This window comes from Desulfobotulus alkaliphilus (assembly GCF_007830435.1).
GTDB lineage: Bacteria > Desulfobacterota > Desulfobacteria > Desulfobacterales > ASO4-4 > Desulfobotulus > Desulfobotulus alkaliphilus.
In genome coordinates, this window is sequence record NZ_VLLC01000001.1 from 253780 (window position 1) to 311004 (window position 57225).

The 57225-nt window shown below is 52.4% G+C and carries 59 protein-coding genes (2 of these 59 cut by a window edge); 17 read left to right on the forward strand and 42 right to left on the reverse strand.

Features of this window, described 5'->3' with window-relative positions; translation table 11 throughout:
* From rseP to LZ24_RS01215, 14 genes are all read right to left on the reverse strand, one after another.
* On the reverse strand, nt 1–707 hold the 5' portion of the coding sequence (rseP, locus tag LZ24_RS01150) for an RIP metalloprotease RseP (RefSeq protein WP_144681455.1). Its footprint begins 634 nt before the window's first position; only the first 707 of its 1341 coding nucleotides appear in the window; it begins with the start codon at nt 705–707; its stop codon lies off the left edge, out of view.
* A 428-nt stretch (nt 708–1135) separates the two neighbouring features.
* Nucleotides 1136–2287: a 1-deoxy-D-xylulose-5-phosphate reductoisomerase gene (locus tag LZ24_RS01155; protein WP_144681457.1), complete on the reverse strand. Its 1152-nt coding sequence runs from the start codon at nt 2285–2287 to the stop codon at nt 1136–1138.
* A 4-nt stretch (nt 2288–2291) separates the two neighbouring features.
* A complete protein-coding gene (locus LZ24_RS01160) occupies nt 2292–3098 on the reverse strand; it encodes a phosphatidate cytidylyltransferase (RefSeq protein ID WP_186442853.1) in 807 nt (268 codons plus the stop codon).
* A 102-nt stretch (nt 3099–3200) separates the two neighbouring features.
* On the reverse strand, nt 3201–3941 hold the full coding sequence (locus LZ24_RS01165) for an isoprenyl transferase (RefSeq protein ID WP_246118487.1): 741 nt from the start codon (nt 3939–3941) through the stop codon (nt 3201–3203).
* A complete protein-coding gene (gene frr, locus LZ24_RS01170; RefSeq protein WP_144681463.1) occupies nt 3931–4488 on the reverse strand; it encodes a ribosome recycling factor in 558 nt (185 codons plus the stop codon). The genes LZ24_RS01165 and frr overlap by 11 nt, the downstream gene beginning before the upstream one ends.
* 87 nt (nt 4489–4575) lie before the next feature.
* Nucleotides 4576–5289 (reverse strand): UMP kinase, encoded by a 714-nt coding sequence (gene pyrH / locus LZ24_RS01175; protein ID WP_222427483.1) that lies wholly within the window; start codon nt 5287–5289, stop codon nt 4576–4578.
* A 4-nt stretch (nt 5290–5293) separates the two neighbouring features.
* On the reverse strand, nt 5294–5890 hold the full coding sequence (tsf, locus tag LZ24_RS01180; RefSeq protein WP_144681468.1) for a translation elongation factor Ts: 597 nt from the start codon (nt 5888–5890) through the stop codon (nt 5294–5296).
* A 135-nt stretch (nt 5891–6025) separates the two neighbouring features.
* Nucleotides 6026–6874 (reverse strand): 30S ribosomal protein S2, encoded by an 849-nt coding sequence (rpsB, locus tag LZ24_RS01185; protein ID WP_144681470.1) that lies wholly within the window; start codon nt 6872–6874, stop codon nt 6026–6028.
* A gap of 197 nt (nt 6875–7071) precedes the next feature.
* Entirely contained in the window at nt 7072–7962 is an 891-nt protein-coding gene (gene prmC / locus LZ24_RS01190) for a peptide chain release factor N(5)-glutamine methyltransferase (RefSeq protein WP_144681472.1), read from the reverse strand.
* Nucleotides 7949–9016 carry a peptide chain release factor 1 gene (gene prfA, locus LZ24_RS01195; protein ID WP_144681474.1) on the reverse strand — a complete coding sequence of 356 codons (1068 nt, stop codon included), beginning with the start codon at nt 9014–9016 and terminating at the stop codon, nt 7949–7951. Before prfA ends, prmC begins: the two co-directional genes overlap by 14 nt.
* A 232-nt stretch (nt 9017–9248) precedes the next feature.
* Complete coding sequence (rpmE, locus tag LZ24_RS01200) at nt 9249–9467, reverse strand: 50S ribosomal protein L31 (protein WP_144681476.1); 219 nt, start codon at nt 9465–9467, stop codon at nt 9249–9251.
* 31 nt (nt 9468–9498) lie between these two features.
* Nucleotides 9499–10746 carry a transcription termination factor Rho gene (gene rho / locus LZ24_RS01205; protein ID WP_144681478.1) on the reverse strand — a complete coding sequence of 416 codons (1248 nt, stop codon included), beginning with the start codon at nt 10744–10746 and terminating at the stop codon, nt 9499–9501.
* A gap of 316 nt (nt 10747–11062) precedes the next feature.
* The gene (gene coaE / locus LZ24_RS01210) at nt 11063–11692 is read right to left on the reverse strand and encodes a dephospho-CoA kinase (RefSeq protein WP_144681480.1); all 630 of its coding nucleotides are present in this window, start codon (nt 11690–11692) and stop codon (nt 11063–11065) included.
* Nucleotides 11682–11909 (reverse strand): hypothetical protein, encoded by a 228-nt coding sequence (locus tag LZ24_RS01215; protein ID WP_144681482.1) that lies wholly within the window; start codon nt 11907–11909, stop codon nt 11682–11684. Before LZ24_RS01215 ends, coaE begins: the two co-directional genes overlap by 11 nt.
* 80 nt (nt 11910–11989) lie before the next feature.
* On the opposite strand from LZ24_RS01215, the gene LZ24_RS01220 reads away from it, so the two are divergent.
* From LZ24_RS01220 to LZ24_RS01230, 3 genes are all read left to right on the forward strand, one after another.
* Nucleotides 11990–12661: an adenylate kinase gene (locus tag LZ24_RS01220; protein WP_144681484.1), complete on the forward strand. Its 672-nt coding sequence runs from the start codon at nt 11990–11992 to the stop codon at nt 12659–12661.
* Between the two features lie 378 nt (nt 12662–13039).
* Nucleotides 13040–13243 (forward strand): 30S ribosomal protein S21, encoded by a 204-nt coding sequence (rpsU, locus tag LZ24_RS17760; RefSeq protein ID WP_179953091.1) that lies wholly within the window; start codon nt 13040–13042, stop codon nt 13241–13243.
* Between the two features lie 169 nt (nt 13244–13412).
* Complete coding sequence (locus LZ24_RS01230) at nt 13413–14687, forward strand: bifunctional folylpolyglutamate synthase/dihydrofolate synthase (protein WP_144681486.1); 1275 nt, start codon at nt 13413–13415, stop codon at nt 14685–14687.
* A gap of 709 nt (nt 14688–15396) precedes the next feature.
* On the opposite strand, the gene LZ24_RS01235 is transcribed toward LZ24_RS01230, so the two are convergent.
* From LZ24_RS01235 to purE, 9 genes are all read right to left on the reverse strand, one after another.
* Nucleotides 15397–16263 (reverse strand): thiamine pyrophosphate-dependent enzyme, encoded by an 867-nt coding sequence (locus LZ24_RS01235; protein ID WP_144681488.1) that lies wholly within the window; start codon nt 16261–16263, stop codon nt 15397–15399.
* A 1-nt stretch (nt 16264) separates the two neighbouring features.
* Nucleotides 16265–17437 (reverse strand): transketolase C-terminal domain-containing protein, encoded by a 1173-nt coding sequence (locus LZ24_RS01240; protein ID WP_144681490.1) that lies wholly within the window; start codon nt 17435–17437, stop codon nt 16265–16267.
* Between the two features lie 121 nt (nt 17438–17558).
* Nucleotides 17559–17747, reverse strand: a complete 189-nt coding sequence (locus LZ24_RS01245) for a 4Fe-4S binding protein (RefSeq protein WP_144681492.1) — start codon at nt 17745–17747, stop codon at nt 17559–17561.
* Between the two features lie 2 nt (nt 17748–17749).
* Nucleotides 17750–18439, reverse strand: a complete 690-nt coding sequence (locus LZ24_RS01250; RefSeq protein ID WP_222427485.1) for a 2-oxoacid:acceptor oxidoreductase family protein — start codon at nt 18437–18439, stop codon at nt 17750–17752.
* Nucleotides 18436–19290, reverse strand: a complete 855-nt coding sequence (locus LZ24_RS01255; RefSeq protein WP_144681494.1) for a thiamine pyrophosphate-dependent enzyme — start codon at nt 19288–19290, stop codon at nt 18436–18438. The genes LZ24_RS01250 and LZ24_RS01255 overlap by 4 nt, the downstream gene beginning before the upstream one ends.
* Nucleotides 19287–20429, reverse strand: a complete 1143-nt coding sequence (locus LZ24_RS01260; protein WP_144681496.1) for a transketolase C-terminal domain-containing protein — start codon at nt 20427–20429, stop codon at nt 19287–19289. Before LZ24_RS01260 ends, LZ24_RS01255 begins: the two co-directional genes overlap by 4 nt.
* On the reverse strand, nt 20426–21010 hold the full coding sequence (locus LZ24_RS01265) for a carbon monoxide dehydrogenase beta subunit family protein (RefSeq protein ID WP_144681498.1): 585 nt from the start codon (nt 21008–21010) through the stop codon (nt 20426–20428). Before LZ24_RS01265 ends, LZ24_RS01260 begins: the two co-directional genes overlap by 4 nt.
* Entirely contained in the window at nt 21007–22152 is a 1146-nt protein-coding gene (locus tag LZ24_RS01270) for a 5-(carboxyamino)imidazole ribonucleotide synthase (protein ID WP_144681500.1), read from the reverse strand. The genes LZ24_RS01265 and LZ24_RS01270 overlap by 4 nt, the downstream gene beginning before the upstream one ends.
* Complete coding sequence (purE, locus tag LZ24_RS01275; RefSeq protein WP_144681502.1) at nt 22149–22664, reverse strand: 5-(carboxyamino)imidazole ribonucleotide mutase; 516 nt, start codon at nt 22662–22664, stop codon at nt 22149–22151. The genes LZ24_RS01270 and purE overlap by 4 nt, the downstream gene beginning before the upstream one ends.
* A 214-nt stretch (nt 22665–22878) precedes the next feature.
* Between purE and LZ24_RS01280 the strand changes: the two genes are divergently transcribed.
* Nucleotides 22879–23817, forward strand: a complete 939-nt coding sequence (locus LZ24_RS01280) for a LysR family transcriptional regulator (protein ID WP_144681504.1) — start codon at nt 22879–22881, stop codon at nt 23815–23817.
* A 341-nt stretch (nt 23818–24158) separates the two neighbouring features.
* Here the strand turns inward: LZ24_RS01280 and LZ24_RS01285 are convergent, their stop codons facing one another.
* Nucleotides 24159–25424, reverse strand: coding sequence for an OmpP1/FadL family transporter (locus LZ24_RS01285; RefSeq protein WP_144681506.1), 1266 nt, complete (start codon nt 25422–25424; stop codon nt 24159–24161).
* A gap of 574 nt (nt 25425–25998) precedes the next feature.
* Here LZ24_RS01285 and LZ24_RS17480 point away from each other — a divergent pair.
* Nucleotides 25999–26187 (forward strand): hypothetical protein, encoded by a 189-nt coding sequence (locus LZ24_RS17480; RefSeq protein ID WP_222427486.1) that lies wholly within the window; start codon nt 25999–26001, stop codon nt 26185–26187.
* Here LZ24_RS17480 and LZ24_RS01290 read toward each other — a convergent pair.
* Entirely contained in the window at nt 26127–28379 is a 2253-nt protein-coding gene (locus LZ24_RS01290) for an acetyl-CoA hydrolase/transferase C-terminal domain-containing protein (RefSeq protein WP_144681508.1), read from the reverse strand. The two genes, LZ24_RS17480 and LZ24_RS01290, sit on opposite strands and share 61 nt — an antisense overlap.
* Nucleotides 28380–28582: 203 nt before the next feature.
* On the opposite strand from LZ24_RS01290, the gene LZ24_RS01295 reads away from it, so the two are divergent.
* The 3 genes from LZ24_RS01295 to LZ24_RS01305 are packed head-to-tail and all read left to right on the forward strand — an operon-like array spanning nt 28583 to nt 30988.
* Entirely contained in the window at nt 28583–30079 is a 1497-nt protein-coding gene (locus LZ24_RS01295; RefSeq protein ID WP_144681510.1) for a PAS domain-containing sensor histidine kinase, read from the forward strand.
* A complete protein-coding gene (locus tag LZ24_RS01300; protein ID WP_144681512.1) occupies nt 30055–30702 on the forward strand; it encodes a response regulator transcription factor in 648 nt (215 codons plus the stop codon). Before LZ24_RS01295 ends, LZ24_RS01300 begins: the two co-directional genes overlap by 25 nt.
* Nucleotides 30703–30715: 13 nt before the next feature.
* Nucleotides 30716–30988: an antitoxin gene (locus tag LZ24_RS01305; protein WP_144681514.1), complete on the forward strand. Its 273-nt coding sequence runs from the start codon at nt 30716–30718 to the stop codon at nt 30986–30988.
* Between the two features lie 20 nt (nt 30989–31008).
* Here LZ24_RS01305 and LZ24_RS01310 read toward each other — a convergent pair whose 3' ends face one another.
* The 12 genes from LZ24_RS01310 to gspG all read right to left on the reverse strand — a co-directional run bounded on the left by LZ24_RS01310 (nt 31009) and on the right by gspG (nt 42522).
* On the reverse strand, nt 31009–31908 hold the full coding sequence (locus LZ24_RS01310) for a tetratricopeptide repeat protein (protein WP_144681516.1): 900 nt from the start codon (nt 31906–31908) through the stop codon (nt 31009–31011).
* The gene (gene gspE / locus LZ24_RS01315) at nt 31909–33579 is read right to left on the reverse strand and encodes a type II secretion system ATPase GspE (protein WP_144681518.1); all 1671 of its coding nucleotides are present in this window, start codon (nt 33577–33579) and stop codon (nt 31909–31911) included. It lies immediately after the preceding gene.
* Nucleotides 33572–35500 (reverse strand): type II secretion system secretin GspD, encoded by a 1929-nt coding sequence (gspD, locus tag LZ24_RS01320; RefSeq protein ID WP_186442854.1) that lies wholly within the window; start codon nt 35498–35500, stop codon nt 33572–33574. Before gspD ends, gspE begins: the two co-directional genes overlap by 8 nt.
* A 146-nt stretch (nt 35501–35646) precedes the next feature.
* The gene (gene gspC / locus LZ24_RS01325; RefSeq protein ID WP_144681522.1) at nt 35647–36516 is read right to left on the reverse strand and encodes a type II secretion system protein GspC; all 870 of its coding nucleotides are present in this window, start codon (nt 36514–36516) and stop codon (nt 35647–35649) included.
* A gap of 7 nt (nt 36517–36523) precedes the next feature.
* A complete protein-coding gene (gspN, locus tag LZ24_RS01330) occupies nt 36524–37408 on the reverse strand; it encodes a type II secretion system protein GspN (RefSeq protein ID WP_144681524.1) in 885 nt (294 codons plus the stop codon).
* Nucleotides 37409–37411: 3 nt separating this feature from the next.
* Nucleotides 37412–37951 (reverse strand): type II secretion system protein GspM, encoded by a 540-nt coding sequence (gene gspM / locus LZ24_RS01335; protein ID WP_144681526.1) that lies wholly within the window; start codon nt 37949–37951, stop codon nt 37412–37414.
* Nucleotides 37952–37957: 6 nt separating this feature from the next.
* Complete coding sequence (locus tag LZ24_RS01340; RefSeq protein ID WP_144681528.1) at nt 37958–39364, reverse strand: PilN domain-containing protein; 1407 nt, start codon at nt 39362–39364, stop codon at nt 37958–37960.
* 95 nt (nt 39365–39459) lie between these two features.
* Nucleotides 39460–40512, reverse strand: coding sequence for a type II secretion system minor pseudopilin (locus LZ24_RS01345; RefSeq protein WP_186442855.1), 1053 nt, complete (start codon nt 40510–40512; stop codon nt 39460–39462).
* On the reverse strand, nt 40509–41222 hold the full coding sequence (locus LZ24_RS01350; RefSeq protein WP_144681532.1) for a prepilin-type N-terminal cleavage/methylation domain-containing protein: 714 nt from the start codon (nt 41220–41222) through the stop codon (nt 40509–40511). The genes LZ24_RS01345 and LZ24_RS01350 overlap by 4 nt, the downstream gene beginning before the upstream one ends.
* The gene (locus tag LZ24_RS01355) at nt 41219–41608 is read right to left on the reverse strand and encodes a type IV pilus modification PilV family protein (RefSeq protein ID WP_144681534.1); all 390 of its coding nucleotides are present in this window, start codon (nt 41606–41608) and stop codon (nt 41219–41221) included. Before LZ24_RS01355 ends, LZ24_RS01350 begins: the two co-directional genes overlap by 4 nt.
* Entirely contained in the window at nt 41601–42086 is a 486-nt protein-coding gene (locus LZ24_RS01360; RefSeq protein WP_186442856.1) for a pilus assembly FimT family protein, read from the reverse strand. The genes LZ24_RS01355 and LZ24_RS01360 overlap by 8 nt, the downstream gene beginning before the upstream one ends.
* A gap of 1 nt (nt 42087) precedes the next feature.
* A complete protein-coding gene (gspG, locus tag LZ24_RS01365) occupies nt 42088–42522 on the reverse strand; it encodes a type II secretion system major pseudopilin GspG (protein ID WP_144681538.1) in 435 nt (144 codons plus the stop codon).
* Nucleotides 42523–42741: 219 nt separating this feature from the next.
* Here gspG and ndk point away from each other — a divergent pair, with 219 nt between their 5' ends.
* Complete coding sequence (gene ndk, locus LZ24_RS01370) at nt 42742–43155, forward strand: nucleoside-diphosphate kinase (RefSeq protein ID WP_144681540.1); 414 nt, start codon at nt 42742–42744, stop codon at nt 43153–43155.
* 2 nt (nt 43156–43157) lie between these two features.
* On the forward strand, nt 43158–43922 hold the full coding sequence (locus LZ24_RS01375; RefSeq protein WP_144681542.1) for an RNA methyltransferase: 765 nt from the start codon (nt 43158–43160) through the stop codon (nt 43920–43922).
* A gap of 634 nt (nt 43923–44556) precedes the next feature.
* Here LZ24_RS01375 and LZ24_RS01380 read toward each other — a convergent pair.
* From LZ24_RS01380 to murJ, 3 genes are read right to left on the reverse strand one after another with little or no spacing between them, the layout of a single operon-like run.
* Entirely contained in the window at nt 44557–44805 is a 249-nt protein-coding gene (locus tag LZ24_RS01380) for a hypothetical protein (RefSeq protein WP_222427487.1), read from the reverse strand.
* Nucleotides 44806–44832: 27 nt separating this feature from the next.
* A complete protein-coding gene (locus LZ24_RS01385; RefSeq protein WP_186442857.1) occupies nt 44833–45141 on the reverse strand; it encodes an FtsB family cell division protein in 309 nt (102 codons plus the stop codon).
* Entirely contained in the window at nt 45138–46706 is a 1569-nt protein-coding gene (murJ, locus tag LZ24_RS01390; protein WP_144681547.1) for a murein biosynthesis integral membrane protein MurJ, read from the reverse strand. The genes LZ24_RS01385 and murJ overlap by 4 nt, the downstream gene beginning before the upstream one ends.
* 291 nt (nt 46707–46997) lie before the next feature.
* Here murJ and rpsT point away from each other — a divergent pair, with 291 nt between their 5' ends.
* Complete coding sequence (gene rpsT / locus LZ24_RS01395) at nt 46998–47261, forward strand: 30S ribosomal protein S20 (protein ID WP_144681549.1); 264 nt, start codon at nt 46998–47000, stop codon at nt 47259–47261.
* Nucleotides 47262–47367: 106 nt separating this feature from the next.
* Here the strand turns inward: rpsT and lptE are convergent, their stop codons facing one another.
* Together lptE and leuS are read right to left on the reverse strand one after the other, a co-directional pair.
* Nucleotides 47368–47889, reverse strand: coding sequence for an LPS assembly lipoprotein LptE (gene lptE / locus LZ24_RS01400; RefSeq protein ID WP_144681551.1), 522 nt, complete (start codon nt 47887–47889; stop codon nt 47368–47370).
* A 288-nt stretch (nt 47890–48177) separates the two neighbouring features.
* Nucleotides 48178–50766 carry a leucine--tRNA ligase gene (gene leuS / locus LZ24_RS01405; RefSeq protein WP_144681644.1) on the reverse strand — a complete coding sequence of 863 codons (2589 nt, stop codon included), beginning with the start codon at nt 50764–50766 and terminating at the stop codon, nt 48178–48180.
* 551 nt (nt 50767–51317) lie between these two features.
* On the opposite strand from leuS, the gene LZ24_RS01410 reads away from it, so the two are divergent.
* The 6 genes from LZ24_RS01410 to ybgF all read left to right on the forward strand — a co-directional run.
* On the forward strand, nt 51318–52781 hold the full coding sequence (locus LZ24_RS01410; RefSeq protein WP_144681553.1) for an Rne/Rng family ribonuclease: 1464 nt from the start codon (nt 51318–51320) through the stop codon (nt 52779–52781).
* A gap of 115 nt (nt 52782–52896) precedes the next feature.
* A complete protein-coding gene (locus LZ24_RS01415; RefSeq protein WP_144681555.1) occupies nt 52897–53652 on the forward strand; it encodes a hypothetical protein in 756 nt (251 codons plus the stop codon).
* A gap of 256 nt (nt 53653–53908) precedes the next feature.
* On the forward strand, nt 53909–54238 hold the full coding sequence (gene yajC, locus LZ24_RS01420; protein ID WP_144681557.1) for a preprotein translocase subunit YajC: 330 nt from the start codon (nt 53909–53911) through the stop codon (nt 54236–54238).
* 113 nt (nt 54239–54351) lie between these two features.
* Nucleotides 54352–55932 (forward strand): protein translocase subunit SecD, encoded by a 1581-nt coding sequence (gene secD / locus LZ24_RS01425; protein ID WP_144681559.1) that lies wholly within the window; start codon nt 54352–54354, stop codon nt 55930–55932.
* A gap of 107 nt (nt 55933–56039) precedes the next feature.
* Nucleotides 56040–57098 carry a protein translocase subunit SecF gene (gene secF / locus LZ24_RS01430; protein WP_144681562.1) on the forward strand — a complete coding sequence of 353 codons (1059 nt, stop codon included), beginning with the start codon at nt 56040–56042 and terminating at the stop codon, nt 57096–57098.
* Nucleotides 57099–57158: 60 nt separating this feature from the next.
* Nucleotides 57159–57225, forward strand: partial view of a tol-pal system protein YbgF gene (gene ybgF / locus LZ24_RS01435; RefSeq protein ID WP_186442859.1) — the 5' end (the start) only. The gene runs 635 nt beyond the window's last position; the window shows 67 of its 702 coding nt (coding positions 1–67); the start codon lies at nt 57159–57161; the stop codon falls past the right edge of the window.

Sequence of the window (57225 nt, forward strand, 5' to 3'; positions counted from 1 at the left end):
GGCTTAAGCCCGGCCTCCTCTGCGGGAAATCCGGGGTTCACAAAGCCAATCACCGCAGGAACAAAGGGGTTGGCACCAATGCCCGTCCGCATCACCATGGCACCGAGGGCATCCCTTGTGGGCATGGGCTCAGGAAAAACAGTCATCTGTCTTCTGCTTCCTGCCCTGTCTATTTCAAAAACCAGTCCGTCCCTGCCCGAATAGCGCTTCACCCGCTTCTGCACATCCTCCCAGGTATCCACAGCCCTGCCATCCACACTGAGTACAAAGTCTCCGGTGCGAAGCCCCGCAGATGCTGCCGGTGAGTCAGAAGCAATATCCCCCACCACAGGATCCATCACGGGAAGGCCGTACCAGAAGACAAGGCCCCAGAGAAAAACCACAGCCAAAAGGAGATTGAAAAATGGTCCCGCAGCCACAATGAGCATACGCTTCCATACGGGTTTGTGGGTAAAGGATAAAGGCAGGTCCTCTTCGGGCAGCTCTGCTCCGGGCTCGTCCCCCACCATTTTAACGTAGCCTCCCAGAGGAATGGCGGAAATCCGAAAATCCGTCCGTCCGGATTTCCATCCGGCAAGCCTCGGGCCAAAACCGATGGAAAAACGCTCAACCCCTACTCCCAGCATGCGCGCCAAAAGATAATGGCCCAGCTCATGGATAAAAATAAGAACACTTAAGACCACCAGAAAGGATAAAAGGCTGGTCATATAACCTCCGAATGCCAGAAATGATGTGTAACTGTTCTGTATAAAGGTATGTCCTTATATACTCATGAAGGGAATCATTATATTTTATCTCTTAAAAAATATTCTTAATTATTCAGCACAATTGATTTCGAAGTGCCAATGCTGTAATTGCAGCAGCTTCGTACTGTTGCAAGGCTCCGAGGCTATTTGAAAGTGACATTGCAATCGTTTCGGATTCCGGCACTCAAGCTCTAAAACCAAAGCTCATCATGTAAACGATGCAGCCTTTTCAGGCTTGAGTGCCGGAGTACGTCACGGGCAAATAGTCTGGAGCCTGTGAATCTGTCTTGCAGGTATGATATGAAAAACTGTGCTGAACAGCAACCCACGCCGTGTTACGGCGTTTTGTCATAGAGTAACTTTTGAAGTTACTCAGAAGTTACAAAGATTCATACACTGCGGATCAGAGACAAGGCTGTCTGTCTGGCGTTGGCATCCGCCTGCAGAAGATCCTCCAGATCCTTTACACGGTGGTTCTCCGTAGCCATCAGGGTTTCGGCAATGAGCCCGGAAATACGGGGAAAGGGGATACGCCCCTGCAAAAAAGCTTCCACCGCTACTTCATTGGCAGCATTCAGGACAGCGGGAAAAACACCCCCTTCACGGGCGGCATCAAAGGCAAGACCCAGACAGGGAAAGCGTTCCAGATCCGGGGCTTCCATACGCATGTCCAGCGCAGAAAAGTCCGGTAAAGGCAGGTTCAGGGGCAAGCGCTCAGGCCAGGAAAGGGCCAGGGCTATGGCCCCTTTCATGTCGGGAATTCCCATCTGCGCCATCACCGTACCGTCACAAAAGGCCACCATGGAATGCACTATGCTCTGGGGATGCACCACCACATCAATTTTCTCTACGGGAACGGAGAAAAGATGCATGGCTTCAATGACTTCCAGTCCCTTATTCATCAGGGTGGCAGAATCTATGGAAATTTTTCTGCCCATATTCCATGTGGGATGGGCAAGGGCATCTTCGGGTCGAATATCATCAAAACTGCTTTTATGACGGGTTCTGAAAGGGCCACCGGAAGCGGTGAGCAAAAGTTTGGCCACATCCCCTCCCCTCTGCCCGGCAAGGCACTGAAACACGGCGGAATGCTCGCTGTCCACGGGAAGAATATCCACCCCCCTCTCACGGGCAAGGGGCATGAGCAGTCCGCCAGCCACCACAAGGGATTCCTTGTTGGCCAAAGCAAGGGTTTTCCCGGCATCCACGGCAGCCATGGTGGGCAGAAGCCCGGCAGCCCCCACAATGGCGGCAACCACGGTATCCACTTCCGTGTGGGTGGCCGCAGCAATATACCCGGCATCCCCGTAAAGAACCTCCACGCCATGGGCAGCGCCACTCCTTTGCAGTGCAAGGGCCCCTGCCTCCGTGCGCAGAACCACCACACGGGGTTTCAGCAGAGCCATCTGCTCAGAGAGAAGGTCCACATTGTCCCCCGCCGCAAGGACAAGGGCCCTGTAACGGTCCGGAAATCTGCGGACAATTTCAACAACATTGCGGCCAATGGAGCCGGTACATCCCAGAATGCAGAGATTTTTCATGGTTTCAGCACACCCATATACGCATGATCAGAACCACGGGAGCCGCAAAAAGAAGGGCATCAATGCGGTCCAGCATACCGCCATGCCCGGGCAGAAGGGTTCCTGAGTCCTTTACACTGGAAAGCCTTTTCTGCATGGACTCAAAAAGATCGCCCATGGGTGCCACAAAGGCGGTTACAAGGGCAGTAAAAAGGACGGGGAGCATGGAAAAGGAAGGCAGGAAAAAAATTTTGAACAAAAAAGCCATGGCAAGGGTCAGAATCACGCCACCGAAAAAACCTTCCAGGGTTTTTGCAGGGCTAATGGCCGGAGCCAGCTTCCGTTTCCCGAAAAACCTGCCCGCATAATAGGCACCCGTATCTCCGCATGCCACAAGGAGCAGGGTAAAGAAAACCCAGGCAATGCCATGGTCTGTCATACGCAGTACCCCAAGACAGGCCACGGGAAAGGCGATCCATAAAAAGCCCTGCATTTCACCGGGAATGGCTGACAAAAGCCCCGGACGCGGACCAAAGCGGAACATGCAGAAAGCAGCAAGGGCAAGAAAGGCAAGGCAAAGTCCGGCAAAAAGCCCTGCCAGCCCCCAGAAGGAAAAAAGAACCGGAAAAGACAGCCCAAGGCGGGCAACCCAGCGCAGTTCGGGTTCCGGAGCCAGGGCAGACCTTGCATCCATGATGTAATGGTATTCCGACTGGGCAATCAGCGCCACGGCAAAAATCGTGAGAAAAAAGAGAAAAGGCCCCCCCGCCGCAATCAGCCAGACCAGAAGGGGAAGGGCCAGTATGGCAGTAAGCCAACGGGTTCCATGCATGTCGGTCTCCGTTTCAACCGGGTCATCCGGCTTTTCATGAAAAAAAAGGATCTCCCCTATCAGGAAGATCCCACAGGCTGCCATGGGCATATTCCCATGGAATCAGGCATCTTTTACCTTACCGAAACGACGGTCCCGTTCCTGATACCCTTTGAGTATTTCCAGATATTCCTGTCTGGAAAAATCCGGCCAGAGCGTCGGGGTAAAAACAAACTCCGTATAGGCCAGTTGCCAGAGCATGAAATTGGAAAGGCGCATCTCACCGCTGGTACGGATCAGAAGATCCGGATCCGGCATGCCCGCCGTATACAGGTGGCCTGCAAGATCTTCCTGGGAAAGGCTTTCCGGGTTCAAAAGCCCCTGCCCCACCTTGATGGCCACGGCACGCATGGCCGCTGTCAGCTCGTCCCTGGCACCATAGCTCAGGCAAAGGGTCAGCACCATGCCTGTATTCCCGGCCGTTTCCACCATGATATTTTCAAGATCCGACCGTACCTTATCGGGAAGCCTGTCCAGCTCACCAATGGCATTGAGCCGGATATTGTTATCCAGCATCTCCTGACGCTCGGAAGCCAGAAAGCGGCGGAGCAGGGACATGAGGGTCGCCACCTCGCTTTTGGGCCTTTCCCAGTTTTCCGTAGAAAAAGCATAGAGACTTAAGTATGAAATCCCAAGCTCCCGGCTGGTACGCACCACCGCACGTACGGTTTCAGAGCCCTTTTCATGGCCCTTTACCCGGTTCATCAGCCGTTTTTTGGCCCATCTCCCATTCCCGTCCATGATAATGGCCACATGGGCGGGAATGGCTTCAGCGGAGAGTCCGTCAGGCAATTCAGAATTCAAGGACTTCCTTCTCTTTCGCCTTCTGGAGGTCTTCAACCTGACGGATGTGATCATCGGTCAGCTTCTGGATCTGATCCTGCCCCTTGAACATCTCATCTTCAGAGATATCCCCGTCTTTTTTAAAGGCCTTCAAGGTCTCATTGGCATCCCTGCGAAGATTCCTCACACCAACCTTGTATTCCTCACAGGTTTTGCCCACCTGCTTGACAATATCCTTGCGCCGCTCTTCGGTCAGGGGAGGAATGGAAATGCGGATCACCTTGCCATCGTTGGAGGGGGTAAGCCCCACATTGGCCTTCAGAATCCCCTTTTCTATCTCCTTCATGGCCGTTGCATCCCAGGGCTGTATCACAAGAAGGCGGCTTTCAGGGGTTGATATGGAAGCCATCTGATGCAGAGGCGTCAGCGTTCCGTAATAATCCACACGCACGGCATCCAGCATGTTTGCAGATGCTCTTCCCGTACGCACCTTCAGCAGATCAGCCTTAAGGGCATCAATGGCCCTTGCCATTTTTTCCTGTGTTTCTGAGTAAACGGTATCCAGCATATTGCAGTCCTTTTTTTATGACCTGACATTCCAAAAAGACCCCAACAAAAAGCATCAGGATCTGTTCCATGGCAGAGCTGTCAGAAATCAGCGGATCAGGGTGCCAATACTCTCATCACCGCATACAACCCGGGCGATATTCCCCTTGCCCAGAAGATCAAAGACACTTAAGGGCAGTCCATTATCCATGGCCAGAGAAATGGCTGTCATATCCATCACATGGAGCTGGCGTTCCAGCACTTCCATATAGGTCAGATTTCTGATGAGTTTTGCATCGGCATTTTTCTCAGGATCGGAATCATAGACGCCGTTCACCTTGGTGGCTTTCAGGAGGATTTCCGCATGGATTTCCTGAGCCCTGAGAACCGCCGCCGTATCCGTTGTGAAATAAGGGCTTCCCGTTCCCGCAGCAAAAATAACAATGCGCCCCTTTTCCAAATGCCGCACCGCCCGCCGCAGAATAAAAGGCTCACAGACCTCATGCATGGATATGGCCGACTGAACACGGGTCTGAAGCCCCCTGCCTTCCAGGGTACCCTGGAGGGCAAGGGAGTTGATCACCGTTGCCAGCATGCCCATATGATCTGCGGAGGCACGATCCATACCGTAGGAACTGGCGGCGATACCGCGGAAAATATTCCCTCCGCCCACCACCACAGCGACCTCTACGCCCAGATCATGTATCGAGCGGATTTCCTCTGCCACATACTGCAGAATATCCGGACGGATGCCGAAGCCCTGATCTCCCATAAGGGCTTCCCCACTCAACTTCAACAATATCCGCTTATATCCGGGCTTCAAGGTATCAGGCTCCAATCTGGAAGCGGCTGAACCGCTTGATCACAATATTCTCACCAATTTTGCCCACGGTCTCATTCAGAATATCCTGCACCGTCAGCTTGGGATCCTTAATATAGGGCTGGGACAGAAGGCAGGCATCCTTATAAAATTTATTGATTTTTCCCTCAACAATTTTATCCACCATGTTCTCGGGCTTGCCCTCTTCCAGAAGCTGGCCACGATACACATCCCTTTCACGGGCAATCACATCGGCCGGAATATCTTCTGCGGCAAGACCCATGGGTGCCGAAGCCGCAATGTGCATGGCAATGCTGCGGCAAAAATCAATAAAATCTTCATTTTTGGCAACAAAATCCGTCTCACAACCCACTTCCACAAGAACGCCAATCTTGCCGCCCATATGGATATAGGCCTCCACACGTCCCTCGGAGGCTTCCCTTCCGGCCTTTTTCTTGGCCGTTGCAAGACCTTTTTTTCTTAAATAATCTACGGCTTTTTCCAGATCACCATCATTTTCCTTCAAAGCCGCCTTGCAGTCCATAATACCGGCCCCGGTTTTACCCCGAAGCTCCTTAACCATTTCTGCGCTGATTTCCGCCATGGAAACATCTGCCCTTTCTGATGTCTGTTATACCTCCCCGGAGAACCCTGCAAAGCCATGCAGTTCTCCGGGGCCGTGCATCATTATCTTTATAGAAAAATTATTAAGTTAAATAAATTATGGCTACCAGCCTGCTTATTCGGTCACTTCACCTGTGGCAGGCTCCGTACTTTTCTTGATCACTTCGATCACAGGCCCGTCACTGCCATCGGCAATGATCTTGCGCTCACCGGGTTTCATATCGGCGGAAACGGGAGCATCCCCCTCTTCCTTATCCGTGACCGCATGCATTTTTTCTTCATAACGGCCCCGACCTTCAAGGTAGGCATCGGCAATGCGGGAAGCGATCAGACGGATGGCACGGATGGCGTCATCATTGCCGGGGATGGGGAAATCAATGTCATCGGGATCACAGTTGGTATCCACCACGGCAACCGTTGGAATGCCAAGACGCTTGGCCTCCTTGATGGCAATGGCTTCATTTTTGGGATCGATGATAAACATGCAGCCCGGCAGTCGGGTCATGTTCTGAATCCCGCCCAGAGTGGCTTCCAGTTTTTCCTGATCCTTGATCATGGAAAGCCTTTCCTTTTTGGGGAAAAGCTCAATGGAACCATCATTCTGGATGTCTTTGAGGTATTTCAGACGCTCGATACTCTGCTTGACGGTCTGAAAATTGGTCAGCATGCCACCCAGCCAGCGGTTCTGCACATAATAGGCTTCCGCACGGTTGGCTTCTTCATAAATGGCTTCTCTGGCCTGTTTTTTGGTGCCCACAAAAAGGATGGATTCTCCACTGGCACCCACATCGGCCACAAAATCATAGGCCTTGCGGAACATGCGGACGGTCTTCTGGAGATCCAGAATATAAATCCCGTTTCTTGCACCAAAAATATAGGGCTTCATTTTGGGGTTCCAGCGCTTGGTCTGGTGTCCGAAATGTACGCCCGCTTCCAACAGTTCCTTCATTGTTACATACGCCATGTACCACTTCTCCTGCGGTTACAGACCGCTTCATTTGGTTGATCTGCCGCCTTCTTCCTTTCCGGGTCCAACCGCATGCGGCACCGGGATCCGGATCCAAAGACGTGTTAAAATACCTTAGGTAAAAGTCCTTATCCCTCAAAGACTTTTCATTAACCTGATATCCCTATCAGATATCGGGCACAGTCGGCAAGCACTTAGTTCATTTTCCGCCGTAAAACCACAACCCTTTCCCTGTCTGCCAGATCCATGACACAGGGAAAAACCTCATAATCCCCGGTCCCTGCAAACAGGTAAGACACATCCCTGAACTGATCATACCCGATTTCAAGCAGAAGAATACCACCGGGCCTCAGCACATCCCTGACTTCAGAAACAAGGCTGCGGTAGGCAGAAAGACCGTCAGCACCACCATCCAGGGCAAGGGGAGGTTCATGGTCCCTCACTTCCGGCGCAAGGGCTGCCATGTGGGCCGTAGGAATATAGGGAGGATTGGAAACCACAAGATCAAAAAGCGTCCCCCGCTTAAAGGCCCCGCACCAGCTTGCCGTTACGGGAAAAACCCTGGCAGCAAGATCCGCATTCCTGATATTTTTCATGGCCAGCCCACAGGCCGCAATGGAAAGATCCACTGCAAAAACCGTACACAAAGGGCGCTCTGCCGCCACCGCAAGTGCGATGCAACCCGTTCCCGTGCCCAGATCCAGCACCCGGCAGGCCCTGTCTTCCGGCAGATATTTCAGGGCCTCGGAAACCAGGGTTTCCGTGTCCGGCCTTGGAATCAGTGCCTGTGGACCTGTCGCAAGGTCCAGGGTCCAGAAACTGCGCTCTCCGGTGATATGGGCCACAGGCTCCCTTGCTGCCCTTCGGCGGATCAGATGCCTGAAAGCATCTCGTTCCGATGGATTCAGGGGCTGGTCAAAACGCAGATAGAGATTGAGCCGGGAAGTACCCAGACAATGGGCCAGAAGGATCTCCGCTGTCAGACGGGGACTGTCAATGCCATGGGTGGCAAAATATTCCGTGGTCCAGCGCAGCACCTTTCCCACATCCCAGACATCCTTTTTTTCCGGCTCATGCAACGCCATGCTGCAGGGCCTCCGCCTGATAATGGGTTCTCAGGGCATCCACAAGCTGGGCCATATCTCCCTGCAGAACAGCATCCAGACGGTAAAGGGTCAGGCCAATACGATGATCCGTCACCCGGCCCTGGGGGTAGTTATAGGTCCGGATTCTCCCGGATCTGTCACCCGTTCCCACCTGCTCTTTTCTGTCCGCAGAACGCTTTGCCGCCTGCTCCTGCACCAGAGCATCATACATTCTGGCCCTTAAAACCTGCATGGCTTTCAGGCGGTTTTTATGCTGGGATTTCTCGTCCTGACACTGTACCACAATTCCCGTGGGAATATGGGTAATGCGCACGGCAGAATCCGTGGTGTTAACATGCTGACCACCGGCACCCTGGGAACGGTAGGTATCAATCCTCAAGTCCTTTTCATCCACATGGACATCCACTTCCTCTGCCTCCGGCAGCACCGCAACGGTCACCGCAGAGGTATGAATGCGCCCCTGGGTTTCCGTGGTGGGAACCCGCTGCACACGATGGATGCCGGACTCATATTTCATCACAGAATAAACACCCCGGCCCTGAATCATGGCCACAACTTCCTTAAAACCGCCCACATCCGGCTCGCTGGCATCGAGAATCTCTACCTTCCAGCCGCTGTTTTCCGCAAACCGGGCATACATCCGGAAAAGATCAGCCGCAAAAAGAGCAGCCTCATCCCCACCCGTCCCGGCACGAATCTCAAGGATGACATTCTTTCCATCGTTGGGATCTTTGGGCACAAGGAGCTGGTTCAGCTCTCCCTGCAACTGAAGCTCAAGGGCCTCAAGGCGATGGGCTTCCTCCTGGGCCATCTCACGGATTTCAGGATCCGCATCCCTCAGAAGCAGGGTATTCTCCTCACGCTCCCGGACCACATCCCGGTAAGACCTGAATACGGCCACAAGCTCGGATATTTCCGCATGTTCCCGCAAAAACTTCTGATAACCTTCCCGGTCCGCAAGAACGGCAGGATCACTCATCAGACGTTCCAGCTCCATGAACCGGTCTTCAACTCCCGCAAGTTTTTCAAACATCCCGGCACACCTTACTTCTGCCCCCGTCCCCCCCATGATCCATCACCCTCCCTGTTTCATCACTTCCCGCATAGACCTCTGGCCAAAAAAACAAGGTGTGTGAGAATCAAGGATCAGGAATACTCAGGCAGGCTTTTTTTCCAAAAAGAAAACCGGCAGATGCCGGCATGCACTTTTCCAGAGAAAAAAACCCCGCAAAAAAATCTGCGGGGTGCGTCATAAGTGACAAAAACTATTTAGCCAGCTGCTGCTGGTAGTTTCCGTATTTCTTGCGGAAGCGGTCAATGCGGCCTTCCGTATCCACAAGCTTCTGCTTACCGGTAAAAAAAGGATGGCAGGCGGAACAGATTTCTACCCGGATCTCTTTTTTTGTGGAAGCCGTTTCAATAACACTGCCACATGCGCAGGTAATGGTTGTTTTTGCGTATTCGGGGTGAATGCCTTCTTTCATCGTCAACTCCTGATGATCCCAAGGGATATGGTTATGCGTTCATTGAGTTCATAAAATCCGTATTATCCTTCGTACCCGTCATCTTATCCAGCAAAAATTCCATGCTGTCAATGGAATTCAGGGAACTTAAAAGCTTACGGAGAATCCAGACACGGTTAATTACATCCTGACTCAGGAGCAGGTCCTCTTTTCGGGTACCTGATCTTTTAATATCAATGGCAGGATAGGTTCTGCGGTCGGCAATCTTGCGGTCCAGCACAAGCTCCATGTTGCCCGTACCCTTAAATTCTTCAAAAATTACTTCGTCCATGCGGCTGCCGGTTTCCACAAGGGCGGTGGCGATAATCGTCAGACTTCCGCCTTCTTCCACATTCCGGGCAGCACCGAAAAACCGCTTGGGCCGGTGCAGGGCATTGGAATCCACACCACCGGAGAGAATTTTACCCGAAGGCGGCATGACCGAGTTGTAAGCCCTGGCAAGGCGGGTGATGGAATCCAGAAGGATCACCACATTTTTCTTGTGCTCCACAAGGCGCTTGGCTTTTTCTATCACCATTTCAGCCACCTGCACATGGCGTTCCGCAGGCTCATCAAAGGTGGAACTGATCACCTCCGCGTTCACGTTCCTTGCCATGTCCGTAACCTCTTCGGGCCGCTCATCAATGAGCAGCACAATGGGTACCACGTCTTCATGGTGGGCAATGATGGAGTTGGCAATATTCTGCATCAGAACGGTCTTGCCCGCCCTTGGAGGGGAAACAATCAGCCCGCGCTGACCAAAACCAATGGGCGTGAGAAGGTCCATGATCCGCATGGAATAATTATCCTGGGCACCTTCCAGCAAAATTTTTTTATCCGGATACAGAGGGGTCAGGTTATCAAAGAGAATTTTTTCCCGTGCAATTTCGGGATCCTCGTAATTGATGGCCTCCACCTTCAGAAGAGCAAAATAACGCTCTGATTCCTTGGGCTGACGAATCTGTCCGGACACCGTATCCCCTGTCCGGAGATTGAAACGCCGGATCTGGGAAGGTGAAACATAGATATCATCCGGACCTGGAAGGTAATTGCAATCCGTAGAGCGCAAAAACCCGAAACCATCGGGCAGAATTTCCAGTGTTCCTTCTCCGTAAATCAGACCATTTTTTTCAATCTGAGCCTGAAGCAGGGCAAAAATAAGCTCCTGCTTACGCAAGCCCGCAGCGCCATCGATATTAAATTTCTTGGCAAGACGGGTCAGATCCTTGATCTTCATTTCCTTAAGCTCGGTGATGTTCATGAACCTTCACACCTTAAAATGAATGTATGGATATCCCTTCCGGAAGACCTGTCGTCCAGGCTGCCGGGCGGGAAATTCAGGGCCGCAGACACAGATCATAAAAATCCATTCCCGGCCGGAATGATACCCGTATTTCTGTTCTGTGGAAAAACGTGTCGAAAATCGATTCAGTTTGTTCCGAAAAGAATTAGGAGCGCAGCGATAATCTGTGGGTAAAAAGATAAAAGGCAGGAAATGCATCTAAAAGCCATATTCCCCTATCACCTTTATCAAAAAAGCAATAGTTTTTAATTAATATCCCAATGGCTTTGACTGGTCAAGGAAATTTCATCCCCTTAAGGGAAAGTTCTCCCCCTGTCACCCAGCCTGCAAGGCATTGGGCCATATCCTCCAGAGATCCACTGTTTTCCAGAACCAGATCCGCCTTTTCTGCTTTTTCATGAAGCGGTATCTGTATACGGATCAGTGCTTTTGCAGATTTTTCATCCACCCCGTCCCTCTTCATCAGGCGCGCCACCTGTACTTCGGGCGGCACGGAAACCACAAGAACCAGATCAAAAAAGGATTCTCTGCCGGTTTCAAAAAGAAGGGGAAATTCCACCACCACCATGCTGGCACCTGCGGCAGCGTGGCGTGCCATCTCCATATCCAGCATGCTGTACACCACAGGATGAATGGCTTTCTCCAGACGCAGTTTTGCACTGGCATCCCGGGTTATCCGCTCCCTCAGCCAGCTCCGGTCCAGCTCCCCGTTTTTCCCCACAGCATCGGGGCCAAAATCCGCCACAATGGCATGGTAAGCAGGCTTCCCCGGCCTCACGGCCTCTCTGGCAAGCAGATCCAGATCCACCACTGGAAACCCCATACCCTTAAGAAGACGACAGGCCGACGACTTTCCTGAGCCAGCACCACCGGTAACGGCAATTTTTAAAATTTCAGGCGCCATAAAATTTCTTCATCAAGAGTTCAGACAGATCCAGCATGATTCCATATCCTGTTTCATAGCGGTTTCGTCTGCCCTCTTGCAAGTTTTTTTTTGGAAAAAAAGCGTCTCTTCTTTTTTTTGCCTGCGCTGGCAGCTTGACAAGCGCCCCGGCTTCTAATAGGTATGCTGACTTAAAAATCAGGCTTTTTATCCAGCCGAAGGATACAGACACCCCCATAAGGTGCAGCCTTTCTGGAATGCTTTATATCATACCCCGGTTTTATCATTGTAATTATTTATGAAAGGAGCTTTTTTCAAATGAACATTCTCTTTTTCGGCCCCAATGGCAGCGGCAAAGGCACCCAGGGTGCCATTCTCAAGGAAAAATACAAAGTACCCCACATTGAATCCGGTGCCATTTTCCGTGAAAACATCAAAGGCGGCACCGAGCTTGGCAAAAAAGCCAAAAGCTTTATTGATGCAGGGGATCTGGTTCCCGATGACATCACCATCCCCATGATCCTTGACCGCCTGCAGCGGGAAGACTGCAAGGACGGCTGGCTGCTGGACGGCTTCCCCAGAACCCCCGTACAGTCCCAGAAACTGGACGAGTCCCTGAAAAGTGCTGGCATCAAACTGAACTTTGTTGTGGAAATTGATCTGGACCGTGAAATTGCCAAGGGACGCCTCACTGGCCGTCGCCTCTGTGAAAACGATCCCAACCACCCCAACAATGTCAATATCCCCGCCATTGCCCCCAAAGACGGCAAATGCCGGGTCTGCGGCGGTGCCCTTTCCACCCGCACCGATGACATTGATGAAGGTGCCATCGATAAGCGCCATGACATCTACTATGATGACAAGGAAGGCACCCTGGCCTCAGCCTACTACTTCAGAGACCGCGCTGCACAGGACGGAAGCAAATACATCGTTCTGGACGGCTCCAAAAGCGTTCCCGAAGTAACTGATGCCCTGATTGCCCAGCTTTGATAAGCCGACGGGGAAGGGATAAAGATGCCTTTCCCCGTCCTTCCTTAAAACCTTTCCCCGACCCCATCTCTTCTGCCAGCAAAAGCCCTCCCTCTTTCTGAAAAAGAGACACCGATAAGACCGGTATTTTTTAAAAACAAGGCAACTTTTCCGGACCCTGTATTTTTAAAAAATTTTTCAACACAGATTATCTTCTTTACAAAAACCAGAAAAACAGCTATATGTTTTCGGTTTTTTAAAAAACTTCCCATGGTTTTTTAAATGCAGTTCCACAGGCAATTGCATGCAAGAAATATTATTTTATACAAGGTTTTCAATACCCGGGTTCCGAGATTTTTTTCCTTATTCGGAATTGCGGAAAGAAAGGGGCGATGTACCGTGAAGGAAATCGAAGTGCGTGTTGTGGATAACGACCTCGAAAAGGCGATGCGGATTCTGAAGAAAAAAATTCAGAACGACGGCCTTTTCAAACGGCTCAAGCTTAAAAAAAGCTTTGAGAAACCCAGCGAATACAAACGCCGCAAGCAGCGGGAAGCACAACGCCGCCAGCGGATAGCTGCGGCACGCAAGTATAAGCGGTAATTCCTGCCCTTTCTTTGCTGTTGAGCGTTTACCCTGTTCTTATTTTGAGCAGAGGGATTGGTTTTTCAGCCATTCAACGAATTACGCGGATGCTTCATGACCCGGCAGAGATCCTTCAAGGGATTTTCTGTCCGGGTTTTCTTTTTCCCCCTTTGATACGGACCTGACCATGACCCTGCAGGAACCTGATTTTTCCCATCTGTATCACCGGCAGCGCATGGGCATACGGCCCGGACTTGAAGGTATTCAGAAGCTTTTGCATCGCATGGGCAATCCCCAGCATCACTTCCCTGCCATCCATGTGGCAGGCACCAACGGCAAAGGCTCCACAGCTTCCCTTGCCGCATCCATCCTTCAGGCTGCGGGACTGAAGACAGGCCTTTACACCTCACCCCATCTTGTGCATTTTGGTGAGCGTTTCCGGATCAACGGCAAAAATCCATCCCCTGCTTTATTAAAAAATCTTGTGACATCCATAGAAGAAAAGGAAGACAGGAAAAATCCCGCCACCTTTTTTGAATTCACAACAGCCATGGCCTTTCTCCTTTTTGCAGAAGCCAGCGCCGACATCGCTGTTCTGGAAACGGGCATGGGAGGACGCTGGGATGCCACAAATGTCTGCAGACCTGTCGCATGCATCATCACCAGCATAGGCATGGATCACAGGGAATTTCTGGGTAACACGATCAGGGCCATTGCCGGAGAGAAGGCAGGCATCATCAAGCCCCAAATCCCCGTTGTTACAGGGGTTACACAGCCAGAAGCCCTTGATGTCATTGTAGAGAAGGCAGAATCCTGCGGTGCACCCATAAAAATCATGGGCCGGGATTTTGATATTGAAAAAACAGGAAGAGACCTTTTCACCTACAGGGGCATAAATACCTATACAAATCTGAGCCCCGGCCTTGCCGGAAACCATCAGGCCACCAACATGGCCCTTGCCATTGCAGCCCTTGAAAGTCTTGGGGAAAAGAGAATCATTGTTCCAGACCTCCCTCCGGCCATCATCCATAAGGGCCTTGCAGACCGCAGATGGCCCGCACGCATCCAGCAGCTGGGCACAGAGCCTGATGTGATTCTGGACGGTGCCCACAATCCGGAAGCTGCCATGGCCCTTGCAGCATACCTCAGGGAAAGAACACCAGAGCCCAGAGTCCTTGTTTTTGGCGTACTGGAGGATAAGGATGCCAAGGCCATGCTGGATATCCTCGCACCCCTTTTTGACCGGATCATCCTGACCCGTCCTGATACCCCAAGGGGCCTTGATCCTGAAAAGCTGATTCCCTTACTGCCCGGTACACTGCCCTTTGACATCTGCTCCACTGTTCCCGATGCCCTTGAAAGGGCCATGCACCGGGTAAAGCCAACCGGCTCCGTCTGCATTGCAGGTTCCCTCTACCTTGCAGGTGACGTTCTTGCCACTGATTTTTTTCCATGCCCATGAAGCCCGGACTACAGTATGCAGAAAACAGCGCAGGCTTCCTGTAAACTGAAAAAAAACGGTGACTCCATTTCGTATTATTGCAAGGCTCCGTGGCTATTTGCAAGTGACATTGCAATCGTTTCGGATCAGAGCTTTGAAGGCCTGTGCGAAAGAAGCGGCAAACTGTCTGAGCCGCCACAAAGGCAGCGTGCTTAAGCCTGCCATGGTAATCAAAAAGCTTATCCTGCCTGTGGCGGGGAGTTTTTGCCGCTTCCGCACAGGGCAAGAAGCTCCCGAATCCGGCACTCAAGATCCATAGGCATTTCTGCTCCCGTAAAGGGGCTTACGTTTTTTAGCTTGAGTGCCGGATTGCGTCACGGGCAAATAGCCTGGGGCCTATACATCTGCCTTGCAGGTATGATACCTTGAAAACTGTGTTGAACAGTTACAAAAGAAAAACAGCTACACACACCTTGCCACATTCCCATGCATTGTCATTCTGCCTGAAAAAGAGATGACTGAACCTGTCCGCTGGCCTTTGAAACATGGCCCTGTTTCTTCAGAAATCCAGCGGAGACCGTCACAGGTCCATCCAAAGTGGCCTGATGCAGACAATGCATAATCCGTGAAAAGCGCAAAGCTTCTCACGTAACGGGAATGTGGCAGGTGTGGCAGCTGCTACTGGTGAAAAATTAAAACTGAAACTCCGGGACAGCAGGTACAGACAGTATCAGTCCTCCTGCACCTCCTGCCCTCCTTCCATGGCCGCTATCCTTCCTGCGGCTTCCTCCGTCATGAACTCCTCAAAGGCATAATGGGCCCTGCCCGCCTCCTTTGCTATCCGGAGGGTGTCCGCAGGACTGAACTTCATGTTGGTGGGGCAAGGGGTATAAATCTGGATATAGGTGGGCCCCAGTTCCCTTGCAAGGAGAATGGCCCTGTTCACAGCCATACCAAGTCGTTTCGGGCTGGCGATGGTGACTTTTGCCCCATAGACACAGCCTGCGGTCCTTGCCATTTCAAAAACAGGAATTTTCTTGAAATTTTTCCCCTTTGGCGCCATGTGCAGCACCTGCCCTTCGGGAGACATCCCGCTTTCCTGACCGCCGGTATTGCCGTACACCTCATTGTCCAGCATGATGGTGCTGATCTTTTCCCCCCTGAACCAGGAATGCAGGGTCATGTCCAGACCGATATCGGCAATGCCACCGTCTCCGGCCATCACCACCACGTCCTTATCCTTATCCGGATACCGGATGGAAAGCATGCGCTTCAGACCAGAAGCAACGGAATTCTGATTGCCGAAAGCGGTATTGGAGTAGTTCAGTGCCGTCTGGGAAAGGGCAAAGAAGGAACAGCCGGGAGTCCCCACCACCAGAGTATCTTCCGGGGCGGGCAGTGCGGCAAGGGCCAGACGCACACCCAGAGACACGCCGCACCCGGCACAGTGGGGGTGCTCCTCGGTAATTTCCTTAAAACTGCCGAGATCTTTGATACCCACAGATTTTCCGTGGGGGCCCCTGTCCACCAGGTCCCTGTAATCCTCCGGCAGAATATGGGCCAGGGATGCTACGGGAGTAATGATCTTTTTCGACATATCAGCACCCTCCCCTGTTTTGTCCGGCCCCAAGGGCCTTTTTTACTTCTTCCACAATCAGCCAGGGGGGCATGGTCATGCCACCAAAAACCCTTGGCGCACCAATGACACGGTGGTTCCGGTCGATGGAGGCCCGGATCTCCCGTGCAAGCCAGCCGCCCGCATTGAATTCCGGCACCACAACCAGATCTGCCGCTTCCAGTGCCTTAGACAGTTCGCTGGCGGGAAAGGGACGGATGGATTTAATTTTAATAAGGCCCGCATCCATTCCCTCAGCCTGCATCATACGCAGGGCTTCCCGTGACTGGGAGACGGCGGTTCCCGATGCGGCAATGAAAATTTTTGCGCCGGGATTTTCCACTTCCAGCAGCCCGCCCATGAAATGTGCGATATGCTTTCTGGCACGCTCCGCTGCGGCCAGTACCTCCTGATGCCAGCTGGCATTGGCACTGCCACTGATGAAGTTGCTTTTATTCAGCAGGGGATCACGGGTGATGCGCATGGGAGGGGTTTCCATATCAAAAACCGGCACCGGAGCAAAACCCGGATCATAGGGAGGAAGACAGCAGTCCTCCGGGGGCAGCAGCATTTCCTCCCTTGTGTGGGTCACAAAGAAACCGTCGGCAAAGACCCCCACGGGCAGGTGAACATCGGGCTGTTCCGCAATGAGATAGGCCTGCAGGATCATATCGAAAAAATCCTGACCGTTCTCGGCGTGGAGCATCAGCATACCCGTATCCAGCAGCATTCCCATCTCAATATTTTCTGGCTGAATGGAGGGAGGCAGGGAAACCCCGCGGCACATGAAGGCACAGACAATGGGCTGTCTGGCACCGGCCCATACCGGAAACATTTCCATGGCCCGGAGGGTGCCCGGTCCGCTGGTGGCGGTGAAGACCCGACCGCCACCCAGAGCAGCACCATGCACCGCTGCCATGACGGCAAACTCGTTTTCCGCCCTGTAATAGTCCCTGATATACCCTTTGGCGAAAAGCTCACCCACCAGATGCATGCTTTCCGACTGCGGTGTGATGGGATAGGCAATGGCCATGTCAACATTGGCCCGCTTAACGGCCTCGGCAACGGCTTCACTGCCGGTGATGAAGGCTTTATTGCGCAAACCGTGGAGCAGCTCGGCAACGGTATCCCTGTTCTTCTGTTTTTCTGAACACATGGTAAGTCTCCTGACCCGCACTGCTCTGATAAAGGCAGAGACGAATGGTTCCGTATTTCACTCCGGAGGGCAGGGTTTCTACCCTCCGGAGCAAAGCATATTCCATCAGAAATCTGCCTGATCAGCTGATACTCAAGGCATCCTTGGGACAAGTCGTTGTGCAGAGTCCGCAGGCCTTGCAGCGGCTCTCATTGACTTCCACAAGCTTTTGTTCCGGCAGAAAAATAAACACATTGGGCTCAGGACAACTGGTGATGCAGATTTTGCACCCGATACATTTTTCCGTATCCACTCTGACTGATAAATACATAATCACTCACCTCCCTTTGTTCCCGGCAGAGGGAACTCCGTCAAAGCGGCCCCGGCAGCAGCAATCAGCTCCATGTTTTTCTCTATCATCTGGCTGACCTTGGCAAACTTACCCGTGACAGCATCATCCAGCGCAGCCGTTGTTCCCGAAGCGACAAATTTTCCGCCACCAAAACGTTCCACCATGGATTCCTTCAGGGCTTCCATGGAGGTGAGTTTCCGCATGGCATACAGACCACCGAGCATGGCAATGTTGGTGGAAAGCTCGGAGCCGGCGACTTTCGTAGCAATATCTGTTGCCGGGACGTAGTAGACTTTTGCCTTCAGATCTGCCAGATGGCGCAGGTCTTCATCACTCACAAGGGGGGCATCCGCATTGATCAGGATGGAACCGCCTTCCTGCAAGCCGTCAAAAAAGGGCATGGTATAACACTTACCCATGGTGATGACGTGGGGATGAAAGATCATGATGATGTTGGGATACAGCACTTCCCCCTTCTCATAAACCTTCTCTGAAGAAATACGCACGTAGCTTTCCGCAGGCGCAAGGCGTTTTTCCGCACCGAAAAAGGGATTGACCGTACTTTCAAGGCCGTCCTTGTTGGCAGCACTTCCAAGAATATGGGCGGCTGTTACTGCGCCCTGCCCACCAAGGCCGGACATCCGGATAAAGGTTTTTTCCATTGCATTCATTTTTTCACCTCAATGCTCTCCAGAAACGCCTGGGCTTCCTGTGAAATGTACTCTTTGCTCTGGTACAGCCCATCCTTCTCCCGCTGCTTGATCAGAGAGACGGTCTCTTTGGGGTTGAATTTGTAGTTTGTGGGACAGGGACTGTAGAGCTGCACATAGGTGGGACCAATCTCCCTTGCCACCAGAATGGCGCGCCTCACAACCTTTGCCAGCTGCTTGGGTTTGGCCGGAGAAGCTGCGGCCACATAGGCGCAGCCGCAGGTATGGGCAATCTCCGGCAAAGAAAGCTTGGGAAACTTTTTCCCCGTAGGCGCCATGTTCAGCACCGCCCCCTGCATGGACATACCGCTTTCCTGGCCGCCGGTGTTGGCATAGGCCTCGTTGTCCAGCATGATGGTGGTGATTTTTTCACGGCGCAGCCAGGACTGCATGACCATATCAAGGCCTATGTCTGCGGTGGCACCGTCTCCGGCAATGACCACCACATCCTTTTCTTTTTCTGGAAAACGAAGTTTCAAGGCCCGCTTCAGACCGGATGCAACGGCATTCTGGTTGCCGAACAGGGAGTGGATATTGTGCAGTGCCACCTGAGGAAAAGCCAGCGCACTGCAACCGGTGGAACCGACAATCACCGTATCTTCCGGCATGGGAAGGGACGCCAGTGTGAGACGCAGGGAAAGGGCCAGACCGCAGCCTGCACACAGGGGATGTTCTTCCAAAAGCTCCTTGTAAGATCCAAGGTCACCGATGCCGTAGTCTTTACCGTAGGGACCATTGTCCACCAGCTCCCGGTATTCCGGCGGCATGATCTCCTCAAATCCGGGAGATATTTTCAGCATTCCGGTTTTCATTGATTGATCCTCCTGATTTCTGCAAGAATAAGCTCCGGTGGCATGGTCATACCGCCAAACACCCTGGGTCCCCGGACAACCTTGCGGGGTTCGTCAATCACACTGCATATTTCCTTGGCAAGCCATCCCACACGGTTGAATTCCGGTACAATGATGCCCTTTGACCGGGATGCCAGGGCACGGATCTCTTCCCCGGGGAAGGGACGGATGCTTTTAATCTTGACCAGACCCACATTGATCCCCTCTTCCCGGGCAGTGGCAATGGCCTCCCGGCTCTGGCTCACCGCCGTACCCGAAGTGACAATGAAGATATCCGCATCCTCATGTTCCACATCAATCAGGCCACCAAGGTAGTGATTGAGGTATTTACGGGAACGTTCCGCAGCCGCATCAATTTCCTGCTGCCAGGAGGCATGGGCGGCATAGCTGATGAAATTACTCTTCATGACAAAGGGATCGCGCATCTGCCGTACCGGTACATTTTCCATATCCATGACCGGAACCGGAGAAGTATAGGGATCATAGGAGGGCAGCTTGCAGTCTTCGGGGAGCATATTCACCTTGTCCCGGGTATGGGTTACGAAAAACCCGTCTGCAAAGACTCCCACAGGAATATGCACGTCCGTTTTTTCTGCCACCATAAAGGCCATGAGAAGCATGTCGTGCAGGTCCTGGGAGTTTTCCGCATGGAGCATCAGGATGCCCGTTTCCAGCAGATAGGCCATCTCAATGGTGTCCGGCTGGATGGTCAGGGGAGAGTTTATACCGCGGGTCATGAAGGCACAGACAATGGGAAGACGGGCACCGGCCCAGGTGGGAAAGACCTCAAAGGCCCGCATGGTTCCGGGACCGCCCGTGGCGGTGAAAACCCGCACCCCGGCCATGGAGGCACCCGCAACCGAAGACATGACGGCAAACTCGTTTTCACCGCGGAAATATTCCTTCACATACCCCTGAGCATAAATATCTCCGACCAGATGCATGCTTTCGGACTGAGGCGTGATGGGGTAGGCAATGGCCATATCCACGTTGGCCCGCTTGATGGCCTCCCTTACCGCCTCGCTGCCGGTGATGTACTCACTGGTACGGGGCGCTTCAAACAACAGATAATCCGGATCAACAATCTTCTGATCTATCATTGGTTCTTGCCACCTTTCAGTTCAATTACAAGTTCACGTAACCGCTGCAGTTCGCAGAGACCGGCATCTCGCAGGGAAATCATGGCTTCCTCATGACCCGCCTCGGCGCATACGGCAATGGTGTAGCAGTCGGTTCCGCCACGGATGATCTTCAGGGCAAGGTTGGCATAGTGACAATGCACACCAATGAACAGGCAGACATCAATTTTGTTGTGCCAGATGGTCAGGTTGGGATGGTTGGGGTTCACCTCGATGGCCGGGTTGATCATCGGGTACTTGGGCCGGTAGTCCGGCATGGGAATCATTTTTGCCCCAACGGCTTCTGCCAGCTCTTTGAGGGCTGTAGCCTTTTCAGCCACGCCGGGTTTCCAGTCCCAGAGGATCAGCGGACCGGGGAAAAAGACCGGATTTCTGGCCTCAATAAGCTTCAGGGCAGCTGCCCGAAGGGCCGTATCCCTGTCCACCGACTCCCCTTCCATGATCGCCTGACCGGGATCTGGAAGCATCACCCCCATTGTTGCGGCCGCAGGGGGCAGATAGCCCTCCGGACCGGGAAGCACTTTGTAGCTTGACTCTCTCATGCACATCCTCCTTCTTTCTGATTCTGATAATGGCCAGTTTCGGCCACGGCAGACACCGCTTCAGATGAAAGCAGTCCTGACAGATCCGACAGAATCTGCTGCAACTGCTTCATGCTGTCGGCGCATACCGTTACGTGGCCGAGCTTGCGGCCTGGTTTACAGGCCTTGCCGTAAAGGTGCAGACAGGTGTTGGGGATTCCAAGTATCCGGGCCTTGTCCGGCACCGTCCCAATGAGGTTCATGGTGGCGGCAACCCCCCTCAGGGCAGTTGAACCCAGCGGCAGTCCCATGATGGCACGCAGATGGTTCTCAAACTGACTGGTTGCCGCTCCCTCCATGGTCCAGTGACCTGAATTATGGACCCTTGGTGCATATTCATTGGCAAGCAGGTGGTCACCTGCCTGAAAAAGTTCCAGAGCCAGCACCCCGACATAATCCAGCCTGTCAAGGAGCCTTCGGGCATAAATCTCCGCCTGTGCCTGCATGGGATCATGGGGCTGACTTACGGCAAGGCGCAGTATGCCATGGTGGTGGGTGTTTTCGGACAGGGGATAAAAGGCCGTTTCCCCGGATACGGCACGTACGGCAATGACGGATATCTCCCGGTCAAAATCCACAAGACTTTCCAGAATGGCGGGCTGCCCCCCCAGACGCTGCCAGGCCCCTGCCAGTTCATCGCTCTGCCGTATAAGGGTCTGGCCCCTGCCGTCATATCCCTGCCGCCTCGCCTTGAGAACGGCAGGCAGACCTGTGGATGCCGCTGCCCGGTGAAGATCCTCCAGGGAATCCACGGGAAAAAAAGTCGCACAGGGTATGCCCAGCTCCGTGAAAAGCGTCTTTTCAAGGACGCGGTCCTGCGCAAGCCTCAAGGCTTCCGCTCCGGGACGGACAGGCAGATGGGGCCCAAGAAACGCCACTGCCTGCACAGGAATATTTTCAAATTCAAAGGCAATGACATCAGAGCTGGCCCCCAGTTCCATGAGAGCCTTTTCATCCCTGTAATCACTGCACACGAAGCGGCCCAGCGGTGCGGCACAGGCCTCCCGGTCCGGGGAAAAAATACTGAATTCACAGCCAAGGGGAATACCGGCCAGCGCCAGCATTCTGGCCAGTTGCCCGCCTCCCAGTATGCCGATTTTCATGACTGGGGCCTTCTTGGATCCGGATGGGCCAGAACGCTTTCCGTCTGACGCAGTCGGTACTCAGCCACTGCCTGACGAATCCGAGGGTGGCTGTTCCCCAGTATGCTGGCGGCCAGCAGCGCGGCATTGATGGCCCCGGCCCGGCCAATGGCAAGGGTAGCAACGGGAATGCCTGCGGGCATCTGCACGATGGAAAGCAGGGAGTCCATGCCATTGAGTGCCTTGGACTGCACGGGAACCCCCAGCACAGGCAGGGCGCACTTTGCAGCGACCATGCCCGGAAGATGGGCTGCGCCACCGGCTCCGGCGATCACAAGCTGAAGCCCCCTTTCCTCTGCGGTTTCGGCATAGTGAAAGAGTTTATCCGGAGTGCGATGGGCCGACACCACTTCCACCTCATGGGGAACCCCCAGTTTTTCAAGGGTTTCCGAAGCATGGCGCATGGTTTCCCAGTCGGAGCGGGAGCCCATGATGATGCCCAGCAAGGGACTTTCAGTTTCGGCTGTTTTCATGGCGTTCGCATATCCTTTCCAAAACGGATCTTTCATCGCTTCATGGCATAAAAATCTATGATGACGGCTGCCGGATGCAGTTCCGACAACCGCCCTGCCTCAGCCAGCATCCACTGGAGTTGATCGGGATACACCTTGCAAGACCGAAAGAAAAGTCGTATTATTTTGATTTATTATTCGAAAAAAGCTGATAATAACCGGGCGGGAGACGGAAATGATAAATTACAAACAGCTGTATTATTTCTGGAATGTTGCAAAATCAGGCGGTGTCATACATGCTGCAAAACGGCTGAACATCACGCCGCAGACCATCAGCCACCAGATTGGCGAGCTGGAAACATCGCTGGGAACCCTTCTCTTCAGGCGGGTAGGTAAACGCATGGAGCTGACCCAGGCCGGGGAAATTGCCCTGTCACGGGCCGATGAAATTTTTCAGATCGGAAATGAAATTGAACTGCTGGTGAAGGATCAGGCCGTCAGTGGAGGATTTGTTTTTCGGGTAGGGGTTGTGGATACGGTTCCAAAGGCCATGGCATACCAGCTGCTCAGTGCCACCCTGAATCTTCCGGAACCCATCCGGCTCATCTGCCACAACGATAAACCGGACCGGCTTTTCGGAGAACTGGCCATCCATCGTCTGGATCTAGTCATTGCCGACCAGAGCCTGCCAAGGGAGCTGGGAGTAAAGGCATACAACCATGAGCTGGGACAATCCGGAGTGACTTTCTGTGCCAGTCCCTCTCTGGCTGCCCGCCTTACAGGAAGCTTTCCCGACTGCCTTCAGAATGCACCCATGCTGATGCCCTCAGAAGGAACTTCCCTGCGGGCTGTCATCAGCCACTGGCTTTCCAAAAATCAGCTCCGGCCCGACATTGTGGCCGAATTTGCCGATACAGGCCTCCTGAAAGCCTTTGGTCATACGGGACTGGGGATTTTTCCCGTTCCTTCCGTCATGGCCGATGAGGTGATGAAACAATACGGTGTTGTTACTATAGGAAATTATGAAGGAGAAATGATAAAATTCTTTGCCATTTCCCACGAGCGTCGCTTAAAACATCCTGCTGTTCTGGCTGTGAGAAACCTTGCCAGAACCAATCTTTTCCAGTCAGGTTTAAAATTTTCCAGCACAAAAAAACAGCCCGGATTTTCCTGATCCGGGGGTTGAAAAAACGTGGTAATCGGAACAATATCTGAAGACGTGTATGGTAAACTGTTTATAAAGTGTGGGCGTAATGAAGAAAGCGTTCAATCCAATTTTTCTGCTCAAACAGCAGGCCTAGACGAAGAATGGTCATCTTTGCGGGCAACAAAAAACCCCTTCACCTGATCCATAGGTTAAGCTCCTTCTATTATGACAGTCCTGTTATTTGCCCCTCATTTTTTTTCATGCTCTTTACAAACAAGCTTCCATCTCTGGACTGATTTTTCATGTCTGTCCAACGGGCCGGAGCTGCCAGGTATAACTGGCAGACTTCCAGCCCGGAGAACCCTTTCCTATCTGAAACGATAATCAAGCCCAAGGGAAAGAATCAGTAGATCTTTCTGGTAAGTGATATCTTTCTGATCCGTCTGATCATCATAAAAGAGTCGATTCGCCCCGAACTGAAAGCCCATTTTTGAGTTAACAGCATAACGGAAGCCGACTGCAGCACCATGGTAACGAAGTTTAGGTTGAAGAGGAAAAAGCTGCTCCATATCATCCCCCGGATGGGAATAGGAGTACCCAGCACTCAACGTCCACTTTTCATTCATAAAATATTCCACACCCATGGCAAACTCATAGCCTTCGGAAAAATTGTCTTCTTTGCCTTCCTGATTGATATCTCTGTTCCAGGCAATGGTAAGATCCGCTGCAAGCTTAAAATCCGGCCTTACCATCCAGGCAAAACCAAAGGCCGTGAGGGCCGAGAGATCCCTTCTGAAGTTTTGATCATCCCCTCCCATCATTTCGGCAAAAACATGCCCCATATCCAATTCGCCGGGTATCAGTGCCGCTCCCCTGAGGGTATTGTACTCAAAATCAAGTTTTGTCTTGAACTCATGCCTGATGGAGAGATTCAGGGATTCGACGGGCCTGTAATTGACACCAATAATGGGTGCAAAACCAGTGGCTTCCGCATCCAGATCCAGAATGCTGCCCTTATCAATCTTAAATGCAAGCATGCCCCGGATGACACGTCCACCTAAGGAAAGGGACAGTTTCTCTCCAATCTGATAGGCTCCACCGATGGTGAGGCCGGGGTACATCTGGGTCATGGAGGTTTTGGCACTACTCAGATTCAATTCCTGCAGACTGGACAAAATCTGATCCTTGACTGGCTGAGGCATAGCTTGATTCTGAAAGACAGCCGGTAGTGCGGTCCCCAGAATGGTACCATTATTATAGTCCAGCGTTCCTCCCCCGCCATGTACGGCAATTCCCCCAAAGGCAGACCAGTTACCGGCGTTTCGGACATAAAAAAAACTGGGGTTATGGGTTGTCAGTGTAGTGGTCTCATACTTACGGCCTCCGTAAAAATGGGTGTAATCCTTGGGCAGGGTCTGGTTATGCATGGCACCATAACTGCCCTCATCCAGCCAGACCGTACCGGCGGGATTGTACACAACGGCATCGGTGGAGTCTGCCGAACCAACCCTTGCCTGCATGCGGATGAACTCCGTACTCAGGTTGGTATTATTGTCCAGCAGGGTAGCAAAAACATTCCCTGCCGTTACAAAGACGATGGTAACCAGAACGGCCATTTTCACAATGGGTTTCACAACGGACCTCCTTATGGAAGACAAAAGATGGATGAAATAAAAAGACCTCCGCTAAACCCCATGGAACAGAGCAATTTTCAGACCGTTATAAGAGCTTTTTTTTTCTTAACACACAAAACGGCGCAACAATAACTAAGACACTATTTCAATGAGATATTTATACATTTTATTGATAAAAAATGCCTGCATCATCTATATCAGCAAGCACTGATTTTGGGCCATAAATGCCACATCCCTACACCTAAGACAGCATAAAGAGCTGGATAATCAGGCTTATTTAACAACAGACACAAATGCCTCACGCCGGACTCTTTATTCCACACATAAACCCATCAGCTTGCTTTAATCCAAAATTACATTTTTTCAACTACCTAAAAAATAACGTACGTCATGTTACGGCGTTTTGTCATAAAGTAACTTGTGCCGGATTCAAACTCATTTCGATCAGTGATGGATAATCGGCTTTTTTTCAAAGCTTTGAATTAAAATAACTAAATTCCAGTTACTCAGAAGCACAAAGCAATCCCGTTTTCAGGCCCTTAAAAACCGGGGCTTTATCTGTATCGAGCAGAAAATGAACTCATTGATAAAAAACAGCCCGGAAGCCATAGACAGGCCTCCGGGCAGTCATAAATCTCCTTTCCAGTCTTTTCACAAGCTGAAGCCCCTTGCACCAGCCAAAGACGCCATTTTTGAATACACCTACCGCACGGTCGCCCTTGCAGTTGCAGGTTTCATGGCCTTTTCCGAAGCCGTTTCCTGACGGCTGACGGCAGCATCAAGGCTTCCGCCGGAAATCAGGGCGTGGGTCACCACGCTGCGCAGAAGCTTTTCCTTGAAATTTGAAGGCTGGTCCAGCCCCATGCGCTGCAAAAAGGGATGGGCCGCCGCAGGCACCGGCCTGAACAACCCCCCAAGAATACCGCCGATGGTAGCCCATTTTTTCCGGGCGATATTCTGCTTGAGCCCACGCAGGGATCTGCCAAGAACCTGTTCCTCCCCTGTAAATTCCGATCCAAAGGGGAAAGGTGCAAAAACAGCCTGATTTTTATATTTTGCCGCAAGGGCGTTGAGACGCTGGGGCGTGTTGTTGCGGAAGGCTTCGGGAATTATGTAATGCTGAGGGATTTTACCCGCATCCTTTGCCTTTTTCAGCAGGCCTTCCTGGAATCTGGAATCCGTCACCGCAAGCACCTTTGAGATGATTTCCCTGTCTGAACGTCCCCGCAGATCGGCAATGCCGTATTCCGTCACCACAATATCCCGCAAATGGCGGGGAATGGTGGTGTGGCCGTAATTAAAGACCACATTGGATACGGTCTGCCCTCCCCTGAACCCCGTGGACCGAAGCATCATGATAAGCCTTGCATCCTTTAGGGCATGGGCCATGGCCACAAAATTGTACTGCCCCCCCACACCGGAAACCACACGACCATCTTCCAAGGCATCGGAACAGACATTGCCCAGAAGGGAAAGCTTCATGCCCGTGTTCACAAAACGGGCATCTTTACGCTGAAGGGCCCGCAGCTTTTCATTGCCGTAAAGCTGGTTGACCACATCCACCCCTGTCATGCTGAAAAGCCTGCGCTCATCCGCATCCATGGTGCGCAGACCTTCATAGAAATCATTGGAACCGATGAAAAAGCCTGCATGGAGCAGCACCCCGTTTTTCAGCCTGCTGCCGCAAAGGGCCCCTGCCAGCTCTTTTCTATAATTTTCATCCCTGAGATCCGCTGCCCAGAGCTTGCCTCCCCTGTCTTGAATCTGAAAATCATCATAGAAAAGACCCTCCTGAAGCAGACCATAATACTGAAGAATATCAAAATCTTCTTTCATCAGCATGGGATAAAAGGGTTTTTCGGCAAGGAGCAAGGCCAGCACCTCCGGCGTCACCTTCTCTTTCAGCATACCTTCATTGACAAAGTGCTGAAGATTTTCATTCTGATACACTTTACGTTTCAGAATACCGGCATTGTAAAGGTACATAAAGGCTTCCACCAGCATTTCCGTGGCACCGTAAAGCCCCTCTTCAAAGGGCTTTCTGCCGCCAATACTGTCCACAAGGTCTCCATAATGGGCCTCTGTTCCGGCATCGGCCAGCAAACTGCGGTACACATCATTTTTTTCATGGCGCAGAATGAGACTGTCGGCAATGGCATCCCCCAGTGCGCCAATGCCAATCTGCAGGGTACCGCCATCTTTTACAAGGCTGCTCACATGCAGACCTATGGCATGATCCGCCACCGCAACGGAAGCCTTGGGCACGGAAAAGAGAGGGGTGTGCATCTCCTCCCCTTCAAGGACAATGTCAAATACATCCGGGGTATTCACGGCATCTCCGTACATGAAGGGAAGATGCCGGTTCACATGGGCCACATGCATCACCCGGCGTCCTGCTGCCCTTGATTTTTCCATATAATCAAGGATATCCTGTCCCAGATCCGAGTTGCAGGAATCGCTGAACACCAGCTGTCCGTTTTCCTCTCCCCTGGCCACAATATGGCAGTACACATTGATGGCATTCACCTCAAGATCCCGCACCACATGGGTATAATTGCTGCTGATGTATTCCTGCTGGGCTGCGGCCACATTCATGTAACTGCCCGCTTTATAGAAAAACTCCCGGACCGTGACATTTTCCGGGAGATTTCCCTTTCTGTAGTCTTTCATGTAATCAAAATCCGGCACCCCATTCCAGATACGGGCCACAATGGGTTCCAGCATGCGCCGTTCCAGCTCACTGGAAGGAGACGGTTTTTCCAGTGCCAGAGCCGTGAGAATGGTCAGTTTCATTTCAGGATCTTTTTTTGCCCGTGCATAAAGGGCATTGGTCACATGGTGGGATTTACCCAGCGCAAGGGGCATTCCCAAAACCACATCCTTGCCCACGGTTTCAATAATGGCATCTACACAGGCTTCCGCATCGGCCATAAAACGGGTCTGCATTGCTGTCATGGGATTTCTCCTTTTTTCACGGTAAAGGGGGATCGGATTGTAAAAAATTCATTTTTTGCATACTATCGTCCCTGTTCGTGGAAAAAAATCAGGCACCCACGGTTTTAGCAACCCATGAAAAACCTTTTTTTGCATAGGTCAAAGACCCATGCTCTGTACCTGTCTGATATCTGTATAAGTACACCAAAAAATGGAGAAACCCCATGAGACCCCTGCACAGGCTCCGTCAGTCAGGCTCTGGATTCCTGAAGGAAAACAGAAAACTGAAACGCCGTATCCAGAGACTGGAAGGCGATGCCGCAGCCCTGCGAAAAGCACAGCAGGCCCTTAAAAAATCCGAAGAAACCTACCGCACCGTATTTGCCAATACGGGAACGGCAACCATGCTCATTGAAAAGGATGCCACCATCGCCATGGTGAATGCGGAATTTGAAAAGCTGTCCGGCTTCAGCCGGCACGAGGTGGAAGGGCGGCAGGTCTGGACGGTCTTTGTGGAAAATGAGGCCGACCGGGAACGCATGAAGCACTACCATCACCTGAGAAGAATCAACCCCGAAGCCGCACCCAGAACCTATGAATGCCGTCTCCGGAACAAAAAAGGCGATCCCCTCATCGCCACCATGACCGTGGCCATGATTCCCGGCACCCAGCAGAGCATTGCATCGGTACTGGACATCACCCAACGCAGAAAAACCGAAGAAGCCCTTAAAATATCCGAGGAAAAATTTGCCAAAGCCTTCCATTCCAGCCCTGTGGCCATGATGATTGCCACCATGGATGAAGGTCTCATACTGGATGTGAACAATACCCTTTTGAAAATGACCGGATATCCGGAAAGCAGCATTGTCAGCGCAAAGATACGGGATATGGCCTTCTGGCCGGACACGGATCTTTTTAAAAGCCTTGCAAGGGAACTGATGAACCATGGCCGATTCCATCAGCGGGAAATGACCTACAGAACCCATGGGGGTGAAATCCGCCACGGCAATCTTTCCGCAGACATTGTGGATTTCAACGGCAAAGCCTGCATGCTGACGGCCATTCTGGACATTACGGAACAAAGGCGGCTGGAAAAGGAAATTTTACGCACGGGCGAAGAAGAACGCAGAAAAATCGGCTATGACCTCCATGATGATCTGGGCCAGCACCTTGTGGGTGTTGAAGCCATGGCAAGCCTGCTGCACAAAAGACTGCTTGGCGCAGAAAGCCCCGGCGCTAACCTTGCCGGAGAAATCACAGAGCTGATCCGATCGGCCACAACCAAAACACGAAACATTGCCAAGGGCCTCTGCCCCGTGAATCTGGATGCAGGGGGTCTGGCTGCCGCCCTTTCCCAGCTTGCGGAACACATTGAAAATGTTTTTCAGGTTCACTGCCGTTTTGAAGCAGACACAGAAACGATGAAAATGGATCACAATACGGCGGTGAATCTTTACCGCATCGCCCAGGAAGCCGTGAGCAATGCCCTGCGCCATGGCCGTGCAGACCAGATTCACCTTGGCCTCCACAACAGAAAACAGGGAATATCCCTTTTTATAAAGGATAATGGACAGGGCCTGCCCCATTCCCTTCCCGATCAGGGCATGGGACTCGGGATCATGACCCACAGGGCCAGACGCATTGGCGCTGACATTGACATCCGTAACCGCAGCCCCCATTCAGGAGCAGAAGTCCTATGCCGCATACCGCACGTATTCTGATCGTGGATGACCACCCCGTATTCCGCAAAGGCCTTGCCCACCTCATCAATGAAGAAAGGGACATGACCGTCTGCGGTGAAGCCGAAGACGTGGATGCCGCACGCACCGCCTTTGAAGAACTGGAACCGGACATGGTCATCATTGACATCACCCTGAAGGACAAAAGCGGTCTGGAGCTCCTTTCTGAAATCCAGAGTCTCAGACCCAAAATTCCCGCCCTCATTGTTTCCATGCACGATGAATCCATGTATGCGGAAAGGGCCTTCAGACTGGGGGCCATGGGCTATATCATGAAAGGGGAGATGAGCGACACCATCATTCAGGCCATACGTCAGGTGCTTTCCGGCAGTATCTATGCCAGCCAGACCATGGTCAGCCGCATGGTGGGACGCTTGAGCCGCAAATCAGACCCCGCAAGTCATCCCGTGGAAAGCCTTTCGGACCGGGAGCTGGAAGTCTTTCAGCTCATGGGAAAGGGTTTTCAGAGAAAGGAGATCGCAGACCTCCTTGGAGTGAGTGCCAAAACCGTGGGAAGCTACAGGGAGCTGATCAAAAAAAAACTCAGTGTAAACACCTCCGGAGAACTGATGCGGGAGGCGGTGGAATGGGTGAGCAGGCGATAATCAGGGGGCGAAAATGAGCAGACTGGATGAAGAAGAGCAGGAAATTATGGATGCATTCAATGCAGGAGAACTCCAGCGGGTATCTGACTTTGAAGAGAAAAAAGAGCTGCATCAGCGATATGCGGAAGGAATGTTCAAAAAAGATGCCCGAATCAACATAAGGCTTTCCTCCAAAGACCTAAGGGGGCTGCAAAAAAAAGCTCTTGCGGAAGGCATTCCTTATCAGACACTGGTGGCCAGCATCCTGCATAAATATGTGGAAGGACGCCTGCATGAAGACCGATGACCGTTTTTTAGAAGAAAATCTCAGAACGGAAGGGAAATCCGGATACTGCCCCTGTCCAGGGGAAAGTCCGCTTCTTTTCTGAACCGGGACAGCACCTCTGCCTCGTGGCCGATATCCATGGTATGACTGGTCCGGCGGGCCTCATCCATACCCCCCTTCATGCTGCCTCCGTAAAAACCAAGGGTGATCAGTCCAAGAAAGGTGCCCAGAACGGGCAGATCCTGATCAAAGGCCTCCCATGAGGCCGCTCCCATGCCAAGGGTCAGGAAAAAGGCCGTGCTTCCCGCCTGCCTCCGGCCCGTATAAAAATAACCGCCACCGGGGACCATACCAAAAAGCCCTGCCAGAAAGGGGCTCTTTCTGCCTTCCTCCGGTCTCTCCTGCCATGCCAGCCAAAGCCCTTCCGCCTCCCTGCGGTCCTCACCGGTCAGAAAATCCCAGCGCGCCGCAGCCCCATGGAAATCTCCGGCCTTCAGATACTGCCCCCCTGCCATCCAGAGGGCAGCTGTACGCATATCCTCATTTTCCGTGGACCGTAAAAGATTTTCCGCCCAGAGAACCGACTGCCCGGCCTCCCCTTCTCCCGCATAAAGGGAAGCCAGAACAAGGGCTGCGACGGATGCCTCCCTCTGCCTTCCTTTTCTGTGGATATGGCGCAAAAGCTCTGCGGCTGCTTCCGTTTTTCCCTGTTTTTCAAGGGCTATGGCAAGGTAAATCCCCGCTTCATGGCTGCGGGGATCTTCGGGGCAGGCATGGATAAAACGGTCCAGACCAAAAACCGCAAGATCCCATTTTTTTTCCTGATACCGGGTCAGTCCATAGTCAAAAAGATCCGTCTCTCCGCAGCCAGATGGCCCTGCGGCATGGGCGGACAGGGAAAAAAACAGGAGAAAAAGAAAGGATCTTAAAATATTTTCCATTCAGGTCACCCGCAGCACTTCAGCAATGGTGGTCAGGCCTTCTTTGATTTTCCGGATACCGTCCTTGCGCAGGGTAATCATCCCACCCCTGACCGCTGCATTCTGAATGGGATTGGAATCCGAGGTTTTCAGTACCAGCTTTTTCAGGCTACTGTCCATTTCCATGATTTCGTAAATACTCATGCGGCCCTTGTACCCGGCCTGCAGACAGGAAGGACACCCTCTGGGCTGATAAAGGTCCTGCCCCCGGAGACATTCCGCATCCGGTCCCAGGGTATCAAGTTCCTCAGGGAGGGGCTGGTAGGCCACCTTGCACTCCGGACAGAGAATACGCACCAGACGCTGGGCCATCACCGCCTTGACGGCCGAGGCAATGAGAAAGGGTTCGATACCAATATCCACAAGGCGGGTGATGGCACTGGCCGAATCATTGGTGTGCAGGGTAGAAAAAACCAGATGCCCAGTCAGGGCAGACTGTACGGCAATTTCTGCCGTTTCCTGATCCCGGATCTCGCCCACAAGAATCACATCCGGGTCCTGACGCACGATGGATCGCAGGCCCTTGGCAAAGGTAAGACCGATTTTGGGATTTACCTGAATCTGACCAATACCGGGAATCCTGTATTCCACAGGATCTTCAATGGTGACAATGTTCACATCTTCCCGGTTGATTTCCGAAAGGGCCGCATAGAGGGTTGTGGTTTTACCACTCCCCGTAGGACCGGTAACCAGAATGATACCGTTGGGCAGATGGATCAGACGATGGAGGGTGGCATAGGTATCCTCAGACATGCCAAAATCCGAAAGCCCCAGCAGGGTATTGGCCTTGTTGAGAAGACGCAGGACCACCCGCTCCCCGAAGGCCGTGGGAACCGTGGAGATACGCACATCCACGGACTGCCCTCCGATCTTCACCTCCAGACGGCCATCCTGGGGCAGTCGCTTTTCAGCAATATTAAGCCTTGCCATGATTTTGATGCGGGAAACCAGCGGCGACTGCATCCATTTGGCAGGACGCATCAGCTCATAGAGCATGCCGTCCATGCGGTAGCGGATGACAAAACGGTCCTGATAAGGCTCAATGTGAATATCCGAGGCATTGGCTTTAACGGCCTGGGCAATGATATGGTTCACAAGCTTGATGATGGGGGCATCATTATTATCATCCAGAAGATCTGCGGCTTCTTCGATCTCGCTGAGGATGGATTCTCCGGACTCCTCCTCCAGATTCTGGGCCAGTTCTTCCACAGAGCCTCTGGCTTCATCATAGGCCCGGTTAATGGCGGCGAGGATACGGGCTTTGGGGGCCAGTACCGGAGAAAGGGGCCCCACACCGAGAAGGGGGCAAAGATCCCCTGCGGCCTCAAGGGAGGCGGGATCGTGCATGACCACCTTTTTTTCATGGACAAGGGGAAGAAGCAGATGGCGCTTTAAAAACTGAATGGGAATTTTTCTTGCAAATGCCATTTCTCCGGCATCAAGCACAGGCTCCCGGACAAAGGGAATTCCAAAGGTCGCGGAAACGGCCAAAAGAACGGCTTCCTCATCCCCTGCCCGGTTTTTCAGCAGTCCTTCCACCAGCCCTTCCTCGTTCTGCTCCAGAAGCTCTGTCACAAGCTCCCTGCGGCATCCCATGGAAAGTGCCAGTTTTTCCACCAGGGACTCACGCATCAGGGCTTCCTTCATCTTCTCCGGTTTCAGGCACTGCGCTGTCAACCGGTGCGGACTCCGGGGACATGGGCAGGGGCGGGGGGATTTCTCGGGCTTTCCTGTTTTTCTCGTACAGAGGAATCACCGTGGGGGAGAGTTCACTGATGCTCTCCAGCCGGTCTCCTGTCAGACGGTCGCCATCTTCCACGGTGCGGATGATGTGGGGAGTAATGAAAACAAAGAGATTGGTTTTTTCCTGTTCCCTTCCTCTGCTGCTGAAAAGCATGCGAAGCCCCGGAATATCTCCGAGGCAGGGAACCTTGTATGTGGATTCTGAAAAGCTGTCATCAATGAGACCACCGATGACAACGGTATTGCGATCCCGCACCAGCACCGTTGTATCAATGCTGCGCTTGAGGGTGGTGGGCAGCTCATTGAGATTGCCTGCGGCAGAAAGAAGCCTTGTCACCTCCTGGGAAATATCCAGCCGGATCAGGCCTTCCTTGCTGATCTGGGGCGTTATTTTCAGCTGTACCCCCACATCCTTGTACTCATAATTGTTGTAGGTATTGTCACCGGTGGCGGACCGGATCAGATAGGGGATATTTCTGCCCACGGTGATGCTTGCCTCCCGGTTATCCAGTGTGGTGATCTGGGGAGTGGCAAGAATATGGGAATTTCTGTCCGAAGCAAAGGCATGGATTACAGCACCCAGATTGGGAAAGGCGATTTCCCTGCCACCGGATTTCAGTACCAGGGGCGCCGCGGCCACGCCCACGGAAAAACCGCTGGGCAGCATGCCCGTTTGGGCCATACCCAGCGTATTGGACCATGCAGAATTACCACCGGTTCCTGAAAAACCGCCACCAAAGGCCGCATCGGCTCCTCCCTTGGAAAAAGTATCCCCTGCCGCCCATTCCGTTCCCAGCCCGAAGGTACTGCTGACGGCAACTTCCACAATAAGTGCTTCAATCAGCACCATGGCCCGGGGAATATCCAGGCGATTAATCACATCGGCCAGTACCGCATGGTCCCCCTGATTGGCCATGATCACAAGGCTGTTGGTGGCCTGATCCGAAGTCACGGTAACATTGGAAGAAACAACGGCCTCAGCACCACCTGCGGCTGTGCTGCCCGTACCGCCGCCCCTGCCCACCATGCTCTGAAGCACCTTGGCAAGATCTTCGGCTACGGCATTTTCAAGGTAATACACATGCACCCTGCCCCGACCCTTGGGCAGGGCACTGTCAAGCTTTTCCACAAGGGGCACCACCCGCTCCAGATCCACCATGCTGGCAAGAATAATCAGGGTGTTGGTCCTTTTATCCGCAACAAACTTCACCGTGTCTTCCGTGACACTTCTGCCTTCCTCCCGCCGGGTCTGACGGAATACGGCCTCAAGGGTTCCCACCAGCTCTGCGGCATCGGCATGGGCAAGGGTCAGCACACGGATTTCCCTTCCCTTGTCCCTGACATCAATGTATTTGACGATTTCAAGAATTCTGCGGATATTGGACTCCACATCCGTTACAATGAGCATGCGGCTGGAGGCATAGGAAAGGAGTACGCTGGTTTTTGAAACAAGGGGAGCAAAAAGCCTGCGCAGCTCTTCGGGCTCCGCATACTGCAGGGGAATGATCTGGGTAATCAGGCGGTCGCTGTCCGTGAGCCAGGCATCCCCGAAATTCGTATGCATGGCCTTGGTCCGGGCATCGGGCTGGGTAAGAATTTTATAAATTCCCCCCGATGGCATGGCTGCAAAGCCATGGACATCCAGCACGGACTCAAAAATATCCCATGCCTCATCCACGGTCACGGCACCCGGAGAAACAATGGTGACCCTCCCCCTGACCCGGTTGTCGATGACAAAATTCTTCCCGGTGACTTCACTGATATATTTTATAAAAACAGAAATTTCCACATCATTAAAATCAATATTCACCTGCCTGTTTTCACCATAAACGGGAAAGGCCGCCGGAAAAAAAAACAGCAGGCAGAAAAAGGGCACCAAAAAACATCGGGATTTCAAAAATTTTACTGGCGTCAGAATCATCCGTTGTGGCTCTCCATTTGCGGGCAAAGGGCCCGTCAGTTTCTGATGGTATAAGAAAGGGTCTGGGGGGCTCCCCTGCGTTCCACCTGCAGGGAAACGGAAGTGGCATTTCTCAGCTGCTCGTAAAATGTCAGGGCATCATCCACAGACCGGATCTCCTTGCCATTGACTCCCTTGATTACATCACCGTTTTCAAGACCCAGCTCCCGGAAAATGGAATCCGCACGCAGACGGTCCACCCGCAGCCCTGCGGGCTGTCCGTCCTCAAAATTGGGACGGATCCGTATCTGGCGCATGAGAGTGTTGATATCCTGCATGGATTCATCAATCATCTGCCTTGAAATTTCCTGACTCGCTGCTGCGCCGGAAAAAGCAGGCTGGCGTATTCCCGGATCAACGGTCCGCTGTCCTTCCTCAGGGTCCATTTCAAGAACTTCGTCCTGCCCTCTGCGGGTTAAAACCACTTTCTGGCGGAAAATCATTCGGACCGTGGCGTCCTGAATCTGATCCCCAACACGGTAGAGTTCCTGCACCCTTTTCGTTGTATCCTCAATCACGGCAAAGGCCTGATTGCTGTTTTCCGATGCAATAGTTCCCCAGAGCTTTAAGCGAAGGGTGGTGCGCTGAAGGGCATCAAGATCAATGGAAGGAACCTCTTCCTCCTTTTGCAGGGCAAGGGTGCCAAAAAGGTTTCTTTCAAAAATCACGGCATAGGCCACCGCATCCTTCCGGGACGGTTCCTGCCCCGGCCGCCGGGTTTCCACAGCATCCGCCGTCAGGCTGGAAGAGAACTCCGGTCTCAGATGGAGTTTCTCAGACAATATGCCATATCCCAGAGATACGGCAGCATAGGCGCCTATGGGAACCAGCAGAAGGTTCCATAATAAAAAGACATATCTTGCCATAGAGCCTCTAAAGCCTTATGCCCGCAAGGGTGAGCTGCGGGCTTTCAAGGGTTCCTGCAATGCGAACGGGGATTTCCCTCTGGCCAGCGAACTGGCTGATTACAGGCCCGATACCGCCCATGCGGGTCAGCTGCTGTAAAAAGGACGAATCCGGACGAATCCCACCGGAAAGGTTCAGGCGGCCGGATGGTCCCAAAGCCCCTGTTATGCTGCCCTTCAGGTGAAGGGTTCCAAAACTTCCGGTTACCAGAATATTCTCTATCTCCAGACGCCCTTTTTCCAAATGACTTTCCACCTGCACTGCGTTCAGTCGGATGACGGGAAATTCGCCCATGGGAAAATCCACAAGCAGATCCCCGCCGCTGATATCAAGATTTCCCCGGAACCCCAGCTTTTCTTCCACGGGCTCCCAGACAAAACGCCCGGACACCTGCCCCTGCATCCCGAAGGGAAGCGGCTTTGGCGAAAGGGAAAAAAGGGCCTCCATGTCCAGACGGGAAAGCTGCATCTGCCCCCTGGCCCCAAGGGGAGAAGCCAGTGGCATGCGGGTGACGGCATCCATCTCCCCCCCAAGGGTACGCAGACTGATTTTTCCCCCTGCCTGTCCCCTGAGAAAGGCCGCCAGAGAAGGACTCAGCGCCACTTTTTCTACTCCGAGGCTAAAACCCTTTTTGCCCTGAAGAGTGCTGTTTTCCATGGATATTTTCAAAGGAAAAGTCAGAGCAAGGCTTTTTGTCTGAAAAACCATACCTGTTCTTCTGTTGATCTCCTTTTCCGCAAAGATGCGGAAGGTCTCTGCCGGAAACAACAGATAGACAAAAAAAAGCACCGTTCCCAGAATATACAAAAGCCACGCACTCAGCTTCAAAAAAGACCTCATCTTCTCAGGCACCCCTCATCCTGCAATGGTCTGGGCATTGAGAACAACGGAAAGGGTGGCAGGTTCCCTTCCGCCCTTCCGGGTGATGGACAGGGAGCGGATCTGAATATTTTCGCGGGCCGTTTCCAAACGAAAAAGCAGACGGGTAAGATCCGTCATACTCACATCTTCCAGCCGCATCTCCACCACGGAAAAACGCATCCCCGTTGTCCGGTCTTCGCTGCTGCCCGGCTTCATGGAAGCAATGTTTCTTTTTACCCCGGTTTCTCCGGCCACACGTTCCAGAAATCCAAAAAGGGTAAAATCCTGCTGCCGGGCGGCAAGGGTATCGGCAGCCCCCTGATCACTGCCCTGTAAGGTTCGGTACCGCAGGGCAAGGGCCTGAAGTTCTTCCAGGGTTTCACTTTTAACGCTTATGCTGCGGTCAAGGCGGCTGCGCCAGTCCCGCACAGGGGAAAAGACCATCAGGTCCGCCAGCATGACCAGCACCAGAATACTGGCTGCCATGAGTATCCTGTTTTCCCTTGTGGAAAATGAAAACGGAAATGAAAACATGGTCTCCTATCTCAGATCCACCCGTAAATTGAAATGGATTCTGCCCTCATCCTGATCTGCCGTTGCCCTTGTGATGGTCACTCCGGAGAAAAGGGGATGGCCGGAAAGGCGGTTTTTTAAACCATCCACATTGTTAAAGGTATCGGTATCACCGGCAAGGGTCAACTGGTCGCCTGTAATGGCAAGCCTTGAAAAATTCATGGGCGCTCCTTCGGGTGCGCCTTCGGCCAGTGCTTTGAGGATATCCACCATGCGGTGGTTTCCTGAACCGCTGGCGGCAAAGGCCGATGCCTTTTCAAGATCGCCAAGATGGGTCCGCATCTGATGCAGAGGATCCACAATACGGGTCACACCGGGAAGGGTGGTGGTAAAAACCCTGCGAATCTCCGCATCCAGGTACTGATCCGTGTTTTTCAGCCGCTGAATATCGAGAAAGACATGGGCAATCAGAACAAGCAGAACAAAGAAGGTGAAAAAACCGGAAACGGCAAGGGCTTTTCCATGGGCAGCAAAAAAATGATCCCAGCGCCAGCCCCTTTCCCGGAAACGAAGTCCTGCTTTTCCGCGGGCACCTGCAAAGGCGGCCAGTGCTCCCCGCAGCCCCCCTTCATCCTCCACGAGAATCCCCTGCGGGTCCGGATCCTTGCCCCCACCCGGTCCATGGCATTTTACGGCAAGGCCCGTTTTTTCCGCCAGCGGGCTTTCAAGGGAGAAAGCCAAAGGCCCGGAAAGCCTGATAAGCTCAGGCGGGTGATCCGGAAAACGCAGGGTTCCCAGCTCAGCAAGGGCCGAAAAAACCGCATCCACAAAAGGCCCTTCTCCCTGCTCCGCAGAGGGCAGCATACGAACACCAAGGGGCCTGTCCCCATCCATGAGGAGCAGGGCTCCCCGGGTATCCACAAAGGCCCAGCCGCCGGCCTGGCCCTCCATAAGGGCCACGGCCCTGGCCGCAGCCAGATGGGACACATCCAGGGATGGGACAAAAAATCCGGCATCCCCAAGGACCCGGATCAGATGTTCATGGCGGAAATTTTCCAGAGCAAGGGCAAAAACCTCCGTGCTTCCGGCCTTTTTCGAAGTTTCAAGGAAATGAACCTCAAAGGCTTCCGGAGAAATCCCCAGTCCGCCTCCCATTTCCATGGGCAGAATCTGGGCAATTTTACCTGCCCCCCGAAAGGGCAGACGCAGATTCCTTGCCATGAAATCCCATACGGGCAGATAGATCTGCACCTCACCCTTTTGTGCTTTTACAGCCTCAAGCACATCCAAAGCAGCAGATTCCAGGGAAGCATCTTCTCCGGGAACACGAAAGGCTGTCTGATCAAGGGATATGCGGCCTCCCTTTTCACGGACAAAGGAAAAGGCCCTTACACCATGATCAGCGATTTCCAGGGCGAGAAAGGCATGGGACATAAAAAAAACAAACCCCGTTATGATTTATGATTTGGTCTGACTGACCAGAACAGTCTCCGCGAGAGGGAACCTGAATAAAGAGTCACCCTTATAAATCATTCTTCAGACCAGCGCAATATCCTGCAGAAAAAACGACCGGATTCCCCATCCTTTTCCCGCCGCACCACAGCAGTGATTTCAACCTCGCTGCCCGACTGACTGGCACGGGAAACAATACGGTAAATATCACTTCTTCTGGTAATCAGATTTTCCGCCAGGGGGACATCCTCGCATCCCGCACAACGCCTGTACCAGTCCCCTTCCAGATCATTGACGTAAATCCCCTCACTTTTCTCATCCCGGAAAGCCTGAATCTCTTCTGCCATGTGCAGACTTGATGTCTCCGTAATCAGGGTGGCAATCACCTCCAGGGGGGCGGTGTTGATGTTGATGCGGCCATCCACCTCCACCCGCCTGCCGGAACGGGTTTCCACGCCCCATATGGTCATGAAGCGGCCAAGACCTTCAGCCCCGCCAACCTTTTCCCAGAGCTCAGGGGTCACGCCCCGCACCCGCTGCAGCTCCGATAAATCCGTAAAAGGACCATTGCGGGGCGCATAGGGTGGATCCAGTGTGGCATAATAATCGGCTTCAGCACCGTCAAGGCCTGTGATACGGTCATCGTCTCCGGAGTCCAGCCAGTCAATCAGAGGATTGATAATGGAGCTGGGCCGCATGCCAATGAGACTGTCATCGTTGAGGATCAGGGCCGTAAGAAAACGATCCCAGAGCTGCACCTGATCCCCGTTGACCTCATTGGGCCGGTGTACAAGGGCATTGACCTGAATTTTTGACAGTTCATCCTCTATATAAACCTCAGGCAGGGGAGATACACCCGTGGCAGCCAGTGCCATGTGCAGAGCTTCGGGATCGTTCCAGATATCCTGCAGGGAATCACTCTCCGTCAACTCCCTGTCCCTTGCCAGTATGGCCATGGCCACTTCCACACCTCCGGAAGCAGCGGCTCTGGCCTGCATTCTGTCCCCGGTTTTACGTGCGGCAAATGCCGTATCCCCCATCTGACGATGCAAAGCCGTCACCAGAGCCACCAGCACCAGCATCATGCTCAGAACCGCCACAAGGGCCATGCCGGAAGATTTCTGTATCATAGATCTCCCTGGGATTCCCGCCATACGGGAATCCTTATTTCCGTTGCCATGGCCCGCGCATCCGGACCCCTTCCCGTTTCCAGACCTACCCGCACGGCCCTTGGAGTGGCCCAGCCGTAGCGGTTGCTCTCCGAATCCCATTCCCTGTGCCATTCTCCCTTTTCATCCATAAAATCCAGGGTAAATTTTTTAATATTATCACACACAAGAAAACGCAGCTCCTCGCTGCGGTCAGTATCCGGATAGGGGTGGATGTGATCACTGCGGTACAGGGCAAGGCTTCCGTCTTTTTTTTCCAAAACCGTATAAGAGATTCTGGCAAGCCCCTTCAGAGGCGATCCAAAAAAGGGAAGATGGGCATCTGCGGCAAAACGGACCCCTGAAAAACGGCCATTGCCAAGGTTTTCTTCCCAGGCCTCAAAGCGGAAAGGGTCCTGCGCATCGTCAAAAAGTTCCGGTTTTCTGTAGGCAGGCGGCAGGGAAACGCTGGTGGATGAAAAATCCCTTTCAAGCCATCCCATGGTTCTTCGGGCATCTTCCAGATTTTTCAGCATGGGGCCCATGGCCTGATCCGTTCCCACAAGGGCGGAAAAGGATGCATAGGAAGCTCCCATGACAATGGCAAGGATCACAAGGGCAACAAGAATTTCCATGAGGGTAAATCCAGCCTCGGATTTTTTATGGGCCAGAAGCCTCTTTTTTTTTCTCATGGCCGGGTCCCCCTCAGGGTTTCAAGGCGGAAAAGGAGGACATTGTTTCTCATGATACGCACATCCACGAGAAAAAGATGGCGGCTCTCTTCCTCGGCCACCATGCCCGCTGCAAGGCCCGGTGCGGGTGTAACGGCAGCCTGCCAGGAAAGATCCGGAAAAGGCTCAAAGCTTCCCTGAAGGGAGGCCGGGTCCGGCAGCTCCCGGGAAATGCTGCTGAGAACCTGAGAAGCCAGATAGGGAGCCAGAATATCCGCACTGGAACGATCCAGCATGGCAATGCTCCGGGCATGGAGGCTCAGCACCGCTGTCAGCACAATGGCAAGAATGCTGAGGGCTATCATGACCTCAAGGAGGGTAAAACCCTTCTGATTCTGCTCATTCATGATCCCAGCCCTCGGGAAAAATGAAACCGTCTTTCACCTCCACCCGCAGCATGAGCGGGTGCATGATCAGGGTTCTGCGTCCCCGGACACCGTCTATCCAGAAAAAAACAGGGTCTGCGTATCCCTCGGGATAAAAAGCGATATCACGGGTTTCCGGAAAATCCTTTCCTGCCCTTCGCATGGTCTGCACTGAAAAACTGTCCGGAAAATCAAAGGCTCCCTCACCATCCCCGCCCGCACCCTGCATACTCCGGTTATCCGCAGCCAGCGTTAAAACCATTTCCTCTTTTTTTTCAAAGGCCTGCTGACCTGTATTTTCAAACATGGCAATGAAACGGTCCAGCGCCCTTCTCTGCTGATCCGCCTCCATGGACGTGCGTATCCTCGGAAAGCTGACGGAAAGAATCACAGCCATCAGAGCCATGACCACCACAAGCTCCATCAGTGTAAAGCCTGAACATTTTACAGTTTTTTCCAAATCAGTCCTTTTCCCAGGAAGTAATGTCCGCATTGGCACCTTCACCTCCGGCCACCCCATCGGCACCATAGGAAATAATGTCATATTCTTCATGGATGCCGGGAGAAAGATAAATATAGGCATTGCCCCAGGGGTCCAGGGGAATCCTGCGGCTTTCCAGATACCCCCCCTCTCGCCACCTGTCCGAGGCGGAATCCGGCTTCCGTACCAGTGCTTCCAGGCCTTCTTCCGTTGTGGGATAACGACCGTTATCCAGCCGGTAAAGCCGCAGGGCGGTCTCAAAGGAAGCAATATCCATCTCCGCTTTCACCTGTCTTGCATCATCGGTTCTTCCCAGAAGCTTGGGAGCAATCCACCCGGCAAGAATCCCCAGTATGACAATCACCACCATTACTTCAATCAGGGTAAAACCCTTCTGTGAGATATTGCCCTTCATTTGTCCTCCGTGAAAAAGTCTGTTTTCTGCCCTATGGGGCCAGATTTCCTTTACGCCCATGTGTACGGAAAAAATACCTAAAAGGCAACGCTACCTTGACCCCTTACCTTCCCTTTGTTAAAGAAAAATGACAGAGTACACCGGTTTTGGAATTTTCCGAAACCGGTTTTTTCATTGGCGTACGTCAAGTATCCCCAACAAAAAAAGAGAGGTTCTGCCATGGAACAGACACTGGCCCTGATCAAACCCGATGCCGTTTCCCAGGGCAGCATGGGTGCCATTATCCAGCGCATGGAAAGGGAAAATTTCAGGATATCTGCCATGAAAATGCTTCAGCTCTCCCAGAAGGAAGCAGCGGCCTTTTACCATGTCCACCGGGAAAAGGGCTTTTTTGACAGCCTTGTGGATTTCATGACCTCCGGTCCTCTGGTGGCCCTTGTACTGGAAAGGGAAAACGCCATTGCCCACTGGCGAAGCGTCATGGGTGCCACAGACTACAGAAAGGCAGAAGAAGGAACCATCAGAAAAGAATTTGCCACGGCCCTTGAGCGCAATGCCGTACATGGCTCCGATGCAGAGGAAACGGCAAAGGAAGAGATAGCATTTTTCTTCTGCAAAAGGGAGCGTACCTGATCATGGACAGTGCTTTAAGGGATAAAGTCCGCATTGTTCTCTGCCGCCCGAAATTCCCTGAAAACATTGGGGCAGCAGCCAGAGCCATGAAAAACATGGGTTTTTCACGTCTTGTGGTGGTAACGGAAGAAAAACCTGAGATGGAAAGGGTGTACCGCATGGCCACCCATGCGGCAAGGGATGTGATTGACACCATGGAATTTCATGAAAAGGTCATGGATGCGGTTTCCGATGCGGGGTATGTGGTGGGTACCACGGCAAGGCTTGGAAGAAACCGGAAAAGGAGCCTGCTCAACCCCCTCCAGCTGGCGGAACAGATCAGCATCACAGCACCTGAAAATGAAACCGCCATCCTGTTCGGTCCCGAAGACCGGGGCCTTGAAAATGATGATCTGCGCCTCTGCCACGCCTTTGTACACATTCCCACAGCGGATTTTTCATCCCTCAACCTGGCTCAGGCCGTCATGGTCATCACCCACACCCTCTTTTCCCACGAAGCCCCGGCCCCGCAGGAACCCCAGCCCAAACTCGCCACACGTCAGGAGCTGGAAGACCTGTACCGCCACATGCAGGAGGTGCTCATCCGCATTGACTTCATGCGGCCGGACAACCCGGATTACTGGCTGGACAATTTCCGCCACCTCATTTCCCGCATGCCCCTCAGATCCAGAGAAGTACGCATGCTCCGGGGCATCTGCCGTCAGATTCAGTGGTACGGAGAAGATTCCTGGGAAAAGGGCAGGAAAGAAGGCGGAAAATCCCGTTGAAACTTAAAAATCTTGGTAACTGTTCAGCACGGTTTTCCAAGTACCATACCTGCAAGACAGATGCACAGGCCCCAGGCTATTTGCCCGTGACGCAATCTTATTCGGGAGCTTCTTGACCTGTGCGGAAGCAGCAAAAACTCCCCGCCACAGGCAGGACAAGCTTTTTTTATTACCATAGCAGGCCTTGGTACGCTGCCTTTGTGGCGGCTCAGACAGTTTGCCGCTTCTTTCGCACAGGCCTGCAAAGCTCTGGTCCGAAACGATTGCAATGTCACTTGCAAACAGCCACGGAGCCTTGCAACAGTACGAAGCTGCTGCAACTACAGCTTTGGCAGTTCGGAATAAACTGTGCTGAGTAATTACAAACTTTTCTGATTACCACTGTCTTTCAGCCATACAAACCTTAATCATGGAAATTGTATGACCCGATTTTACGCATGTTAGCTTAGCACCCGTAAAGGGTGCCCCTACACAAAACAGGGTCGTAAAAACCATTCGTAGGGGCAGGCCTTGCGCCTGCCCGTGTTAAAGCCCGCACCATAGGCCTTACAACAACCTGACCAGCAAACTGTGGCTGAGTCAGGGTAGTAATCAGATTAAAATTTGACAAACTCTCCCATTCTGCCTTTCAGGCTTAATCCAAGCCATTCTTTTTCCTTTGGTAACAGTCCCGGATACGGCGGATTTTCCCTGCTGGCAGGGAAGAAAGCATATCCCCAAGCCAGTCCTCCAGACACCTTACCACAGGATCATCCGGCTCCGGCAAGGGAGGCAGCCCCTGTGCCAGCCTCAGTTTTTCAAGGGTGCAGCGAGCCTTTTTTGCATCCGGAGACATAATCATTTCCTCCCTCAAAAAAACAATCCGCCATTCTGGTTTTAACATACCCTACCTGCACGGAGCCTTTCCTGTTCAGGGAAAAAAAGACGCTCTCTCCTCCATGCTCCCTGTCTCCCTGAAATGATACACCATGGCATCTTCCGGAACCATCAGCAACTGCTCCCGGGCCACGGCTTCGATATATTTCCAGTCATTCTGAAGGCGATACACCCGACGCAGCAGATCCGCCCTTTTCGCTTCCAGTACTCTTTTTTCTTCTTCAACTTCCCTGTACTGCTGAAGAAGATTTCTATAGTCAAAATAGCCATCGGACCCCAGCAGGGCATAGACTCCGAAGACGGAAATAAACAGCCAGATACCATAGAATATAAAAAGTTTCACTTCTTCCGCCTCCGGAGCCATTTAAGGGCCACAGCCAGCTCAGGACTTTTCATCAGTAAAGCCAGGCCTCCATAAATCCCTATCCCCAGAACAACACCCGTGAGTACCCGCACTCCCATCCCCATACTGCCATCTGCAAGGCGGGATGCAAGAAAAAGATCCAGCCCGTAAACACATCCGCCCATGATAAGGGCACTGAAAAGGGAAAACAGAGCGCTTTTTAAAACATTCAAGGAAAAAAGGCCCGGTATTTTTCTGGAAAGCATCCAGGCCAGCAGACCGAAGTTCACCATGGAACCAAGGCTTGTGGCAAGGGCAAGGCCCCCATAGGACATGGGATGCATGAGTATCAGGGAAAACACCACGGCTGCCCCTAAGGAAATACTGCCCATGATCACCGGTGTTTTTGTATCTTCCATGGCATAAAAGACGGAAACCACAATGCGTACACAGGCAAAGGCCCAGAGTCCTGCACTGTAATAGACAAGGGCCGTTGCCGTACCTGCCACACTCACCGCATCAAAGGCCCCCCGCTGAAAAAGCAGTGCCACAAGGGGATGGGCCAGGGCCACCAGCCCAGCCATGGCAGGCAGGTTGATGAAAAGCATCCAGCGCAGGGCCTCTCCAAAGGTGTCCCCCAGATCATCCATGCGACCGCTGCTCACCTGCCTGGAGAGGGTGGGCAGAACCGCCGTGGCTGCGGAAATACCAAAAATTGCCAGGGGAAACTGCACCAGGCGGTCCGCATAATAGAGATAGGAAACACTGCCCGCCTCCAGAAAAGAAGCGAGAATGGTGCCGATGACAATGCTCAGCTGGTACACCGCAGCACCAAAAATAGTGGGAAGCATGAGGCGTCCCACCCGCCGGACTCCTGGATGCATCCAGGGCGTCTTTCCCCTGAAGCGGAAGCCCTTTTTCCACAATACGGGAAGCTGCATGAATAGCTGGCAGACACCGCCCCCCAGAACACCGATGGCCAGAGCCGTTACCGCAGGGTCCATGCGGGAGGCAAGCAGCCACACACTTAAAATCATGGAAAGGCTTAATACCACGGGAGAAAGGGCTGGCATGGCAAAATGGCCCAGACTGTTCAGCATGCCCATGGCCAGCGCTACAAGGCAGATAAAAAACACATAGGGGAAAGTAATGCGCGTAAGAAAAACCGTCAGTCCCATTTTTTCCGGGGTATCGGCAAAGCCGGGAGCAATGATCTGGACAATGAAGGGAGCCGTCAGCACCCCCAGCACGGTAATGAAGAGAAGCAGAAGGGCCAGAATTCTGATCGCCGACCTTGCAAAGGCAAAGGCCCCGGCCCGGCCCTCCTTTTCCATGACCGAATTGAAAACCGGCACAAAGGCCATGGACAGGGAGCCTTCGGCCAACAGGCGGCGCATGAGATTGGGAATACGAAAGGCCACAAAAAAGGCATCCGCAGCCGTTGACGCCCCGAAAAATGCGGCAATCACCATGTCCCGGATAAAGCCCAGTATACGGCTGAAAAGGGTTGCCACCCCCACCACGCCCACAGCCCGGGCCACCTGCCGGTTTTCCGATTTTCCCATACGCATCCCTGTTTATTACCCTGTCCCTGAAAGCCCTTGCTTTCCTGAGCGCTTTTGCGCTTGCACCATAGTCAGATTTCAGCCGGATGCAAACCAAAAATTCAGATGCCCCCTTTCCACCATATGAAAATCCCTGAAAACTTTTGCAGAACAGCGCTTTTCAGCCCGGAGAAAAAAAAAGAATTGACACTTTTTCAAATTCAGTTTAGTTTTTGTTTTTTAGATAATGTAAAACCTTGTGGTTTTTGATCACCTAAAATAATCTTAAAAAATGTAAAAAGGAGTATTGCGTTGGCAAACCATAAATCCGCAAAAAAACGGGCCAAACAGAACATCGTCCGCAGAATGAGAAACCGCGGCATAAAAAGTCAGGTAAAAACAGCAATCACCCGCCTCCGTTCCATTGTGGAAAAAGATCCCGAAGCAGCTGGCAAGGCACTTCAGGAAACCACAGCGGTTATTGATAAAGCAGCGAAAAAAGGTGTTCTCCACAGGAATACCGCCAGCCGTAAAGTATCCCGCCTGGCCCAGCTGATAAACAGAGCCTCCGCCTGAAAAAAATCATCCGGCTTCCGTCGGTCATGTATTTAAAAAGGGAATCTTCCCCGGTCTCCGGGTGGAACTTCCCTTTTTTTAATGACCTCCATGGAAAAAACAAAGCCTAAAAATTATCACCCAGACGATTCACAAGCTGCTCTGCCATGCGCAGAGAAAGGATTTCCAAGGCTTCCCTGCGCCTGTTTTCCGTTGCTGCCTTGTCCATACCCACGGCATACACCTCATCCTCCCCCAGCTCCCTCTGCCAGAGAACACGTCCCCGAACGTCTTTCAGCACAAAAAAAGCCCGCATATGAAGGCGTCTTTCGATATCCGTGTCCGCAGCCGTCCGGGAAAGGGCTGTCTGGGAAATGGCGCGCACCTCCCCTTCCAGAAAGGCCTCCGCCTCAAGGGGATCACCCACTGCCATTCCCTGGGGGCTGCGGGTAATCACATAAACGAGATCATCGGTCATGCGGGTAGCAAGACCTGCCTCCCCCACCTGATCTGTCACCTGATAAATAAAAATACGCTGCACATTGCCTGCAAAGGTACCGGAGCCTGAAAAACCATAACCACAGGCTCCAAGGAAAAGACATGAAAACAGGAGCACAGGCAAAGATCTCAAAAAAAACATGCGTTTCATCCACGGCCCCCGACTCTGGATTCTATACGTAACCAATCAAGCGACCTCTACGGAAAGACGCCATAACACTGTATGCCTTGCCAAGATTTTTTAAATCACAACCCTGCCATTTTAGCACTTGATTTTGGTGCAAGGTACCTTGCCTATTTGTAAGTGACCTTGCAATCATTTCGGTTTCCGGCACTCAAGATCCACAGACTTTCCCGTGCAGAACCTGGGTCTTTCAGCCTGAATGCCGGATTGCGTCGTGATCAAATAGCCTGAAACCTGTATTCCTTTTCCGGTACATTATCCCACAACAATATTTACAAGCTTACCCTTCACGACAATGACCTTTTTCACTTCTTTACCTTCCATAAAACGCACAGCACCTTCTGCAGCAAGGGCCGCCGCCTTGATGCTTTCTTCATCGGCGTCCGCAGGCAGGGTCACACGATCCCTGAGCTTGCCGTTCACCTGTACAACCACAAGAATACTGTCCTCCTGAAGGGCATCTTCCCGCCACCGGGGCCAGGCCTTTTCAGGCAAAGCCCCTTCACCGCCAAGGGCCGCCCAGATCTCCTGGGTAAAGTGGGGCACCACAGGGGAAAGCATGAGGCAGATGGACTCAATCAGATGACGGGCCACACCGGCATGCTGAATATCCTCCCCCTTTTCTCCTGCGGCAAAGACGGCATTGACCAGCTCCATAACGGCACTGATGGCCGTGTTGAAGTGGAAACGGTCCACATCTTCTGCCACCTTTTTAATCGTCTGATGGGTTTTTCTGAACACATCCCTGTCCCCTCCGGAAAGGGCAGCAAGTTCACCATTGTAGGCAACGGCCTTCCGGGCCACATCCTGATAGCGCAGGGCCAGCCGCCATACACGATTGAGAAAGCGGAAGGAACCCTCAACACCCGTATCACTCCATTCCAGATCCCTTTCCGGAGGTGCGGCAAAGAGACAGAACAGCCTTGTGGTATCTGCCCCGTAACGATCCAGCAGAAGGGTCGGATCCACCACATTGCGCTTGGACTTGCTCATTTTTTCCACACGGCCAATGCTCACAGGATTGCCGCACTTGGTACATATGGGCGTATCCTTTGAAAAATCAACTTCTTCGGGATAAAGGAAGCCATGCTCCTTGCAGGTGGTGGTTTCCTTGCACACCATCCCCTGGGTCAGCAGATTGGTAAAAGGCTCCTTGAAATCCACCAGACCTTCGGCTTCCAGCACACGGGTAAAATACCGTGAATAAAGAAGATGCATCACCGCATGTTCCACACCGCCAATGTACTGATCCACGGGCATCCAGTAGGCAACGGCCTCCCTGTTAAAAATGGCCCTTTCTTCCTTAGGACTGCAGTACCTCAAAAAATACCAGCTGGACTCCACAAAGGTATCCATGGTGTCCGTATCCCTGCGGGCTTTTTTTCCGCATTTCGGACATGTAACTTCATAAAAGGAAGCCAGACTTCCCAAGGGAGATCCCCCGTTTGCAAGGAGTCCGGCATCCTCGGGAAGGCGTACGGGAAGATCCTCCTCCGGCACGGGCACAATTCCGCAGGTATCACAGTGGATCATGGGGATGGGTGTTCCCCAGTAACGCTGCCTTGAAATCCCCCAGTCCCTCAAACGGAAACGCTCGGCCTTTTCTCCGGCATTTTTCGCCTGCAGCCAGTCCGCAATGGCTGTCTGGGCGGCAACATTATCCATGCCGCTGAACGATTCCGAGTTCACAAGGGTACCGGGCCCGGTCCATGCTTCCTGCATGGTGGCCTCATCCAGCTTTTCCCCTGCAGGCTGCACTACCACAGGCCGGGGAAGACCATAGCGGGCTGCAAAGTCAAAATCCCTCTGATCATGGGCCGGCACTCCCATCACAGCACCAGTGCCGTATTCCATGAGGACAAAATTTCCCGCATAGATGGGCACAGATCCGCCGCTCACAGGGTTGATGGCATAGCTACCCGTAAAAACCCCTTCCTTTTCCGCCGTTTCTATGGCTTTGGCCGTCCGCTCCTGACGGGCCATCTTCCCAAGGAAAGCTTCCACTTCGGGGGCCTGGGTATTGCCAGCGGCAAGCGCTGTAACAAGGGGGTGCTCCGGAGCCAGACAGACAAAGCTTGCACCACAGACGGTATCCGGCCTTGTGGTGAAGACATCAATGCCGTCTTCCCTGCCTTCAATACCAAAGCGGATACGGGCTCCCGTGGATTTACCAATCCAGTTTTTCTGCATGGTGGTGACCTTTTCCGGCCAGCCGGGAAGCCTGTCACAATAATCCAGCAGATCCTGGGCATAATCCGTAATGCGGAAATACCACTGCCAGAGCTTTTTCTGGCGGACTTCCCTGCCACAGCGCCAGCAGGCCCCATCCTCCACCTGTTCATTGGCAAGAACCGTCTGACAGGGATCACAGAAATTGACAAAGGATTCTTTCCTGTAAACCATCCCCTTTTCAAACATGCGGATGAAGAGCCACTGCTCCCAGCGGTAATACTCCGGAGTACAGGTGGCCAGCTCCCGGTCCCAGTCATAACTGAAGCCCAGACGCTTAAGCTGTTTTCTCATGGAATCTATATTTTCATAGGTCCAGGCCGCAGGATGGGTATTATTTTGTATGGCCGCATTTTCCGCAGGCATGCCAAAGGCATCCCAGCCCATGGGATGCAGCACATTAAAGCCCCGCATGCGCTTATAACGGGCCACCACATCCCCTATGGTATAGTTGCGGACATGACCCATGTGGATTTTTCCCGAAGGATAGGGAAACATTTCCAGAAGATAATATTTGGGTTTTTCCCGGTCCTCATGGACCTGAAACACCCCGTCACTGTCCCAGCTTTTCTGCCATTTTTCTTCAATTTCAAGGGGATTATAAGTATCGGACAACATGGACCATCTCCTCTGCCTGACTATGATTGGGCGGCATGGCCGCTTTGAAAGACCGGACGAATGCCCTGACGAAAACCAAGACGGATAACCTTGGCTTTTCATGGAGCTGACAAATCCTGAACAACAGTTTCTGTGAATGCCACAAAGCAATGAAAATGGCAAGAAAGTCCATGAAAAAGCCATTGCTCCCCATACAGGAAGATAAAAAAAGATTGACGCATAAAAAACAATTGCATAAAAGCAGAGAAAAGTGTTCTGATCCAGCCTGTAAATCCATTTTACAAGGATACACCCGCCGCTTTTTCCATTCTCTGACAGGATTGAACCCGATACCTTGAAATGTGCAGAGATTTTAAAGAACATCAGGATAAAGTCAGATTCACACCCTGACCCGCACCTTCTCAGCCATATTTTAAAGCTATAGGGAAATTCCTTAAGGATTCTCAAAGCTCTCAGGCACACTTTTTATACTTTAAAACAACAACCTCAGTAGAAAGGTTTCTGTTTCTCCCGGTATCCTACCTGCGGGACGAATCACCATTAAACTTATGAGCACAAAAATTCTGATCAATGCCGTTGATGCCGAAGAATGCCGCATTGCCACCGTCATCGACAACAGACTCGAAGATTTTGTCCTTGAAACCGCAGCCCGTGAAATCACCCAGGGGAATATCTATAAGGCTACGGTCAGCCACGTGGAACCCAGCCTTCAGGCTGCCTTTATTGATTACGGAGCCGAGCGTAACGGTTTTCTGCAGTTTCAGGAAATCCATACGGATTACTTTCAGGAATGTCCTTCCGGTAAGCATCACATCAAAAATCTCATTAAAAAAGGCCAGGAAATCATTGTTCAGGTCACCAAAGATCCTGTCATGAAAAAAGGGGCCATGCTCACCACCTTCCTTTCCCTTCCCGGACGCCATCTCGTTCTCATGCCCGGCTCCACCAACAAGGGCATCTCCCGGAAAATAGAGGAAGAAGAAGAGAGAAAACGTCTTAAGGATCTTCTGGACAAACTCACCCTGCCCGAAGGCTTTGGTGCCATTATCCGCACCGCCGGGAAAAGCTGCACCAAGGCCATGCTGACCAAAGATCTCAATTACCTGCTGCGTCTGTGGAAAAACATCAATCAAAAAGCCATGGAAGCGGAAACCCCTGCGCCTTTGTACCGGGAACAGAACCTTGCCATGCGCGCCATAAGGGACACCCTCACCCCGGAAGTCAGTGAGGTACTCATTGATAACGCCGACGCCTACAAAGAAATAAAAAAATTCGTTGAACTCATCGCTCCCAAACAGAGCAGCTGCATCAAGCACTACAGGGGCGAAAAACCCATTTTTACCAAATACCAGCTGGAAGAACAGATCAATACCATCTTCGAGTCCAGGGTTCCCCTGAAATCCGGCGGCTCCATCATTATTGATCAGACCGAAGCCCTCGTGTCCATTGACGTGAACTCCGGCAAGGCCACACAAAAGGGCTCCATCGAGGAAACCGCCTTCCAGAGCAACCTTGAAGCCGCAGAAGAAGTGGCCAGACAGCTTCGTATCCGGGATATGGGCGGACTTCTGGTCATTGACTTCATAGACATGCGGGATGCCAAACACCGGGCAGCGGTGGAAAAAAAGCTCAAGGAAGAACTGAAAAAGGACAAGGCCCGTACCAAGGTGGGCAAGATTTCCCAGTTCGGGCTTATGGAAATGAGCCGCCAGCGCCTGCGCCCGGCCATCAGCTTCGGCAGCCTTGTGCCCTGCCCCCACTGCTCCGGCCGCGGCCTCACCTTTTCCACGGACAGTCTGGCCCTGACATTTTTACGCAAACTCAGGCTGGAAACCCTGAAGCCGGACATCAAAACCGTAAGGGCCCTGCTGCCACCGGACGTGGCCCTCTATGTACTGAACAAAAAACGCTCAGAACTACTTGAAATTGAACAGAGAAGATGCTTAAGCATACAAATTGAGGCGGATGCGGGCATGATTCCCGGAAAATCGGAAATTATCTGCCAGCCCTGATAAAGAGCAACTCAGACTGGACTTTTAGACCGGCTCCTGTTTATGATATGAGGATATTTAAAACGCCAAAAAACGCCCCGAACTCTGACATATCCTAAATATGAAGGAAAACCAGATGTTTCGAAACCGATTTCCCGCCATATCCCAGCGCATGCGCCTTTCCCTGCTCATGCTTTTCATGACCCTGACCCTCATTGTGGTCTATGTGGCCACACGCCAGCCTGCGGTGCATGAAGAACCAAAGGCCGACGAAACCATGAGCCTGAGGGAAACCATAGACCCCGGAAAGGTCATGGATTTTTCAGAGCTGGATGAAGACAGCAGGTATGCCATCAGCCAGCGGAAAGAAAGGTATGGCATTCAGGACAGCATGGATATGATGGTCACATCGGAAGAAAGCATCCGTGTTGGCGATGAAACCCTTGATATGCGGGAATATGAGGAAAAGGATGCCATCAGCCGGGGAGAAATCATCTCCCGTCCCCTGGAGGGAGGAGAAGAAAAAAGTCCTGTGCAGGATTATGGCATCCATGTGGTCCGGCCCGGCGACAATATCTGGAAAATCCATTTCCGTCTGCTGCAGGAATCTCTGGCATCAAGGGGCATCACCCTTCCTGCGGAAGCAGACAAACCCGATGCCAGAGGCTACAGTACCGGCGTGGGCAGGGTTCTGAAGTTTTCCGAACGCATGGTCCGGGTATACAATATGAAAGAAAAGCAATTTGCTGAAAACATTCATATTATTCAGCCCTTTGAAAAAATCATCGTCTATAATATGCAGGAAATCAGCGGGCTTCTCAATTCGCTGAACGAGGAAAACGTGAACCGTATCCGCTTTGACGGTGAAAACCTCTGGATCATGGCACCCTGATGCTGCAAGGGCCTTCTTCCGGGTAACTTCACAGCCTTCCCTGTGACAGGGCAGTGCCATGGGTCTGCCTTGCCATATAAGATAAAAGCCCGGAATAATTTGACGCAGCCCCTGATTTCTTTTATATGCTTTTTGCTGATCCGTTTGCTGTAAGGGTGCATACCGTTTCCAAAAGCATCTGAACGGTGCAGAAAACCCACCCATACAGCCAAATATTTTTATATGAAAAACAACGCTTTATGCTAAGGAGGAAGCCTTGATCGGAGTTGCTTACGCCATGGGAGATGCCGGAGCACAGGGTGGAGGAGGCGGCGGTTTTATCCAGCTTGTTCCCCTGATCCTGATGTTTGTCATTTTTTATTTTCTTCTCATCCGGCCCCAGCAGAAAAAAGCCAAAGAGCACCGGGAGCTCATCGGTAATCTAAAAAAAGGGGACCGCATCATCACATCCGGTGGTATTTATGGTACGGTCACCTCTCTGGATGACAATACCCTGACCATTGAAATCGCTGACAAAGTCCGTGTAAAAATGGTCCGTGCCAATGTTGCCGGTCTTTCGGCAAAAAGCGGCGGAGAAAAAGAATAATTTTTCCCTTTCGCCATCCCCATTAAAAACCTGACAGAAATCCAATGGTGGCACCACATGGACAAGTGTTGGTGCCACCCTGATTTTTCCTGCCACTGGAAAGGATTTGGGCCTTGAAATTACGTTCCTGGAGATTCTATGCCGTCTGCGTGGCACTGATCCTGGCCATCGTTTACATATTGCCGACCGTCAAGCCCGGCCTGTGGCCTTATAAAACCATCAATCTCGGGCTGGACCTGCAGGGTGGCATGCACCTTGTACTGGATGTGGAGGTTGAAAAAGCCCTTGAAAGCACCATGGAACGGCGGACCTATGAGCTGCGGGACCAGATGCGCAGGGAGCGGATACGTTTTACCTCCGTACGCAGACTCCCCGATGGCAGCATTGGTGTCCGCCTTGCCGAGGCCTCCGATGCCGATATTTTTACAGCGTTTCACCGGAAAGAATTCCCGGATATGGATGTACGCAGACATACCGTGGATGAAGGTCTGGAGTTCCGCTTCACCATACCCGCCGAAGAAAAAAATCATATAACAAAAATGGCGACGGAGCAGGCCCTTGAAACCATCCGTAACCGCATCGATGAATTCGGTGTGAATGAGCCGGATATCCGGATTCAGGGTGACAGAAGAATCATCATCCAGCTTCCCGGTATCGAAGAACCGGAGCGGGCCAAACAGCTCATTGGCCAGACGGCCCTTCTGGAATTTAAAATTGTCGAAGATTCCCATGACGTGCAGGACGCCCTGAAAGGGTCCATGCCACCGGGAACAGAAATTCTCTATGAAATCCGGAGGGATGCCTCAGGGCAGGAAACGGGCCGTGTACCCTACCTTGTCAACAGAAGGTCCGTTCTTACCGGCTCCTCCCTTACGGATGCACGGGTACAGGTGGATTCCCAGTTCAATGAACCCTATGTTTCCATCAGTTTTGACAGGCAGGGTGCCCGCCAGTTTGAACGCATCACCGGAGAAAACATTCACAGGCGCATGGCCATTGTTCTGGACAACAATATCTATTCCGCACCCGTGATTCAGGATCGCATATCCGGCGGTAACGCCCGGATTACGGGAAGCTTTACCATGGAAGATGCCAGAGATCTTGCCATTGTCCTCAGGGCCGGTGCCCTGCCTGCGCCCGTAAAAATCATTGAGGAACGTACGGTAGGCCCTACTTTAGGTGCTGAATCCATCCGAAAAGGTCTCATATCCATGCTGGTGGGCGGAGGGCTTGTCCTGCTTTTTATGGCAGTCTATTACAAAGGAGCCGGTCTTGTGGCCAACTGCGCCCTGGTACTGAACATCCTTTTTATAGGTGCTGCCCTTGCGGCCTTCGGAGCCACCCTCACTTTGCCGGGCATTGCGGGTATGGTACTGACCCTTGGCATGGCCGTGGATGCCAATGTACTTATTTTTGAACGCATACGGGAAGAACTGCGTCTGGGTAGATCGCCCATGGCTGCCATTCATGCGGGTTTTGACAGGGCGACCCTTACTATTCTGGATGCCAATGTCACCACCCTCATTGCCGCACTGGTTCTTTTCCAGTTCGGTTCAGGACCGGTCAAAGGCTTTGCCGTCACCCTCTGCCTCGGGGTGCTTTCCAGCATGTTCACAGCCCTTGTCATGGTACGTCTGGTATTTGACATAATTTACGGCGGCCAAAACAACAAGGTGACCCAGCTCAGCATCTAGCGTCTGACGGAAAGCCTTAAAAACTCAGAGCCGGAACAAAACCATGGTCCGGCTCCCATGTAAAAAGGTTTTTCGTTCCATCACCCAAGACAGGAGACGGCATTTCCATGCAGATCATCAAACCCGGAACCAATATAGACTTTATTGGCAAACGGAAAGCGGCCCTGATCCTTTCCGCAGCCATGATCCTTTTCAGTATAATTTCCCTCATCATCCACAAAGGCCCTAGATACGGTGTGGACTTTGCCGGTGGTACACAAATTCTGGTTGCTTTTCAGGAATCCGTGGATATGGGGCAGGTGTACACTGCCCTGGATCAGGCAGGGCTTGGCAATGCAACGGTTCAGGAATCCAGAGAAGGAAATAACTTTCTTCTTCAGATCCGGACAATCCAGACCTTTGACGCTGACTCTGGTGTTCTTGGAGAAATTCCCCGCAGACTCCACGAAACAACCGGGCTCTTTGCAGAAATCCTGAGCATTGATATGGTCGGCCCCCAGGTCAGCAAAGACCTGCGGTCCCAGGCCCTGTATGCACTTTTCTACGCCCTGCTTTTCATCACCGTGTACATATCCGGTCGTTTTGAAATGAAGTGGATGCTCAGTGCGGCGGTGGCAGGTGTCTTCGTTTCCATCGTCTATCTTTTTCCCCAGATCACAGAAAATTTCTTCAGGATTTCCCTGCCCATTCCCCTTCTGATCCTGACGGCCCTCATCCTCAGCCTTATCGTATTCTGGAAGCTGGGGCTGGCCTATGCCCTTGGAGCAGGCATTGCCCTTTTGCATGATGTCATCATCACGGTGGGTCTCTTTTCCGTTCTGGACATAGAATTCAACCTGCCCATCATCGCGGCCATCCTCACCATCATGGGCTACTCCCTCAACGATACCATCATTGTATTTGACAGGGTCCGGGAAAACCTTGCTTCCAGAGGTAAAAAAACCTTTGCCGCCATTTTAAACAAAAGCATCAATGAAACCCTGAGCCGTACCCTGATCACCTCGGGAACAACCCTCCTTGTACTGATCGCTCTCTTTGTTCTGGGCGGAGGCATCATCCACGACTTTTCCAGGGCCCTCCTGATAGGCGTGGTTGTGGGTACCTACTCATCCATTTTTATTGCCTGCCCCATCCTCTTGTTTCTGCACAAAAAACAGGGGATCTGATGCGCCATGCATAAACGTCGTCGGGAATTTCCCCGGCGACGCATTTTCAGGAGGTTTTCCATGGGCACCCGGCCAGAGTTCATAGGTTTCAAAACGCTGTGTACACTGATTCTGACTGCAGTATGCC

What these genes read in the sequence shown, in the direction of transcription:
- LZ24_RS01375 (WP_144681542.1), top strand. Translation starts at nt 43,158, where the DNA reads ATGGACAGTGCTTTAAGGGATAAAGTCCGCATTGTTCTCTGCCGCCCG.
- coaE (WP_144681480.1), bottom strand. Translation starts at nt 11,692, where the DNA reads ATGGCGCCTGAAATTTTAAAAATTGCCGTTACCGGTGGTGCTGGCTCA.
- rpsB (WP_144681470.1), bottom strand. Translation starts at nt 6,874, where the DNA reads ATGGCGTATGTAACAATGAAGGAACTGTTGGAAGCGGGCGTACATTTC.
- LZ24_RS01380 (WP_222427487.1), bottom strand. Translation starts at nt 44,805, where the DNA reads ATGTTAAAACCAGAATGGCGGATTGTTTTTTTGAGGGAGGAAATGATT.
- LZ24_RS01295 (WP_144681510.1), top strand. Translation starts at nt 28,583, where the DNA reads ATGAGACCCCTGCACAGGCTCCGTCAGTCAGGCTCTGGATTCCTGAAG.
- prmC (WP_144681472.1), bottom strand. Translation starts at nt 7,962, where the DNA reads ATGGCGTTGCATGAGCCGGAAAAAAAGGATGTCTGGGATGTGGGAAAG.
- gspC (WP_144681522.1), bottom strand. Translation starts at nt 36,516, where the DNA reads ATGGCAAGATATGTCTTTTTATTATGGAACCTTCTGCTGGTTCCCATA.
- LZ24_RS01220 (WP_144681484.1), top strand. Translation starts at nt 11,990, where the DNA reads ATGAACATTCTCTTTTTCGGCCCCAATGGCAGCGGCAAAGGCACCCAG.
- LZ24_RS01290 (WP_144681508.1), bottom strand. Translation starts at nt 28,379, where the DNA reads ATGACAGCAATGCAGACCCGTTTTATGGCCGATGCGGAAGCCTGTGTA.
- LZ24_RS01280 (WP_144681504.1), top strand. Translation starts at nt 22,879, where the DNA reads ATGATAAATTACAAACAGCTGTATTATTTCTGGAATGTTGCAAAATCA.
- LZ24_RS01155 (WP_144681457.1), bottom strand. Translation starts at nt 2,287, where the DNA reads ATGAAAAATCTCTGCATTCTGGGATGTACCGGCTCCATTGGCCGCAAT.
- LZ24_RS01255 (WP_144681494.1), bottom strand. Translation starts at nt 19,290, where the DNA reads ATGAAAACCGGAATGCTGAAAATATCTCCCGGATTTGAGGAGATCATG.
- ndk (WP_144681540.1), top strand. Translation starts at nt 42,742, where the DNA reads ATGGAACAGACACTGGCCCTGATCAAACCCGATGCCGTTTCCCAGGGC.
- murJ (WP_144681547.1), bottom strand. Translation starts at nt 46,706, where the DNA reads ATGGGAAAATCGGAAAACCGGCAGGTGGCCCGGGCTGTGGGCGTGGTG.
- LZ24_RS01260 (WP_144681496.1), bottom strand. Translation starts at nt 20,429, where the DNA reads ATGATAGATCAGAAGATTGTTGATCCGGATTATCTGTTGTTTGAAGCG.
- LZ24_RS01235 (WP_144681488.1), bottom strand. Translation starts at nt 16,263, where the DNA reads ATGTCGAAAAAGATCATTACTCCCGTAGCATCCCTGGCCCATATTCTG.
- LZ24_RS01215 (WP_144681482.1), bottom strand. Translation starts at nt 11,909, where the DNA reads ATGGGGGTGTCTGTATCCTTCGGCTGGATAAAAAGCCTGATTTTTAAG.
- LZ24_RS01345 (WP_186442855.1), bottom strand. Translation starts at nt 40,512, where the DNA reads ATGATACAGAAATCTTCCGGCATGGCCCTTGTGGCGGTTCTGAGCATG.
- secF (WP_144681562.1), top strand. Translation starts at nt 56,040, where the DNA reads ATGCAGATCATCAAACCCGGAACCAATATAGACTTTATTGGCAAACGG.
- LZ24_RS01245 (WP_144681492.1), bottom strand. Translation starts at nt 17,747, where the DNA reads ATGTATTTATCAGTCAGAGTGGATACGGAAAAATGTATCGGGTGCAAA.
- LZ24_RS01410 (WP_144681553.1), top strand. Translation starts at nt 51,318, where the DNA reads ATGAGCACAAAAATTCTGATCAATGCCGTTGATGCCGAAGAATGCCGC.
- LZ24_RS01230 (WP_144681486.1), top strand. Translation starts at nt 13,413, where the DNA reads ATGACCCTGCAGGAACCTGATTTTTCCCATCTGTATCACCGGCAGCGC.
- tsf (WP_144681468.1), bottom strand. Translation starts at nt 5,890, where the DNA reads ATGGCGGAAATCAGCGCAGAAATGGTTAAGGAGCTTCGGGGTAAAACC.
- LZ24_RS01340 (WP_144681528.1), bottom strand. Translation starts at nt 39,364, where the DNA reads ATGTCCCATGCCTTTCTCGCCCTGGAAATCGCTGATCATGGTGTAAGG.
- LZ24_RS01160 (WP_186442853.1), bottom strand. Translation starts at nt 3,098, where the DNA reads ATGCATGGAACCCGTTGGCTTACTGCCATACTGGCCCTTCCCCTTCTG.
- gspG (WP_144681538.1), bottom strand. Translation starts at nt 42,522, where the DNA reads ATGAAGGGCAATATCTCACAGAAGGGTTTTACCCTGATTGAAGTAATG.
- rpmE (WP_144681476.1), bottom strand. Translation starts at nt 9,467, where the DNA reads ATGAAAGAAGGCATTCACCCCGAATACGCAAAAACAACCATTACCTGC.
- LZ24_RS01305 (WP_144681514.1), top strand. Translation starts at nt 30,716, where the DNA reads ATGAGCAGACTGGATGAAGAAGAGCAGGAAATTATGGATGCATTCAAT.
- LZ24_RS01310 (WP_144681516.1), bottom strand. Translation starts at nt 31,908, where the DNA reads ATGGAAAATATTTTAAGATCCTTTCTTTTTCTCCTGTTTTTTTCCCTG.
- LZ24_RS01250 (WP_222427485.1), bottom strand. Translation starts at nt 18,439, where the DNA reads ATGAATGCAATGGAAAAAACCTTTATCCGGATGTCCGGCCTTGGTGGG.
- LZ24_RS17480 (WP_222427486.1), top strand. Translation starts at nt 25,999, where the DNA reads ATGAACTCATTGATAAAAAACAGCCCGGAAGCCATAGACAGGCCTCCG.
- frr (WP_144681463.1), bottom strand. Translation starts at nt 4,488, where the DNA reads ATGCTGGATACCGTTTACTCAGAAACACAGGAAAAAATGGCAAGGGCC.
- LZ24_RS01270 (WP_144681500.1), bottom strand. Translation starts at nt 22,152, where the DNA reads ATGAAAATCGGCATACTGGGAGGCGGGCAACTGGCCAGAATGCTGGCG.
- gspM (WP_144681526.1), bottom strand. Translation starts at nt 37,951, where the DNA reads ATGTTTTCATTTCCGTTTTCATTTTCCACAAGGGAAAACAGGATACTC.
- LZ24_RS01300 (WP_144681512.1), top strand. Translation starts at nt 30,055, where the DNA reads ATGCCGCATACCGCACGTATTCTGATCGTGGATGACCACCCCGTATTC.
- LZ24_RS01415 (WP_144681555.1), top strand. Translation starts at nt 52,897, where the DNA reads ATGTTTCGAAACCGATTTCCCGCCATATCCCAGCGCATGCGCCTTTCC.
- purE (WP_144681502.1), bottom strand. Translation starts at nt 22,664, where the DNA reads ATGAAAACAGCCGAAACTGAAAGTCCCTTGCTGGGCATCATCATGGGC.
- rho (WP_144681478.1), bottom strand. Translation starts at nt 10,746, where the DNA reads ATGAACATCACCGAGCTTAAGGAAATGAAGATCAAGGATCTGACCCGT.
- LZ24_RS01240 (WP_144681490.1), bottom strand. Translation starts at nt 17,437, where the DNA reads ATGTGTTCAGAAAAACAGAAGAACAGGGATACCGTTGCCGAGCTGCTC.
- LZ24_RS01350 (WP_144681532.1), bottom strand. Translation starts at nt 41,222, where the DNA reads ATGAGAAAAAAAAAGAGGCTTCTGGCCCATAAAAAATCCGAGGCTGGA.
- lptE (WP_144681551.1), bottom strand. Translation starts at nt 47,889, where the DNA reads ATGAAACGCATGTTTTTTTTGAGATCTTTGCCTGTGCTCCTGTTTTCA.
- LZ24_RS01265 (WP_144681498.1), bottom strand. Translation starts at nt 21,010, where the DNA reads ATGAGAGAGTCAAGCTACAAAGTGCTTCCCGGTCCGGAGGGCTATCTG.
- LZ24_RS01355 (WP_144681534.1), bottom strand. Translation starts at nt 41,608, where the DNA reads ATGAATGAGCAGAATCAGAAGGGTTTTACCCTCCTTGAGGTCATGATA.
- gspE (WP_144681518.1), bottom strand. Translation starts at nt 33,579, where the DNA reads ATGCGTGAGTCCCTGGTGGAAAAACTGGCACTTTCCATGGGATGCCGC.
- prfA (WP_144681474.1), bottom strand. Translation starts at nt 9,016, where the DNA reads ATGTTTGAAAAACTTGCGGGAGTTGAAGACCGGTTCATGGAGCTGGAA.